Genomic DNA, 56575 nt, shown 5'->3' on the forward strand with positions numbered 1-56575 from the left:
CCGCAACGGCATAGCGCAAGCAAGCGACTCCCGCGCCCCGCAGCTTTGGGGTGCGGGAGCCGTTTGCGTGGCGCTGGGTCGGCGCCGGTCAGCTCTTGCCGTTCAGCTCTTGCCGTTCAGCGGGCTTGGTCGCCCGTGACATCCGAGGCTGACGGATGCAGCACATCCGCGCCCTCGACGGCCCGGCGTCGCACGAGCCGCGATTCCACGAGCAGCAGCACCGCGACGATCACGACGCCCGCGAGGAACGCGAGCGCCGCGACGCCCACGTCGCCGGGTGCGAGCACCTCGCCCTCCTCCGTCTGCCACGGCCACAGGGCGCGCAGGGAACCCACCATGAGCCCGGTCATGATCGCGAGGGTCATGCGGCGGCGGTGCTCCAACAACCACTGGAGGGCGCTCACGAAAAGCGAGAGGCCGACCACGGCGCCCACGATGAAAACACCGAGGTAGGCGAAGTCGCGGTCGTTGACAGCATTGAGAGTGGGCTCGTACATGCCGACGATCACGAGCAGGAAGGAGCCCGAGACGCCCGGCAGCACGAGAGCACACACGGCGAGGGCGGCCGCGAGGGCGACGAGGGCGAGGGGTGGATCGGCGGGCGCCGCGGAGGGGATCGAGGAGAATGCGAAAGCGGCCACGGCGGCGACAGCTGCGGCGACCCATTCGCGTCCGTGCCACGGCCAGCCGACCATTCGTGCGGGCACGATGAGCGAGGTGACGATGAGGCCCGCGAAGAGGGCGCGCGCGATCTCGGGGTGTTCCTCGATGAGAGGCGCGAGCATCCGGGCCGCGACGACGACCGCGAGGAACATGCCCACCGCCAGGGGGAGGATGACGCCCCACCGCACCTGGGCGAAGTGCTCGCGGCTGCGATCCTGGCCGCGGCGCCGCACCCCGTCGACGACGAACGCGACGACGCCGCGCACGAGATGCCCCGCCGAGCCGATGAGGGTGCCGTAGACACCCGTGATGAGGGCGATCGTGCCGCCGCTCACCCCCGGGATGATCTCGGCGATGCCGATCAGTGCGCCGCGAAGCGCGTTGAGCAGGGCCGACAACGGTCTGAAGCGGGGCGAGGGCATTGCCCCAGTTTATGGATCGGATGCTCGAAAGGGGGCGCGCCTACTCGTCCGTCAACTCGGGGTCCTGGTCGGTGCCGTGCTCGCCGTCGGTCGGGCCCCAGTCCGGCAGTGGCGGATTCTGTTCTTCGTCCTGCCGCTGCCCCGTGCTTTCACGCTGCTCACCGACCTGGTCGATGGGCGCCTCGCTGTGCTCCATGTCGCGGAGGGCGAAGTCGGGCTTGTCGTCGTTACTCGCCCCGTCGCTTCCGCCCCGCTTGCCGCTCGTGATGCCGCTGTCGCTGTTCGTGTCGCTCATGCCCTCACGGTAGGTGCGGTCCGTCGGAGAGGCCACCTTTGCTCGGAGAGTTCCCAGCGCCGCACGAGGACGAGGAGGGCGCTCAGGCGAGCGCCCGCTCCGCCGCCTCCACCACGTTCCGCAGCAGCATGGCCCGGGTCATGGGGCCGACACCCCGCGGGTTGGGGGAGAGGAACCCCGCGACATCCGCCACAGCGGGATCGACATCGCCCAGCAGCTGGGCCTTGCCCGTTGCGGAGTTCTCGACGCGGGTGATGCCGACGTCGAGCACGGCGGCGCCCGGCTTGATCCATTCGGGGCGGATGAGCTGCGCGACCCCGACGGCGGCCACGACGATGTCGGCACGCTGCACCTCGGCAACGAGGTCGCTCGTGCGGGAGTGAGTGAGCGACACCGTGGCATCCAGGCCCTTGCGGGTCAGGAGCAGGCCGAGGGGGCGGCCCACCGTGAGGCCGCGACCGACGATCGTGACGTGCTTGCCCGCGATGGGTACCTCGTAGCGCTGCAGGAGCTCGACGATGCCGGCGGGCGTGCAGGGGAGCGGCGAGTCGAGTTCGCCATCGACGCCCAGCACGAGGCGGCCCAGGTTGGTGGGGTGCAGGCCGTCGGCATCCTTCGCGGGGTCAATGAGTTCGAGGGCCGCGTGCTCGTCGAGACCCTTCGGCAGGGGGAGCTGCACGATGTAGCCCGTCACGGCGGGGTCGGAGTTGAGGTCGCGGATCGCGGATGCGACATCCGCATCGCTTGCCGTGGAGGGCAGGTCGACCCGGATCGACTCGATGCCGACCTCGGCACAATCGCGGTGCTTGCCCGCCACATAGGAGCGCGAGCCGGGGTCGTCGCCCACGAGGAGGGTTCCTAGGCCGGGCGTGACGCCGCGCCCCTTGAGAGCGCTGATGCGTTCGGCGAGCTCAGCCTTGACGAGGGATGCCGTGGCGACGCCGTCGAGAATGGTGGCGGTCATGCCCAGGTGCCCGGCGACTCGAGGCCCGGGTAGAGGGGGAACTCGCCCGCGAGCTTCTGCACGCGTGCCGAGAGGGCCTCGATGTCGGGGTTCGGCATGAGGGCCTGCGCGATGACGTCGGCGACCTCGGTGAACTCCTCGTCGCCGAAGCCACGGGTGGCGAGCGCGGGCGTGCCGATGCGCACGCCCGAGGGGGTGAGCGGCGGGCGCGGGTCGTTCGGCACCGAGTTGCGGTTCACGGTGATGCCGACGGAGTGCAGGATGTCCTCCGCGTCCTTGCCGTGGATGGCCGAGTTCTTGAGGTCGACGAGCACGAGGTGCACGTCGGTGCCGCCCGTGAGCAGGTCGATGCCCGCCGTCTTCGCGTCATCTGCCGTGAGGCGTTCCGCGATGATCTTTGCCCCGCGCACGGTGCGCTCCTGGCGATCCTTGAACTCCTCCTCGGCCGCGAGCTTGAAGGCTGTGGCCTTGGCCGCAATGACGTGCATGAGGGGGCCGCCCTGCTGGCCGGGGAAGACCGCGGAGTTGATCTTCTTGGAGAGTTCCGCGTCGTTGGTGAGGATGAAGCCGGAGCGCGGGCCGGCCAGGGTCTTGTGAGCGGTCGAGCTGACGACATCCGCGTGGGGCACCGGCGAGGGGTGCAGGCCCGTCGCGACGAGACCCGCGAAGTGCGCCATGTCGACCCAGAGCTTGGCGCCGACCTCGTCGGCGATCGCCCGGAAGGCCGCGAAGTCGAGCTGGCGGGGATAGGCCGACCAGCCGGCGATGATGACGGAGGGGCGCACCGCGAGAGCCTGCTCGCGCACGATGTCCATGTCGACGCGGGCGGTCTGGGGGTCGACGCCGTAGGAGTTGGCGTTGTAGAGCTTGCCCGAGAAGTTCAACTTCATGCCGTGCGTGAGGTGACCGCCGTGCGCGAGCTCGAGGCCGAGAATGTTGTCACCGGGGCTCGCGAGCGCCATCAGCACGGCGGCGTTGGCCTGCGCGCCCGAGTGGGGCTGCACGTTGGCATAGCCGGCGCCGAAGAGGGCCTTGGCGCGATCGCGGGCGAGATCCTCCGCGATGTCCACGTATTCGCAGCCGCCGTAGTAGCGGCGCCCGGGGTAGCCCTCCGCGTACTTGTTGGTGAGCACGGAGCCCTGTGCCTCGAGCACGGCGCGCGAGACGAAGTTCTCGCTCGCGATCATCTCGAGGGTGTCGCGCTGGCGGCCGAGCTCCTGGCCGAGCACGGCCGCGATCTCGGGGTCGACGCTCGACAGCGGGTCGGTGAAGGTGGAGGGGAGTTTGTCGTTCACAGCTGGCTCCTTACGACTGACATGACCACGGTACCCGCAACTGAATGTGCGGTTCTCGGGCGGCCCAGGCGTACGGCCGCGTCGATGTCAGGCAGTCGCTCCCCGGTGGTTGCCCACCTCAACGCCAGTCGCGACGAGACGATTCTAGCGCGCGAAAAGGGCGGGGTCGATGTCTCGACCCCGCCCTTCATCGTGCTGCTAGGCGGTGCGGCGGCGGAGGCCGGCGCCCACGCTGAGGGCCGCGCCCAGCGCGAGGAGCGCGCCGCCCAGCCACAGGGCCGGGGTAGGCTCGGCGCCCGTCACCTGCAGGGCCGCCGGTGCGCTCTCAGAGACCTGCACGAGCGTTCCATCAGCGGCGATCTGGAACCACAGCACGCGGGATGCGGCGGTGCCGTCGGCCAGGGTCGCGTCGACCGTGATGCTGTGCCATCCCGACTCGAGGTTGCTCGGCAGGGGTGCCGTGACACTGAAGCTGCCCGCAGCGTCCACCGTGCCCGAGGCGATCACCTGCGGGGTCGAACGAACCGTGACGGTCCATTCCGAGCCGGGCAGGAGGCCCGCGCCGAGCACCGTGACGGGCGCCCCCGCCACCTGCTCGCCCTTCGTGATGCCCAGCTGAATCGTCAGGTTGTCCCGTATGGGCGACACGGTGATCGCGACATCCGTTTCAGCGAAGCGGTTTGCCGCGGTGAACGTCACCGTTGCGACGTAGTCGCCCGCGGTGACGGGCGTTCCGACGAGGCGAAGGGTCGGGGTGACGCCCGCCGTGCCCGCGCCCGTGACCTCGGCGGTCACACCCTTCGGCAGGCCTGTGACCTCGATCTCGGCGCCCGCCGCGAGGTCCCACGGGCCGTTGAGGGTGAGGGGCACGGATGCCGCAGCCTCGACGCCCTGCGTGAGGGTCACGCCCGTGGCGGAGACGCCCAGCGCGACCGGCAGCACCTGCAGGACCGCCTGTGAATATGTGCTTCCGCCGTCGGTGGAGACGTAGACATAGAGGGCGAAGACGCCCGTCTCGGTCGGCGTTCCGAAGATGCGGATGCTCGGGGCAACGCCCGGCTTCGACTCGTCGAGCACCTCATACGCGAGGCCGTCGGGGAGGGATCCGCTCACGTCGATGGTGGCGCCCGACGCAAGATCCCACTCACCGAGGAGCGAGATCGGCACCGTCACGTCGAGGGCCTCGCCGACGATCGCGTTGACGAGCGGGACATCCGCGCCGCGGCAACCCTCTCCGATGAGGCGCTCCAGGTCGGTGCCGAGGTGGCTGCCGATCGCCTGGCCGATGGCGACACTTTGGGCGACGCGGTCGACATCACCGCAGTAGTCGAGAAGGCCGACCGAGTAGCGGAAGCCGCTGCCCGCGAGCTGGTAGGTCATCCAGTCGTTGCTCTCAGTGACGTCGTATGCGCCGGAGCCTCCCGTGACCGACACGGCGTGGATGATGGCAGGGTCGCTGTTCCAAGTCGTATCGACCGAGACGATGCCGCCCGAGTACGGGGTCCACGCCGTGTCGCTATCGGAGCCCAGGTTGCCCTCGAACCGCATGGCGACAGTGGCCGGTGTGCCCGTGCCGGACTCGACCACCGAGACCGACCAGGTGGCCCACGAGCCGGCGATGTTGAGCTGGATCCTCACATCGACGGTTCCATCGCGTCCAGGAATCTGGATGCCGCGGTCGGTGAAGCGGAGCTGGCCGGGGGAGACGCTGTACGCGGTGAGGCTGTTCGCCGTCACTCGATACTCCCAGTCCGACTCCTCGTCGTAGAGCACGGTGGCGCCGAAGCCGTCGAAGGCGTCGGACTTGGTCGCGGTCGTGCCTTCGCTGATCTCACCGTCGGTGAGGCAGATGCCCGTCCACGTCGCCGATTCCGTTGCGTAGGCGATCGAGTCGCCATCGCCGTAATCGCACGTGACGTTCCAGCGGCTCAGCGAGGGCTCGCCAGGCTCGGGCAGCGCGATCGTGGTCGTCGCGACGGTCACGGAGGACCAGCTGGGGGTGCCGGGCTCGTAGCTGGAGCAGTTGGCCTCGTCATCGGGGGCGATGGCGTAGCTGAGTTCTGCTCCCCGCGGAACACCGAAATCGAGGAGGTTCTCGAAGGAGTAGTCGAACTCGTAATACGAGGTGCCGTTGGCGCCGTCGAGTTCGCCATCAATCAAGACGAACTGGCAGCCGTAGTCGCCCTCGTAATAGGTCGCCTCGATGTCGCCGTTGAAGTAGACCGTCGCGCGCTCTCCAGGACCGATCGACGAGTCGGTGAAGTCGATCGTCATGCTCGGGAGCGCCGCCACAGCGGCGGGCGCCTCGGAGGGTTCACCGCTCGGGTCGACCCCCTCGGTGTCCGTTTCGGTCGCATCCGGTGCGGGGCTCGAGGCGGGATCTCCCGAAGAGCCGGACTCGCCCTCGGGTGCAGGAGTCTCCTCGGGGGTCGTCGTCTCCTCCGGCGTCGTTTCGACAGAATCGGCGACGGGGCCAGAATCGGCAACGGGAGCGGGGGCCGACTCCGTCGGCTCGGTGCTCTGCTCGGTGCTCGGTTCGGTGCTCGGCTCGGTCGGCTCCGAGATGGCGCCCTGGATCGCGACATCCGCCGCCTGCTCCGGGGACGCTCCGCCGTCCGCCCACGAGGGGCTGACGCTACCGAGGGTGAGGGCTAGCGCGAGGGTGGCCGCGCCGGCCGAGATGAAGGGCGCGCGGGCGCGCCGAGATGCTGTCATGGTGTGCTCCGGGGTTCGGGTCTCGCGGAGAAAAGGCCGTGGGTACGGCGGGACACGGCAAGCATATTGAGCCGAGGAATTCCCGATATACCATGCGTCTACCCCAAAGCACGGGTGAACGGCAGCGTCTATGTGGTCCGTCAGTGCTCGAAGACGCGGCGCCTCTGCTGGCGGGAGAGCGCAGCATCCGTCGCGAGCGTCAGCAGGAGCGCCGCCGCGACGAGCACGGCCGTGATGGCGGGGGCCGCGCCAACGCCCCACTCGCGCAGCGCGATGGAACCGAGCAGGGCACCGCCACCGATTCCCGTGTTGAAGGCCGTCGTGTAGAAGGCGCTCGCCGTGTCGCGGATGCGTGCGGGCGCGACATGCAGGATGCGCGTCTGCAGAAGCGGCGGGATGAGCCCGAAGCTGAGCCCCCACAGCACGAGAAGGGCGAGCGAGAGCGGCAGGACCCCCGGCCACAGAGTCAGGGCGAGGGCGATGAGCGCGAGCGCCGCGAGGCCAAGCACTAGGCCGAGGCGCGGACGGGCCGCAAACACGGTCGCGACGATCACGAGCGAGAGCGTGCCGGCAATGCCGTACCCGAAGAGCGAGGGGCTCACGCCGAGTAGGTCGACCCCCATGGGCCCCGTCAGGAACGGCTCGACATAGGTGTAGAAGCCGTAGTGCCCGATCATGACGAGCGCCGTGATGAGACACACCGCCACGACGGCGGCGACCGACTGCTCGGGTCTGGGCGCGCGGGTCGGGTTGCGCACGACCGAGACGCTGCCACTGGCGGATGTCACGGTCTGCACGCTGTCCGTTGGCGTCTCCGCCCCGGCCGCGACCCGCGGGAGGAAGCGGTAGACGAGCGCCGTGCCGAGCAGGGTAAGCACCGCGAGTGTGACGAAGGCCCCGCGCCACCCGATCGCCTGGCCGAGGGCCGTGCCGAGAGGCACGCCGAGCACGAACGCGAGCGAGCCGCCGCCCAGGGAGATCGAGACGGCCCGCCCGATCTGCTCCTTCGGCACGAGGTACGCGGAGTAGGCGCCGACGACGGCCCAGAAGATGCCGTGCGCGACGCCGCCGAAGATGCGGGCGGCGATGAGAAAGGGATAGTTCGGGGCGAGACCCGTCAGCAGGGTCGCGATCGCCAGCACCGCGAGCACCGTCACAACGAGCGTGTGCCGGTTCACCCGGCGGGTGAGATGCGTCAGCGCTGCGCTCGTCAGCACGACCGTGAACGCGAAGACACTCACGGTGAGGCCCACGAGCGAGTTGGAGACCCCGAGCTCGTCACCCATCTGCGAGAGCAGCCCCGTCGGCAGCATCTCGATCGTGACGCTCAGGAACACCGCGAGGGCGACCGTGAAGAGCGCGAGGTAGGGGAAGTGCCGGGCTGGGGCGGAATCAGGCCTGGTCATGCAGCGTGCGTGTCCGATCGGGACGGTGGGCGCGGCGACGCCAACGGGCCGCCGCAGGCCGCGCGACGACCGGGCAAGTCTACGCGCCCAATAGTCTGGTGTCGTGAACTCGCTCCCAACTTCCGCCGCCGAAACCACCCACTGGGTGCTCACGATCGTCTGCAACGACAAGCCTGGAATCGTGCACGCCCTCAGTGGAGCGATCGTCGAGGCGGGCGGCAACATCACCGAGTCGCAGCAGTTCTCGAGCCTCGACACCGACAACTTCTTCATGCGCCTGCAGGTCGAGTCCCAGGCGACGCGGGAGGAGTTCGAGGCGGCGCTCGCCCCCGTCGTCGCCCGCTACGAGATGCGCTGGGAGCTCGACATCGTCGGCCGCCCGCTGCGCACTCTTGTGCTCGTCTCGAAGGCGGCGCACTGCCTCAACGACCTGCTGTTCCGGGAGCGCGCCGGCCACCTGCCCGTGCATGTACCCCTCGTGCTCAGCAACCACGACGACCTGCGCGGTCTCGCTGAGTTCTACGGCGTGCCCTTCGAGCGGATGCCCGTCACGAACCCCGGCGAGAAGGCGGCATTCGAGGCGCGCATCCGAGAGGAGGTCGAGCAGCACGACATCGAGCTCGTCGTGCTCGCGCGCTACATGCAGATCCTCTCGCCCGAGCTCTGCGAGTTCCTCGAGGGACGCGCGATCAACATCCACCACTCCTTCCTGCCGGGCTTCAAGGGGGCCAACCCTTACCGGCAGGCGCACGCCCGCGGCGTGAAGATCATCGGCGCGACCGCCCACTTCGTCACGAGCGACCTTGACGAGGGGCCCATCATCGAGCAGAACATCGTGCGCGTCGACCACACCAAGTCGCCGCAGGAGCTCATGGCGATCGGGCAGGACGAGGAGAGCCGCACCCTCACGCAGGCGGTGCGCTGGTTCGCCGAGAACCGCGTGCTGCTCGACGGGCACCGCACCATCATCTTCCGCTGAGCAGGGCGGCGGCGCGGGCGTAGGCTGAGAGTATGTCGGGGAATACCGTCTTCACGGGGGCCAGCAAGATCGATGCCGACGGCATCGTCGACGACTTCTGGATGCTCGTCCACGGTGACACGATCGTGCAGGTCGGCACGGGTGATGCGCCGGCCGCAGCATCCGTCATCGATCTGTCGGGGCGCACCATCACGCCCGGCTTCATCGACCTGCACTGCCACGGCGGGGGCGGGCACGCCTTCGACGATGGTGACGACGACATCGTCGCGGCCCTCGCAACCCACCGCGCCCACGGCACGACCCGCTCCGTCATCAGCCTCGTCTCCAACCCCATCGCGATGCTGCGCGACAGTCTCGAGACGGTCGCCGACCTGGTCGAGGAGGACCCGCTCATCCTCGGCTCCCACCTCGAAGGCCCCTACCTGGCGGATGCCCGCCGCGGCGCCCACCACCCGGACCATCTGCGCGAGGCGGATGCGATCGAACTGGAGTCGCTCATCGAGGCCGCGCGCGGCACCCTCTGCCAGGTGACGCTCGCCCCCGAGCGGCCCGGCGCGCTCGACGCGATCGACCGGCTCGTCGCCGCCGGTGTCGTCGTCGCCGTCGGCCACACCGAAGCAGACCATGCGACCGCCCGTGAAGCGTTCCAGCGCGGTGCGACCCTCCTCACCCACGCCTTCAACGCGATGGCCGGCATCCATCACCGCGAGCCCGGCCCTATCGTGGCGGCCTATGCCGATGAGCGGGTGACACTCGAGCTGATCCTCGACGGAGTGCACGTGCATCCGGATGTCGTGCGCTCCGCCTTCCTCGCCGCGCCGGGTCGCATCGCGCTCGTGACCGACGCGATGGCCGCGACGGGGGAGAACGACGGCGACTACCGGCTCGGCGAACTCAACGTCTCGGTGCGCGGCGGCCGGGCCCTCCTGAGTGGCACGACGACGATCGCGGGCTCCACCCTCACACAGGACGAGGCTCTGCGCTGCGCCGTGCGCGACGCCTCCATCGACCCCGTCGCCGCCGTAGCGGCGCTCACCGCGACCCCCGCACACGTGCTCGGACTGGGCGAGCGACTCGGCCGACTCGCACCCGGCTACGCAGCCGACCTCGTCGTGCTCGACGGGTGGGACGTCGAACAGGTGTGGGCGGCGGGGCGGCGGCTGTAACCCCGCTCTTCCGTTCCTTCGGAAATTCAGGAAGACCCGTCGGCCCCGCTCTCCCGCCCCTTCGGAAATTCAGGAAAACCGCCGGGCGGGGGGCCTGAAGCTGCGGCTGAACGCTGCAATGAGTGCTGATCTCCTGAGTTTCCGTAATGGGCGCGACGCGGTTTTCCTGAATTTCCGAAACGTGCGCGGCGCGGGTTTTCCTGAGTTCCCGGAGTGAGGCGCAACTACCGCGGCCTGTTCTCCCACGCGTCGCGGTAGTAGTCGGCGAAGCGCAGCCGGGATGCGGCCGCCGCGTCAACGATCGCCGTGACGTGCGGATGCAGCTGCACGACAGACCCCGGTGTGCTCGCGCTCACGGGGCCCTCCAGGGCGCCCGCGACCGCCTCGGCCTTGTGCTCGCCGAACGCCAGCAGCACAAGCTGCCGCGCCTCGAGGATGGTGCCGAGTCCCTGCGTGATGCAGTGCCGCGGTACGTCGTCGAGGCTGTCGAAGAAGCGGGCGTTGTCGAGCCGCGTCTGGTGCATGAGCGTCTTGACGCGCGTGCGGGAGGCGAGGGAGGAGCCCGGCTCGTTGAAGCCGATGTGCCCGGTCGCGCCGATGCCGAGGATCTGCAGGTCGATGCCCCCTGCGGCGGCGATGGCGCCTTCGTACTCCTCGGCGGCGCTGTCGAGAGCCGTGGCATCCGCCCCGCGCGTCAGGCTGTCGCCCGGCACCCGCACGAGCGAGGGGGAGAGCCCGAGCGGCAGGGTCACCTCGCGATGGATGACGGAGTGGTAGGACTCCGGATGCCCCGGCTCCAGCCCCACGTATTCGTCGAGTGCGAACGCCCGCACGCGGGTCAGGTCGAGCCTCTTCGCTGCGAGCGTGCGGTAGGTGCTGATCGGGGTCGAGCCGGTGGCGACGCCGAGCACCGCGTCCGCCCGCCGCAGGACGAGCGTCTCGATGAGGGACGCCGCGATCTCTCCCGCGTCCTCAGCGCTCTCGACGATGACGACTTCAGCCACGGCTCGTCTCCCGGGCTGCGGGGGCGGCAGTGCCAAGCCATGCGGCACCCAGGGCGGCGACGGGGGCGCCGTCGGGGAGCAGCAGCATCCGCCCCGGCAGGTCGAGCGACGCGATGAAGGGGGAGACGGATGCCCACCCCGCGAAGACCTCCTCGACCCCGGCGGTGAGGCGCTCGCCGAGGCGGGAGATGCCGCCCCCGATGACGACGACATCGACGTCGACCGTGAGCACGAGGATGCGCACGGCCGCGGCGACGCTCTCGTGCAGGCGTGTGCGGATCGCGATGGCGCGCTCGTCGCCCGCGTCCGCCGCATCGAGCACGGCGGTGACGGTGCCCCGCTCGCCCGCGCCCCACTGCCGCGCGATGCCGGATCCTGAGGCCATGGCTTCGAGGCCGCCGCGTTGCCCGTCGAGGTCGAGGGGACCGTTCGGGTCGACGAGGATGTGGCCGATCTCGCCCGCGGCGCCGCGCGCCCCGCGCCACAGTTGCCCGTCGAGCACGAGCCCCGCGGCGAGGCCTGTGCCGAGGTTGAGGTAGGCCATGGAGCTCTCGGCCGGTCGCTTCATGATGTGGAAGGCCCCGAGGGCGGCCGCGTTGACGTCGTTCTCGATGCTCACATCGGCGCCGAGGGCTTCGCGCAGCTGGGAGCGGAGGGGAAGGTGTTCGAGCCCGAGGTTGATGGCGTGGGAGACGGTTCCCGTGCGGGTGTCGATAGCGCCGGGGATCCCCACGCCGATGCTCGTCTCGCGCGGCTCGATGCCGGCGTCGGCACAGACGCGCCGGATCACGTCGAGAGTTGTGGCGACCACGGCGTCGGGGCCGAAACCGGAGTCGAGGCGTGCCTGCGCGAGGATGTCGCCGGCAGGCGTGACCACGACCGCCTCTGTCTTGGTTCCGCCGATGTCGACGCCGAGGCGCAGCCGGGCGCTCACAGTGTGCCCGCCAGCCACGCCTCGAGCGCGTCGCCGACGTGCCGTGACGCTCCGAAGGTGGCGATGTCGGCGTAGGCGCGGTCGTCGCCGGGCCAGCCCATGTCGATGACGACAACCGGCGGATGCTGCGCTCTCACGTCGTCCACGAGGCGCCGCACCCAGTCGTGCCGGTGGTTGTCGCGCCCGACGATCACGAGGGTGCCCTCGGCGCTGGGCAGCGGTTCGCCGTTGCGGAGCCGGAGGGCGCCGCGCGGTCCCCAGGGCGCCGTGCCGATGGCCATGTTGGCCTCCGTCTCGAGCACGATGACGGTGTGCGGGCCGGAGGGGCGCGCCACGCGGACGTCGAAGGCGCGCGCGGTCTCGGCCGGGTCGAAGGTGGGGGCTGCAAAGCGGGGCGCCGAGGGCGCGGCGAGTTCCCGGGCGAGGGCGCGGTTGCGCTTGGCGGCCTGGGCAAGTCGCTCGGGGGAGATGCTGCCCGAGGAGAGGGCCTCGACGATCTCGGCGAGTTGAGCATCCGTGTTGTCGGTGCCGATGCAGAGCAGGTCGCAGCCCGCGGCGATGGCCCGTGCGGCGGCGGCGGGGATGCCGATCTCGCCGCTCGCGCCGGCCATGTCGAGGGCGTCGGAGACGATGACGCCCTCGAAGCCGAGCTCCTCCCGCAGCACCCCCTGCAAGATGCGCCGCGAGAGCGTCGCGGGCGATTCGGGGTCGAGCTGTGGCAGCAGGATGTGGGAGGTCATGATCGTCTTCGTCCCGGCCGCAATCGCCGCGACGAAGGGCACAAGCTCGCGCTGCCGCAGCTGCTCAAGCGAGCGGTCCACGACGGGCAGGGCGAGGTGCGAGTCCTGCGCCGTGTCGCCGTGGCCGGGGAAGTGCTTGACGGATGCCGCAACCCCCGCCGACTGCAGGCCCGAGACCCACGCGCTGGTGTGGCGGGCGACGAGTTCGGCGTCGGCGCCGAAGCTGCGCACCCCGATGACGGGATTGTCGGGGTTGGAGTTGGCGTCGGCATCCGGGGCGAAGTCCAGGTTGCAGCCGACGGCCAGGAGCTGCTCGCCGACAGCCGCGCCGACCCGTTCGGTGAGGGCGAGGTTGTCGAGGCGTCCGAGCACGGCGTTGCCGGGGTAGGGGGAGCCCTGCCCGTAGTAGAGCCGCGTGACGTCGCCACCCTCCTCGTCGATCGCGATGAGGGCATCCGGGTTGGCCGCGCGGATGCTGTCGGTGAGTTCCCGCAGCTGGGCGAGCGACTCGATGTTGTCGCCGAAGATGCAGACCCCGCCAAGCCCCTCGCGCAGTCGCGCCTCGAGCCAGTCGGGCAGGGCGAGCCCCACGAAGCCGGGCATGAGGGTGCCGAGTGCGTCGCTCATCCCTTCACCGCCCCGCTGACGAGGCCCGAGGTGAGCCTGCCCTGCACGATGAGGAAGAAGATGATGACGGGCACCGCCACGAGGGTCGAGGCCGCCATGACCTGTCCCCAGTCGGTGGCCCGGGTCGCGCTTGCCTGCACGAAGCCGCGCAGCCACAGCGGGAGGGTCTGCGCCGACTCGGCGGGCAGCAGCACGAGCGCGACCGTGAACTCGTTCCACGCCTGCAGGAAGGCGTAGACCCCGGATGCGACGAGCCCGGGCGCGAGGAGGGGGAAGGTGATGCGCAGGAAGGCTTGGGTGCGGCTGAGCCCGTCGACCATGGCGGCCTCCTCGAGGTCGGCGGGGATCCCGGCGACGAAGCCCCGCAGCATCCAGATCGTGAAGGGGACGACGGCCGCGATGTAGATGATGCTCACGCCGATGACCGAGTTGAGCAGGCCGACGCTCGCCATCATCTTGTACTGGGCGATGAAGAGGCCTTCGGCGGGGAGCATCTGCACGAGGAGCACGGCGATGATGAAGCTCTTGCGGCCGCGGAAGCGGAAGCGGCTGATCGCGACCGCCGCGAAGAAGGCGAAGAGCAGACAGAAGAACACGGTGATGAGGGTGACGGCCACGCTCATGCCGAGCGCCGAGTAGAAGTCGCCATCCGCGAGCGCGGCCGCGAAGTTGTCGAGCGATCCGCCGAAGGGGAGGAAGGTCGGCGTGAACGACTCGAGGGTCGAGGTGGGGAGCATCGAGGAGTTCACCATCCAGTAGACGGGGAACACCCACGCGATCGCGATGATGATCGCGAGGGCACCCCAGAGGGTCTTCGCGATGCGGATGCGGGTCATGCCTCCTCCTCCTTCATGAGGCTGCGCACGTAGAACCAGCTGAGCGCGATCGTGATCGCGAGCACGAGGATCGAGACGGCGGATGCCATGCCGAAGTCCTGTGCGCGGGTTCCGAGCTTGTAGATATAGGTGCCCAGCAGGTCGAATGCGCCCGACTTGCTGCCGGCATCCTGCAGCATCGTGATCTGCGTGAAGACGCGCAGGTCCCAGATGAGCTGCAGGAGGAAGACGATCATGATGACGGGGCGGATCATGGGCAGGATGACGTTCTTCAGTCGCTGCCATCCGCTTGCCCCATCGAGCTGGGCCGCCTCGAGCACCTCCTCGGAGACCTGCGTGAGGCCGGCATAGGCGGAGAAGGCGACGAAGGGCACCGACATCCAGATGACGATGATGCTCGCGACGATGAAGAAGGTGCTCGGCTGCTCAAGCCAGTTGAAGCGGTTCATGTCGACGCCGGGGATGAGGTCGAGCAGGTAGTTGATGACCCCGCGCCGGCGGTCGAAGAGCCAGATCCAGACGGTCATGGCGGCGACGACCGGCATGGCCCACGCGAGCAGGAGGGCGATCTGCAGGATGAGCCGCGGGATGCGGCCGACCGCCATCATGAGCAGGGCCAGCGCCATGCCGACGACGAGCGTGAGCGTGGCCGTGACGACGCAGAAGACGATCGAGCGGATGACGACGGCCCACAGGGTGGGATCGCTCGCCAATTCGAGGTAGTTGGCGAAGCCGACGAAGGGCGCCGGCCGGCCGAACTGCTGGGCGAGGCCGTATTCCTGGAGTGAGGTGACGAGCTGCCATCCGACCGGGTAGCCGAGGCCGACCAGCAGAATGAGGAGCGCCGGAAGCAGCAGTGCCTGTGGGATGCGCTTCACGGCGCCCCTCCTTTCTGATGTCAGCCGGCGAGCAGCGGCGTGATCTGCTCGTCGTACTCGGCAGCGAGGGCTTCGATGTCGCCGCCGGCGGCGACCTTGCCGAAGAACTCCTCCAGCAGGCCGGAGCCCTCGACGGCGGCCCAGCCGGGTGCAGCGGGGGTGAGCTTGGAGGCGACGGCGGAGTCGATGAGCGCCTGCGCGAACTGGTCGTCGCCGAGGGCGGAGACGTAGTCCGTGTTGCCGGGGCCGAGCCCGTTCTCGCCGAGCATCTGCTGGTACTCCTCACTGAAGATGATCTTCAGCAGCTCGCGCGCCGCATCCTGGTTCTGGCTCGCCGCAGAGATGGCGATGTTGGAGCCGCCCGCGAAGACGGGGGCCGCGCCACCGTCCTTGCCGGGGAGCGGGAAGACGCCGAAGACGTCGTCGTTCCACGTGGCGACCGTCTTGGTGTCGTCCTCGGGGTCCGGCGCGAGGTCACCGATCGACCAGTGCGCCCAACCGGGGGCGATGATGGTGGCGGACTCGGGGGCACCCGTCGACTCGTTGTTGTTGATGTTGACCCACGGGGTACTGTCGGCCTCGGTCACGGGCGCGTTGGAGGCGTTCTGGAAGAGCGCCTGGAACTGCTCGAGCCCTTCGATCGTGTTCGGGTCGGAGAGGGTCGAGACCCACTCGTCGCCTTCCTTGACCGCGAGCTCTCCGTCGTTGGCGAAGACCCACGAGATCGCGTTGCGCCAATCCTCGCCGCCGATGTAGAAGCCGGACTGGGTGTCGCTCGCCAGGTCGGCGACAGTCGCGTTGAACTCCTCGAGCGTCTCGGGCACCTCCTTGCCGGCGGCGGCCCAGATGTCCTTGCGGTAGAACACGTAGCGCGAGCCGAAGTAGTAGGGCAGGGCGTAGTGGGCGCCGTCGACCGTGCCGACCTCCACGAAGGAGTCGAGCAGCTTGTCGCCGCCGAGCTCCTCATACATGTCGCTCAAGTCGCTGAAGGCACCCGCATTGGTGAAGGTGGGCGACCACGTGTTGCCGATCTCCACGACGTCGGGGGTATTCTCGGCGTCAGGCAGTGCCGTGGTGAGCTTCGCGATGGCGTCGCCCCACGACTGCTCCTCGATAGTGAGGGTGCCCCCGGTCGCGTCTGCGTATTCCGTTGCAAGGTAGTCGCGCAGCTCGTCCGGGGTGTCACCGCCCATCAGCCAGAGGGTGATGTCGGTGCCGCCTGCTTCGGCCGGTTCGGTGGTGGAGCAACCGGCGAGAATGAGGGCGGATGCCGTCGCGACGGCCATGAGGCCGAGCGTCTTCTTCCTCGTCATTTCGTTTCCTTCTCTTGGGTGCGGGTGGTGCTGCTTCGCGACGGCCGGGCGGCCGCCACGCCTCTCGCGGTCAGGAGACCCCGAGTTGCTTCGACAGGACCATGGCGGCGGCGCCGCGCACGACGATGTCCTCGCCGAGGGTGGTCATGCGCACCGAGAGCTCACCATGGATCTCGGCCATGGTTCGGTTGCGCAGGGTGTCGACGGCGGCGTCCGTGAGGGCGCCGTCGAGGAGTTCGCGGGGACCGCTCAGCACGATCTCCGGAAGGTTGAGGGCCGCGATGACGGGCGCGAGGGCGATGCCGAGGTGCCGGCCCGCCTCCGTGAGGATCGGCTCGGTGGGCGTTCCGGATGACCGTGCCTCCGCTAGCGCCGCGTCGAGTCTCGGCGTCGCTAGCCAGGTCTCGAGGCATCCGTGCTTGCCGCAGACGCAGAGCGGACCGCCGTGAGTGCCGACGACGACGTGCCCGAGCTCACCGGCGGCGAAGCGGCTGCCGTGCAGGAGGGAGCCGCCCAGCAGGAGGCCGGCTCCGACGCCGTGCCCTACCTTGACGAGCATGAGGTCGCCTTCGCTGCCGCCGAAGCTGTGCTCGGCGAGCACGGCCGCGTTGGCGTCGTTCGCGACGACGGCCGGCAGGTCGAAGTGGGCTGAGAGGGCGGTCTGGAGCGGTTCGTGCCGCCAGCCGAGGTTGGGGGCGCCGAGGACGGTTCCGTCGAGCGCGACGACGCCGGGGGAGCCGACGCCGATCCCGAGCACGGGTGAGGTGGCGGCGGCCACGAGCTCCTCGGCGAGGGCGAAGACCTTGGCTGTGGCATCCGCCCCCGTGCTGCCGGCGAGGGGAATCTCGGCCGAGTGGAGCACCTCACCGTCGACGCTGAGGAGCGCGCCGCGAAAGATCTCGAAGGCGCTGAGATCGATGCCGACGATCTGGAAGGCGTCGCGCTTGAGATCGAGGAGGGTCGCCGGCTTGCCGGGGCGCGCCTCGCCTTCGCGCTGGCCGAGTTCGATGACGAGACCCTCGAGCATGAGCTCGGCGATGAGGTCGGAGATCGTGACGCGGGTGAGGCCGGTGTCACGGGCGAGGTCGGCACGGCTCTTGCCGCTCGCGCGGTAGAGGGTCTGCAGCACGAGGGAACGATTGTGACCGCGCGCGTGCTCGGGGAGCAGCTTGCGGCTGGGCCTGAGCTGTCGTATTCCCGCGAAGGACTCCCGTGTCATGTTTGTTAGTACACCTTACGAACAAACCCTATTGCAAGAACTTTTTCCGAAACTGGCACTCTCGTGTCGAGAGTGCTAATCTCTAAGCAAGTTGAGTCGAAGTGACTCAAGGTACAGATCGCACCCCGCGAAAGCGGCCGATACGTGAAGGAGTTGACGAACTATGGCTATGACCTTCGATCCGTTCCGTGAACTGGACCGCGTTGCCGCACAGCTCTTCGATGCGCAGCGCAGCCCCAGGCTCATGCCCATCGACCTCCACAAGGAGGGCGACCACTACGTGCTGAGCGCCGACATGCCCGGTGTCGACCCGGGCTCGATCGACGTTGACATCGACGGCCAGGTGCTGACCATCCGCGCAGAGCGCACCCCGCGCAGCGACGAGGGCGTCACGTGGCTCGCTCACGAGCGCCCGAGCGGCAGCTACATGCGCCAGCTCAACCTCGGCGATGGTCTCGACACCGACCGCATCAGCGCGCACTACGACAACGGCGTGCTCAGCGTCATGATCCCCATCAGCGAGCGGGCCAAGCCGCGCAAGGTCGAGGTGCTCTCGGCCCCGCGCAGCGAGGCACGCCCCGAGGTCACGGCGTAGCACTCCTCATACAGCAAAGGCCCCCGAGCACACGCTCGGGGGCCTTCGTCGTGCTGAGCCTAGAAGAGGATCCAGAGCCGGCGCGTGTTGCTGTCGCTGCCCGTGACGACTCCTGAGTCGGCGGGCACGAACTCCGCCTGCACCTTGTGGGCGCCGAAGCGGATGCGCGGGAGCCGCACGTTGACCGAGCCGTCCGCCTCGAGCGGGGTCGACGCCACCTGGCGGCCGTCGACGCGCACGATCACGGTGCCCTCGGTCGACTCAGCCCCGCTCGCGACCGTCACCCGCGCTGTGATGCGCTGCCACGAGAAGCCGATGCTGCTCGACAGTGAGAGCTTGGTCGTCGAGCTGTGCGCGATGACGACCTGCTCGGACGTCGCGGTGCCGCTCGGGCGCTCCGCGGCGCTCGCCGTCACGACGACCGAGATCGCGGCGCCGGCATCCTCGGGGCGCACCGTGTATTCGGCGCCCGTGGCACCCTCGATGTCGACCCCGTCGGCCTGCCACTGGTAGCTGAACTCGAGATCCTCGGAGTCCCACTCACCCGGGCTTGCCGTGAGGGTCGCGCCCACGACGGGTTCACCCGAGATGGTCGGGGGAGCCGTGTTGACGGGGGCCTCCGGCTCTGCGCCCTCCGCGGTCGTGACCTGCAGCACCGTGAACTCGCCCGTCTTCCCGTACTCGATGAGCCCGAGGTAGCGGCTGTAGGGCTCGAGGCCTGCCCACGATGCCGTGTAGGTCACGGGCTCGCCCTGCACACCCGGCAGCACGGAGGGGTCGAGTGCAAGGGGCGCCCCGCCCGGCACGACGACGTAGCTGGTGAAGTCGAACGCGGTCGGCGGGTTCGCGGCATACACGGAGGCGATCGCCCGGTAGGCACCGGGTGCCGGGTCGACGAGGTTCACCCGCTCATCGGCCGCGCCGCTCGCTGACTGCCAGCCCGCGATGGGCACGCCGTCCGCATTGAGCTGGTAGACCACGAGGTCGAGATCGGCCGTGTCGTCGATCGAGTCGAGGTCGAAGCGGGCGTACTCCGCGCCCTCCGCAACCGTCACGTCATAGGTGAAGGAGTCACCGTTGGTGCCCGAGCCGGAATGCTCCGTCTCCACGCCCGTGGGGTCGGGGTGCAGGATGCCCGGAGTGAGGCCCGTCGTCTGGAGCGGGATCTCACCCGTCCCACCCGGGGTCACCGTCACGTCGACGGCTCCCGAGACGCCCTCGCCCGTCACATCGTCGGGCGCCACGATCGTCACAGGACGAATGGCGATGGGGCTGCGCACCTCGGTGTAGCCGCTCGTCCAGGTGAGGAAGCCCGTCGAGAAGACGTCGAGGGGAGCATCCGTTCGCGTCACCGTGATCGTGAACGTCTGGGTCTCGCCGGCCGCGGCGAAGGTGAGTGTCGAGGGCTCGACCGTCGCCTGGATGCCGGGGATGTTGATCGCCGCCGTGAATGTGCCCGCCTGGGTCGAGGTCACGCTGCGTGTGATCGTCTCAGTCCCCGTGAGCGAGCCGACGCCGATCGAGGCGAGGTTGAGGTCGCTCGGGTCGATGGGCTCGACGGCGGGGTCGAGCACGTCATACCCGGCCCCCTCGAGGTAGGAGAGCCAGTCGGGGGTGTCGTTGAGGTAGAGCAGGCCGGGCTCGAAGAACTCGGTCGGGTCGACGTGCCCGGCGCCCTGCGTGAAGGGGTCGGTCACGGGTGCGCCCTCACGGTCGACCGTGTTGTAGGCGGTCGTCATGAAGGCCGACTTGATCTCGGCGGGCGTCGCGGTGGGGCGCTCGCCCAGGTAGAGGGCCGCGAGGCCCGCGATGTGCGGCGATGACATCGACGTGCCAGAGAGGAACGCGTAGGTCGGTTCGCCGTCCTGCGGGTTCGCGGTCGCGGCGAGGATTCCCACGCCGGGTGCCGTGATGTCGGGCTTGATGATGTCGCTGCCGTCGACCTCGATGGGTCCCCGCGAGGAGAAGCCCGCGACCTGCGGCGTGGGGGTCTCGACGCCCGTGAGATTTCCGGGCAGCAGCGTCGCCGTGGCATCCGGAGTCGCCGCGTAGGCGAGCACAGCGTCGTGGGCGTCGGCGTCGAGGTGCACGGTCGGGATGATGTGCGTGTCGAGGTCGGTCGAGCTGAAGTCGACGTTGACGAGCACCACGCCGATGCCTCCCGCGCGCGCCACCTCGGCGGACTTGTCGACGCGGGCGCTCACGCCGCGTTCGCAGACGACGATCTTGCCGGCGGTGAGGGCCGGGTCGAGCGTGCCCGCGAGGCACAGGTTCGCCTGCTCCGCCCCCGGGAGGGCGAGGTCGGATGCCGCGGCGAGGGGCCCGCTCACGGGCTCGGCGCCCTCCGTCCGGTCGACTGTGGCGGAGGCCCCGACGAACTGCTCGCCGTTGCCCAGCTCGACGGTGGCCTCGTAGTTGGGGATGGTGCTCGCCGCGACGGTCGTGATCCAGGGGGACGCGTTGTCGAGCGTCGTTGCACCCGGTCCGGCGTTGCCCGCCGAGGCGGCGACGAAGATGCCGGCGGCCGCGGCGCCGAGGAACGCAAGGTCCGTCGGCTCGGCCGTGCTCTGTGCGGAGCCGCCGCCGATGGAGAAGTTGATGACGTCGACGCTGTCGGCCACGGCCTGGTCGATGGCCGAGAGGAGGTCAGTGGTCGTGCATCCGTCGTCTGCCGTGTCGGCGGGGTCCGGGCCCGTCCAGCAGACCTTGTAGGCGGCGATCTTGGCGGCCGGGGCGACGCCACTGAAGGTGCCGAAGTCCTGGCCCGCGACGTTCGCGGGGGTGTTGAGGTTGCCCGCGGCCGTGCTGGCGGTGTGCGAGCCGTGCCCGTCGCCGTCACGCGGGGAGACGTACTCGCCGAGGTCGGTGCCGCCGAGGTTGACCGCGCCGAAGCCCGCGACGAAGTAGCGGGCCGTGATGACCTTGGTGTTGCAGTCATCGGCGGTGAATTGCTCGCCCGTCTCGCAGGCGCCGCGGAAGGTGCCACCGTCGCTCTTGGCGTAGACGATCGCATCGCCCTCGCGGTAGGGCTCAGGGCCCGCCGTCGTGCCGAGCGGCTCGCCCGCGAAGGCCGGGTTCTCGGGGGCGATGCCGGTGTCGAGCACGCCGACCACGACGCCCTCGCCCGCGGTCTCGGCACCGCCGGTGGCCGCCCACACGCCGTTCTCACCCTCAAGGCCGAGGAACTCGGTCGAGCGCTGCACCTCGGTCACCTGCTTGAGCTCATCGGGCACGAGCGAGGCGACCATCTTGTTGGCGGAGAGCGCCGCGAGCTGCTCGACCGTGAGGTCGGCCGAGAAGCCGTTGGTCGCGAGCGTGTAGGAGGCGTCGATCTCGGCGCCGACGGATGCCGCAACCTCCCTCTGCGTGTCGACGAGGTAGTCGTCGTACTCCTGCACGGCCTGCCGCTTGGGGTTGAGCTGTTCGCCCTTCTCAGGAGTCGTGGCGTCGAAGCCGCGCACGCCGCCGTCATAGGTGGCGACGGGCTTGTCGGCGAGCGTCACGATGTAGCGGCCGGGGGTGAAGGCGGTCTGGCCGCTCGAGCCGATCGTGCCCCCGAGGTTGGATGGTGGCGCAGCAGCGGCGGGTGTCCCTCCCCCCACGAGTGAGGTCGCAACGAGTGCGACGGCGGCCAGTGTGGAGGCGAGGCGTAGCTTCACGGAGTGTCCAGTTCTCGAGGGGGAGCGCCAGTGGTCGCCAAAGGGCGAGACCAGAGGAACTATAAGCATCCGTCTACCCCCGCGTGGGGGGTATTCCTACCTACTCGTTACCAATCCGTGATCTGGTGTCCTCCCTCTGGAGGACGAGATGGGGTGCATCACGTCGAAGGCCCCCGCTCATCGGAGCGGAGGCCTTCGACGTCGCTAGTGGCGTTTTAAGCGCCCATGCGCTCCTTGAGGTTCTCGTCGAGCGTCGCGAGGAACTCCTCGGTCGTCTGGTAGCCCTGCTCGGGGCCGACGAGGAGAGCGAGGTCCTTCGTCATCTTGCCGGACTCGACCGTCTTGATGACGACGTCCTCAAGCGTGAGGCTGAAGTCGATCAGCTCCTGGTTGCCGTCGAGCTTGCCGCGGTGCGCGAGGCCGCGCGTCCAGGCGAAGATCGAGGCGATCGGGTTCGTCGAGGTGGGCTTGCCGGCCTGGTGCTGACGGTAGTGGCGCGTCACGGTGCCGTGCGCCGCCTCGGCCTCAACGACCTTGCCGTCCGGCGTCGAGAGCACCGACGTCATGAGGCCGAGCGAGCCGAAGCCCTGCGCGACCGTGTCAGACTGCACGTCACCGTCGTAGTTCTTGCAGGCCCACACGTAGCCGCCCTCCCACTTCATGGCGGAGGCGACCATGTCGTCGATGAGGCGGTGCTCGTAGGTGAGGCCGGCCTCCTCGAACTTGGCCTTGAACTCGGTCTCGTAGATCTCCTCGAAGATGTCCTTGAAGCGACCGTCGTAGGCCTTGAGGATCGTGTTCTTCGTCGAGAGGTACACGGGGTAGTTGCGGCTGAGGCCGTAGTTCATGGAGGCACGCGCGAAGTCGCGGATGCTCGCATCCAGGTTGTACTGCACCTGCGCGATGCCGTCGCCGGGCGCCTGGTAGACCTCGAACTTCTGCGGCTCGCCGCCGTCCTTCGGGGTGAACTCGACCGTCAGCGTGCCCTCGCCCTGGAACTTGAAGTCCGTCGCGCGGTACTGGTCGCCGAAGGCGTGACGGCCGATGATGATCGGCTTGTTCCAGCCGGGCACGAGGCGGGGGATGTTCGAGATGATGATGGGCTCGCGGAAGATGACGCCGCCCAGGATGTTGCGGATGGTGCCGTTGGGCGACTTCCACATCTTCTTGAGGCCGAACTCCTCGACGCGGGCCTCGTCGGGGGTGATCGTCGCGCACTTGACGCCGACGCCGTGCTTCTGGATGGCGTGGGCCGCGTCGATCGTGATCTGGTCGTCGGTCTCGTCACGCTTCTCGATGCCGAGGTCGTAGTACTCGAGCGTCACGTCGAGGTAGGGGTGGATCAGGGTGTCCTTGATCTTCTGCCAGATGATGCGGGTCATCTCATCGCCGTCGAGCTCGACGACGGTTCCTTCAACCTTGATCTTTGCCACGGTGGTCTGTTTCCTCTCTTAGGGCCGCACCAATCCTACCTGCCGGTGTCAAAGTGTCTTGACGTCGAGATACCAGCGGTTCCGGATGCCTCTGTCCCCCGATCGGGGCATACCGGGTTACGGCTTCCGTGTGTCATCGTGGCATTCTTTGCGGAGGACTCCCGGGTCCGATGTGCGCAGACCCGACTACGCGACACCGAAAGCCGATCCCAGTGAAGAAGTCAATTGCCGCGCTCGCGATCGTCATCGCGCTTCCCGCCCTCGCGAGCGGATGCTCGACCGCCCCGGCGGACGCCGTGACGCAGACCACCGTCACGATCGGTGTCACTCCGGGCGCAGACCTCGCCCCGCTCTATATGGGCGTCAAGCAGGGCTTCTTCGCGGAGCAGGGGATCAACCTCACGATCAACTCGCTCGCAGCCTCGAGTTCGGCCGTGCTGAGCGCGGTCGACCAGGAGAAGTTCGACTTCGGCTTCGCGGATGCCGTGTCCATCATGGAGGCGAAGGAGGCTGGGCTCGGACTCGAGGTCATCAGCGGTGCCGCTGCCACCACGGGAGACCCGCGCCTCGACTATGCCGCAATCGTCGTGCATCCGAGTTCCGCCGTGGATTCCCTCGACGACCTGCGCTTCCTCCACATGAGCGTCGACGCGGAGGGCACCATCAACGACCTCGTCGCCAAGAGTGCCGTTGAGGCATCCGGTATCGAGGTCTCGAGCGTCTCGTGGCACGAGATCCCCTTCGTCGACGCGAGTGAGGCGTTGACGTCGCGGCGCGTGGATGCAGCCCTTGTCGTCGAGCCCTTCGTGACGCAGGCGAGGCTGGCGGGTTTCCGCGTCATCTCCTACCCCTACGCGGAGTTCGACTCCGAGCTGACCGTGTCGGGTTATGTCGCCTCGAGCGGCCTGCTTGAGGACGACCCGGAGCTGGTGGAGCGCTTCATCACGGCGCTCGACGCATCGTTCGCCTACGCCGAGGAGGAGACGTACGAGGTGCGCACCAACATCGGAACCTACCTCTCCTCCGAAGCCGCCGTCGAGGCCCGGCTCACGCTGCCGCGCTTCACGCGCGAGTTCGACCGGGATGCCCTCGAGAAGCTCGCTGCGGCCGCCGTCGACCACGGCTTCATCACGCAGGTCCCCGATCTGGAGGCGCTCCTGCCGTAGGCGATGCACTAACCCCCCGTCTTGGGGCGGGTCGCTGACGGATGCGGTATGTGAGACTGACTCTCGGATCGCCGATGCTCCGGACCGAAGCGCACCCGAAGCGAGGAGCATCCCATGCGACGTACCCGTACCGTCGCCGCCGCCGCGGCAGTCCTGACCGTGCTGCTGACAGGATGCTCGGCCGCCGCTTCGGCGGAAGGGCAGACCGCCTCGGTGACCGTCGGTGTCATGCCGGGCGCCGACCTCGCACCGCTCTACGTCGGCATCAAGGACGGCATCTTCGCCGAGCACGGCATCGACGTGACGGTCCACTCGCTCGCCGCGACGACGGCTGACATCGTCCGGGCCGTCGATGAGGGCCGCTACGACATCGGCTACGCGGACATCATCTCGATCCTGGCCGCGCAGGAGAACGGTTCCGAGCTGCAGATCGTCAGCGGTGCGGCCGACACCTCGGGGGATGCTCGGGCCGATTATGCGGGCATCGTGACGGCGGCCTCCGACATCGACGACGTGTCTGACCTCACGGGGCGCAAGGTCGCCGTTGACACTCTCGGCACGACCAACGAGGTCGTCGTGCGCGCGGCAGTCGACGCTGCCGGCGGCAATTCCTCCACCATGACCCTCGAGGCCATCCCCTTCATCAATGCCCGGAAGGCGATAGAGGGGGGAATGGTCACGGCCGCTCTCATGGTCGAGCCGTATCTCACCGCCGCGCGGCTGGATGGTCTGCGCATCATCTCGCACCCCTACGCGGAGTTCGACGAGAAGCTGACCGTCTCCGGCTACTTCACCTCCACGGCGACGGCGAGCGAGAGGTCCGACGTCGTCGAATCGTTCGTCGCGGCGCTCGCGGAGTCCTTCGAGGCGGCCGAGAGCAATGACAACGCTGTGCGCACCAACATCAGCACCTTCCTGTCCTCGGATGCCCGGGTGCGCACACGGCTGATCCTTCCCGCGTTCTCGACGGAGATCGACCGCGACGCCGCGCAGGCGCTCGCCGACTCCGCGCTGGAGTACGGCCTCATTGCCAGGGCCCCTGACCTGGGCGCCCTGCTTCCCTAGCTTCTTCACTCCTCGTTCACCGCAGCTCCATCGCCGCGTCGAGCGGAACTGGGAGGGTGGCGCGGCGCGGACTGTCGCGCCTCGACCCCAGGAGCTGCTTTGCCTAAGAACGTCCCTGGCGCCGTCGCCGGTGCCCTCGCCGTGACCCTTGTCCTCTCCGGCTGCGGCCCGAGCCCTGCGGGGGCGAGCAGTCCCGTCGCCGTCACCGTCGGGGTCATGCCCGGGGCGGATCTCGCACCCCTCTATCTCGGCCTTGAGCAGGGTTTCTTCGCAGAGGAGGGCATCACCCTCCGCATCGACTCCCTCGCTCCCTCGACGACGGGCATCGTGTCAGCTGTCGAGCAGGGCAGCTACGACTTCGGCTACGCCGACATCCTCTCCGTGCTCGAGGCGGCCGAGGAGGGGAGGGAGGTCACAGTTGTGAGCGGTGCCGCCGCGACATCCGGCAATATCCTTGGCGACTACACGGCCCTCATGGTCCCCGCCGCCTCGGAGATCACGACGCTCGCCGATCTCGCGGGGCGACGCGTCGGCGTCGAAGCGCTGGGGGCCACCAACCACGTCGTGCTCGCCGCCATCCTGGAGGCGGAAGGGGCCGACCCGGCGTCCATCGACTGGCAGACGGTGCCCTACCTCGATGCGAGTGAGTCGCTCGCGGCGGGCACGGTCGACGCTGCTGTCATCGTCGAGCCCTTCGCGACGGCCGGCAAGATCGACGGGATGACCGCTATCGCCTATCCGCACGCCGAGTTCGCGGCGAACCTCACGGTGACGGGCTACTTCACCTCGGTGGCGACGGCCGAGGGCGACCCCGGGCTTGTGGAGCGTTTCGCGGCGGCGGTCGCCCGCTCCCTCGGCTACGCGACAGAGCACCAGACCGAGACCCGCGACCACATCGCGGCGACGATTGCAGCGCACTCCCAGGTCCGCACCCGCGTGCAGCTGCCGACGTTCACCGCCGAGGTCGACCGCGACGCGGTCGAGCTGCTCGTCGAGGCTGCAGTCGCGCAGGGCAGACTTCAGTCGACGGATGTTCTCGATCTGGCCCTTCCGGCAGGCGACTAGCCCCGCGCCTCCTGCATGAGCCCCAGTCGTAGGGCGCACTGCAGCACGAAGGAGTCGCGCGCCGCCGTGGGGTCGAGACCGGTCACCTCGGCGATGCGCTTGAGGCGGTAGCGCACCGTGTTGGGGTGCACATCGAGCCGCCGGGCTGCGACCTCCACAGCGCCACCCGCCTCGACGAAGCGGCGAGCCGTCTCCAGGAGCGGCTGGCGTGCCTTGCGCAAGGGCGTGTAGGCGCGCTCGACGAGCGCGGCGCGCGCGAGGTCATCGCCCGCGAGTGCCCGCTCCGGCAGAAGATCGTCCGCCTCGATGACGCGGGTGGTCGCATCGCTTGCAGCGACGACATCCGCCGCGACGGATGCTGCCGCAAGCGAGCGCCACGCCTCCGTCATGTCGGCGACGGCGGGGCCGGCGAGCACGGGTCCGGCTCCGAAGCCGTCGGCGATGGCGGCGACGACACCCCGGATGTCATCGGCCTCGTGTCCCTCGACGACGGAGGCGATCGCGACGAGGCGATCCTCCCACGTCCCCACGAGCACGTCAGCGCCCGCGTCCCAGGCGAGACGGCGCAGCCGGTCGGTGTCGCCATCCTCAGGCAGGGCGCCGATGGCGGCGACAACGGAACCGTAGCCGCGCCATCCGACGGCCCGAATGCGCTGGTGAAGCGAGTCGCTGAGGGGACCGCGGGAGGCGGCGTCGACGACGTACTGCTCGAGCCTGCGCTCCCAGAGCCCGCTTCCGTCACCGACTGTCGCGTAGAGCTCTGCGGCGGCGAACGCCAGCTGGCGGGAGAAGACGACGCTCGCCTCGCGCTCGCGGGCGGTCGCGACGGTCTCCTCGACGACAGAGGAGGTGACCCGCATGAGCTGCAGCGTCTGCTGCAGGGTCACGGAGCGCACGAGTTCGCGCGGCGCGACCGCGAACATCTCCATGGGGTCGGCAGAGTCGGGATCTCTGAAGTAGGCCTGGAACGATCGGATGCCCGCCTGTGTCACCCGGTCGAGCACGGCCACGCGCCGGGCCGGCATCTCTCGGAGCCATGGCAGGCTGTTCTGGGCTCGCTCGATAGCGCGCGCAGAGAGCGCGCCGGCATCGAGCTGGGTGCTGAACGCAAGCCGATCGTTCGGCCCGGCGCTCACCGGATGCAGAAGCTGCGACATCGAAGACCTCCCGCCGGGCAAACCGACTAGACGGTATGTTATAGCCTTCCGGGGATGAAAGAGAAGGGGTTACGAATGCCTGAGGCAAAGGTGGCGATCCGCTGGGGCGACATGGACTCCTACGGCCACGTCAACAACGTGTTCTTCGTGCGCTATCTGGAGGACACGCGCTTCGCGATCTTCTCGCCGCCGCTCGGGGATGCCGCGGCCGAGGGCGTCGACCCGGGGCTCAGCGTCTTCGATCTCTTCCCGGAGGGGTCGAACGGTCTCGTCGCGGGCCACCGCATCGAATACCGCGCCCCCCTGAACTACCGCGCCGAACCGCTCACCGTGCGCCTGTGGGTCACCCGCGTGGGTGGTTCGAGCGTCGATCTGGGCTACGAGCTGGGCGAGGCGGACGGCTCGACGGTCTACGCGGTCGCGAGCACGACCCTCGTCATGGTTGACACGGCCACGGGGCGGCCGAGCCCGATCTCCGATGATCTGCGCGCCACGTTCTCCCAGTGGCTGGGCGAGCCCGTCCCTTTCCGCTAGCTGGCTACCTAGCCCTCCCCGAGCGCCGCGTCGAATGCCGCGAGGTAGGCGTCACTGCGGGGGGAGCCGATGATGCCTGCCGACATCCGATTCATGACGTAGGCGAAGGTGGCGCCGCGCCCCACGTCGTTGACGATGAGTGAGCCTCCCCAGCCACCCCAGTAGGCGAGCCGGTCGCGCTGAGGGATCGCCGGCTGGCCGGGGCTCGGGAGCGCGTAGCCGATGCCGAAGCGCAGGTGCTGGAACAGTACGAGGTCGAGGCCGTTCGAGCGCTCCTCGAAGATGCGCTCGATCGTTTCGGGGGAGAGCAGACGCACGCCGTCGACCTCGCCGCCATTCGTGATGACGGATTGGATGCGCGCGACGGAGCGTGCGTTGCCGTGGCCGCCGGCCGCCCCGATCTCCGCGCGACGCCACTCGTCGCTCCAGGTGGCGGTCGCGTCGAGCACGGGCGCCACGAAGGTGCGGACGGCGGGATGCTCCGGCGGCAGCTGTGAGAGGTCGAGCTGCGCGGGCGGCGGCGGCACCACGGGGCTCACGCGTTTCGCGTCGCTCGGCGCGAGACCGATGTGGAAGTCCGCGCCCAGGGGCCGCGCGATCTCGTCGCGCACGAAGGCGCCGAGACTCTTGCCCGTCACTCGACGCACGATCTCGCCGAGCAGGTGACCGTAGTTGAGCAGGTGGTAGCCGGATGCCGTGCCCGGCTCCCACCACGGCTCCTGCACGGCAAGCGCCGCCGCGGCCCTCGCGTGGTCGAACATGTCCTCCGTGACGAAGGGAGGCGCCCATCCGCTCACGCCCGAGGTGTGGGACATGACCTGTGCGACCGTGATGTCGGCCTTGCCGTTCTGCGCGAATTCGGGCCAGTATCGGGCGACCGGGGCCTCAAGGTCGACCTCCCCGCGATCCACCAGCATGAGTACGGCGAGCGCCGTGACGGTCTTGGTCGTGGACCACACGTTGGTGATGGTGTCGCGCTCCCACTCGGTGCTGCGCGCCTCGTCGGCCCAACCGCCCCATAGGTCGATCACGGGTTCGCCGTCGATCGTGGCCGAAATCGAGGCGCCGAGCTCTTCCCCGCTTTCGAGTCGTCGCTCGAACTCTTCGCGGACAGGGTCGAAGCGTGGGTCGTTGTCGCCGTGCACGACCGCCTTGCTTGTGGGCGCGATGTCACTCATTCGAAGCTCCTTTGCATCGTGAGGAATTCGGTACAGAAATCTCTTGCGGCGCACGGTAGTGATGCCTGTAGGGTGAACATACCAACTGGTCGGTTCTGAATCCAGAGCCGACCTCGCAGGAGTCACGAGGGAGTGAACGTGGGTCGATTCGACGGCACGACGGCGCTGGTCACCGGCGCAAGTCGAGGCATCGGTCTGGCAATCGCCGAGCGCATCGTCGCCGACGGCGGGCGTGTCGTGATCACGGCACGCGGGCAGGAGCAGCTGGATGCTGCCGTCGAGAGCCTGGGCGGGCCGGATGTCGCGATCGGCGTTGCGGGCAAAGCCGACGACCCTGCACACCGCGCCGAGGTCTTCGAGCGTATCGCCACACTCGGCGGCCTCGACTTCCTCGTCAACAACGCGGGCATCAACCCCGCATACGGGCCGGCCCTCGAGATTGAGGACTCCGTGGTCCGCAAGATCCTCGACGTCAACGTCGTCGGCGCCCTCGCCTGGAGCCGAGACGCGGTCGCAGCCGGCCTGCGCAATTCGATCGTCAACATCTCATCGATCTCGGCGCTCGGGGCATCCCCCGGCATCGCGTTCTACGGCGTCTCAAAGGCGGCGCTCATCTCCCTGACCACGCAGCTGGCGCACGAGCTTGCGCCGAGCATCCGCGTCAATGCGGTCGCTCCGGCTGTCATCAAGACCGACTTCGCCAAAGCCCTCTATGAGGGGCGCGAGGCGGAGGTCGTGGCCGACTATCCGCTCGGTCGCCTCGGGCACCCCGACGATGTCGCGGGCCCCGTCACCTTCCTTCTCTCCCAGGATGCCGCGTGGATCACCGGCCAGACCATCGTGATCGACGGCGGGGGCTCCCTCGCTTCCGTGGGATAGGCCGCGTGGGATAGTCGATCAATGAAGAAGACAGTGAACATTCAGGAAGAGCTCCAGCGGGTTTCGGTAGAGCTCTTTTCGACCCAGGGCTACGCGAAGACGAGCGTGCAGCAGATCGTGGATGCCGCCGGGGTCACCAAGGGCGCGCTCTACCACTACTTCTCGTCGAAGGACGACCTCCTCTTCGACATCTACGACCGTCTGCTCTCGCTCCAGCGTGAGCATCTCGAGGAGATCGTCGCCCGCGGTCTCGACCCGCTCGAGACAATGCGCCTCATCTGTGAGGACGTCATCGTCACGTCGAGCGATTGGATCCGTGAGGGCGCTGTCTTCTTCCGTTCGCAGCACATGCTCTCGGAGGAGCGGCAGCGCGAGGTCAAGCGCCGGCGTCGCGAGTACAACGATGTCTTCGCCTCCGCCCTCGCGCGGGGGCAGCAGGCGGGCGTCTTCCGCACCGACATCCCCGCAATCGTGCTGACGGCGAACTTCTTCGCGAACCCCCACTATCTGTCCCACTGGTACTCCCCAGATGGTGACCTCACGCGGCAGGAGCTCGCACGCCAGCTGACGGAGCTCTACATCACATCGCTGCGTACGCCGGAGGTGAAGGCATGAGGGCGTGGCAGGTGACGGCCCACGGAGAGCCGCGTGACGTCATGAAGGTCGTCGAGATCGACGAGCCCGCGCCCGGTGCGGGAGAGGTCGCGCTTCGCACGCGCGCCGTCGCGATCAACTTCCCGGACGTGCTTCTCTCGCGCGGCGAGTATCAGGTCAAGCCCGAGCTGCCGTTCAGCCCCGGTATCGAGGTCTGCGGCGAGGTTGTCGCCCTCGGCGAGGGGGTCGAGGGCTTCGCGGTGGGCGATCGCGTCATCTCCTCACACATCGGGGTCATGGCCGAGACGGTCGTCGTGCCCGCTGCCTCGACGTTCCCGGCTCCCGAAGGGCTGACGGATGCCGAGGCATCCGCTCTCATCATCGGTCACCAGACAGGGTGGTTCGGCCTTCACCGTCGCGGCCAACTGCAGGCGGGTGAGACGCTCCTGGTGCACGCGGCAGCTGGCGGCGTCGGCACGGCCGCCGTGCAGCTCGGCAAGGCGGCAGGCGCGACGGTCATCGGTGTCGTCGGGAGCGAGGCGAAGCGGCAGGTGGCCCTCGACGCGGGTGCGGACGTCGTCGTGAATCGTCGCGACGAGGACTTCGTCGCGGTCGTGAACGAGCACACGGGCGGTCGCGGTGCCGACGTCATCTACGACCCGGTGGGCGGCGAGACCTTCCAACGCTCCACCAAGTGCATCGCCTTCGAGGGGCGCATCATCGTGGTCGGCTTCGCCGGCGGGGAGATCCAGTCGGCCAAGGCGAATCACGCGCTCGTCAAGAACTACAGCGTCGTCGGCCTCCACTGGGGCCTGTACCAGAGCAAGGCGCCCGAACTTGTTCCGCTCGCCCACCAAGAACTCACGCGACTCGCCAACGAGGGCGCCATCCGGCCCCTTGTGAGCGAGGTCGTCCCTTTCGCTGACGCCGCGGACGCCGTCCAGCGTCTCGGCGACGGCAGCACGGTCGGCCGTCTTGTGGTCGACTTCAGCACCTCCTGACATCAGCCCCGCCCGAAGGCACCACCAAAGCAATACCGCCCGACAGCAGCACCCCGATCACAGTCCCACCCGAACCCGAACCCGAACCCGAACCCAAGCACAGCATCACGAAGGAGTGGTCACATGACACCCCATGACACCGGCCCGGCAGGCGCACCGCCGAGGCTCGCCCTGCGCGACATCACGGTGAGGTTCGGGGGACTCACCGCGCTCGAGTCCGTCTCCGTCACGGTTCCCGCGGGGTCCGTCGTCGGCATCATGGGCCCCAACGGCGCGGGCAAGACGACGCTCTTCAATGTCGTCTGCGGCGTCTACAAGCCCACCTCCGGCAGCGTCGAGATCGACGGCCGGGCGGTGCGACCCCGCACTCACAACCTCACGGGGCTCGGCATCTCCCGCAGCCTGCAGGGCCTCGGACTCTTCGGCGGGCAGAGCGTGCTCGACAACGTCGTCGCAGGACTCCAGGTCGAGACGAAGCACAGCTTCTTCGAGGAGCTTCTGGCCCTGCCGCGCGCGACCCGCAGCGAGCGGGAGAAGAAGGAACGTGCGATGGCGACGCTCGCCTCGCTCGGCATCGACGCCTACGCGGCCGCACTCCCTGACACCCTTCCCTACGCGATCCGCAAGAAGGTCTCGATCGCCCGTGCCCTCGTGAGCAAGCCCTCGCTGCTGCTCCTCGACGAGCCTGCAGGCGGGCTGGGCCACGAGGAGATCGAGGAGCTCGCCACCCTGATCCGTTCGATTCCTGGCAATGGATGCTCGGTCGTGCTCGTCGAGCACCACGTCGACCTTGTCATGTCGGTCTGCGACAGCATCGCGGTGCTCGACTTCGGCAAGCTCATCGCACAGGGCACCCCAGCCGAAGTGAGCGCCAACCCCGCCGTCACCGAGGCATATCTGGGGGTGGATGCCGCGTGAGCGACCTTCTCACTCTCTCGGGCGTCCACGCCGGCTACGGCCCCGTCACGGTGCTCCACGACGTGGACCTCACCGTGCCCGACCGCAGCATCACGGCGGTCGTCGGGGCGAACGGCGCGGGCAAGACGACCCTTCTGCGCACGATCATGGGCCAGGTGCGGCCGACGGCGGGGAGCATCCGCATCGGCGGCATCGACCTCACGACCGTGAAGGTCGAAGACATGGTGCGCAACGGTCTCGCCCTCGTTCCGGAGGGCCGCGGCGTGATCACTGAGCTCACCGTCGACGAGAACCTGCGTCTGGGCGGGCTCTGGCGCCGCGACACCGCCGAGGCATCCCGCACGCTCTCCGAGGTCTACGAGCTCTTCGAGCCCCTGCAGAATCGCCGCAAGTCGGCGGGCCACCAGCTCTCGGGCGGCGAACGCCAGATGCTCGCTATCGGTCGTGCGCTCATGGCCAAGCCGAAGCTGCTCCTCCTCGACGAACCGTCGCTCGGGCTGGCTCCGCGCATCACGGCGCAGATCCTGCAGCTACTCGGCAGGCTCCGCGACGAGAGGGGCCTCACCGTGCTGCTCATCGAGCAGAACGTGCGCAGCGCCCTTGGTATCGCCGACCACGGGGTCGTCCTGAACCTCGGTCGGGTCGTCGCCGCCCGCCCTGCCGCGGAACTCGCCGCGGACACCGACCTCCGACACACCTACCTGGGGTTCTGATGGAACTGGAACGCTTCATATTCCTCACGGTCGACGGGCTCGCCCGTGGTGCTGTGTACGCGGCATTCGCCCTGTCGCTCGTGCTCATCTGGCGTGCCGCGCGCATCGTCAACTTCTCGCAGGGTGCCATCGCGATGGCGGCGACGTATATCGCCTTCGTCGTGACATCCATGACCGGCAACTACTGGCTCGGTCTCGTGGCCGCCCTTCTGGGGGGAGCGGCCATCGGCCTGATCGTAGAACGTGGTGTCATGCGCTTCGTGAGCCCCGTGAACCCGTTGAACTCGGTGATCGCGGCGCTCGGTGTGCTCCTCGTGATCCAGGCTGTCGTGGGCATGCTCTTCGGCAACGGCTACTACCCCATGGCGGTTCCCTTCAGCCAGGAGCCGCTGCCGTGGCTGGCGGGGCTCTCGATCTCCGCATATGACCTCTTCGTCTTCGTGTGCGTCGCCTTCGTCGTGCTCGGCCTCGCGGTGCTCTTCGGCAAGACCAACGTGGGACTCCGGATGCGCGCGGCGGCGTTCTCGCCGGAACTCGCGCGGCTTCTCGGGGTGCGTTCGACGCGCATGATCACGCTCGGCTGGATGCTCGCCTCCGCCATCAGCGGACTCGCGGCCCTCCTCGTGATTCCCACGGAGCTCGGCCTCAACCCGCACGCGACCGATCTTGTCTTCGTATATGCGTTCACGATCGCGGTCGTCGGCGGTCTCGACTCGGCCCCCGGCGCCGTCATCGGCGGTCTCGTCGTGGGCGTGCTCCTCAGCTGGGTGAGCGGCTACCTCGGCGCGACGCTGTCGCCGGTCGCCGTTCTCGTCCTGCTGCTGGCCGTGCTGCTGATCAAGCCCGGCGGAATCTTCTCAGTCACGAAGGAGCGCACGGCATGACCGGAATCATGAGCAGTCGCACCACCGTCATCATCGGCGTCGTCGGCCTCATCGCCGTCATCGGGCTCACCTTCGTGCTCGAGCCGTTCCGTAACTACCAGCTTGCGACCATCGCCGCCTACCTGTGCGCCGTCGCGGGCCTCACGATGCTCACGGGCGTCAACGGGCAGCTCTCCCTCGGGCACGCTGCGCTCATGGCGTGCGGCGCCTACTGCTACGCGTTCACGGCCAACGGGCTCGCGGAACAGGAGATCGAGGGGCCCGTGCTCCTCATCGTCCCGATCATCGCCGCTGTCGTGGGCGCCACCGTGTTGGGTCTCGTCATCGGCCTCGCGGCAGCACGTCTTCACGGGCCCTATCTCGCCGGTGTGACCCTGGCCTTCGTCATTGCCCTTCCCGCCGTGACGAGTCGCTTCTCCGACGTCTTCGGGGGCGACCAGGGGCTCTGGATCACGGTCGAGCGCCGGCCCGAGTTCCTCGCGGGGCGCGGGGGCACCGAGATGTTCCAGGCCTGGGTCGCGATCGCCTGCGCCGCCGTCGTCGTGGTGCTGCTGCGCAACCTCATGCGGAGCAACTTTGGGCGCCAGATGCGAGCCGTTCGTGACAACGAGGTTGCCGCGGCGCTCGCGGGCATCAACGTGGCGCGCACCAAGGTCATCGCCTTCACCGTGAGTTCCGCCGCCGCCGGTATCGGCGGCGCGGTCATGGCATTCATGACCCAGAGCGCGAGCCCTGGCGCCTTCAACCTCTTCATCTCGCTCTTCCTGCTGATGGCGGCGGTCATCGGCGGGATCGGCACCCTGTATGGCGCACTCTGGGGGTCCATCCTCCTGGTCGTCCTGCCGGATGTCATCGGCTCTATCACCAGGGGCCTCTCCCTGTCGCCCGAGGTCGCACAGCGTCTCGACGGCAACCTCGCGGTCGGTCTCTTCGGCGCCGTCATGGTGCTCGTCGTGATCGTCGCACCCTTCGGCATCCAGGGCCTCGTTCGCAAGGCGGGGCACCAGATCAGGTCGAGGGGAAGCCTGCAATCAGCTCCACACCCGAAATAACCCAGCACCACTAACCACCACAGAAAGGTCAACGATGACTCTCAGAAGGAATCGCGCGCTCGCGATCGTGGGTGCAGCATCCGTGTTCGCACTCGCGGCGTGCTCGACGAACGGCGGCGGCGGCGCCGCCGAAGACGTGCCGGGAGTGACGGAAGACACCGTCACGATCGGCACCCACCAGCCCCTCACCGGGCCGGCTGCCGCCGGCTTCGCCTCCATCTCGGCGGCGACCTCGGCCTACTTCGACTACATCAACGACAACGGCGGCATCAACGGTCGCCAGATCGAGTTCATCGTCAAGGACGATGGCTACAACCCCGCCAACACCCAGACGGTCGTGCGCGAGCTCGTGCTCGAGGACGACGTCTTCGCGATCCTCGGCGGCCTCGGCACGCCGACCCACAGCGCCGTGCTCGACTTCCTCAACGAGAACGAGGTCCCCGACCTCTTCGTCTCGGGTGGATCGCCCACGTGGGACCAGCCGGAGGAGTACCCGTGGACCTTCGGGTACAACTCGGAGTACACGAGTGAGGCGGCGATCCTCGCCAACTACGCGCAGGAGGAATTCCCCGACGGCACCTACTGCATGTTCGGCCAGGACGACGACTTCGGTGACGACTTCGAGGCGGGCCTGCTCGAGATCCTCGGCGATGACGGACTTGCCGCGAGCGAGCGCTACTCGGTCGCGAACCAGGATGTCACCGCTCAGATCAGCGCGCTGAAGGCCGCCGGCTGCGACGTCGTGTTCCTCGCGAGCATCAACGGCTTCACGGCGCTCGCCGTGGGCACGGCCGCTCAGCTCGGACTCTTCCCACAGTGGATGTCCTCCTCCTCGGGTGGCGACTACGGCACTCTCGAGACGGACTACCTGCAGGAGAACGCGCCGCTGCTGCTCGAGAACTTCATCAGCACCTTCTACCTCTCGCTCGAGACGAACGAGAACGACCCCTGGGTCGAGCACTTCCAGATGGTGCAGGACGAGTACAACGGCGGCGGCGAGCTCGGCGGCAACGAGATCTTCGGCATGAACATGGCCTACATGTTCGCCGAGGCGCTCGCGGCGGCAGGTGAGAACCCCACGCGCGAGTCGCTCGTCGAGGCGGTTGAGTCGGGTGCCGTCGACGGCACCGGCATCGTGCCGCTCGGCTACTCGCCCGAGGACCACACCGGAAACCTCGGCGTGCGCCTGAGCCAGGTCAAGAGCGGCGTGCAGGCCTACTTCGGTGACACCTACATCTACCAGGATGGCGAGGTGTCGGTCTACGACGGTGGCGCCGTCCCGTTCGAGAACGAGGGCATCCCCACGGCGGAGTAGCACTCAGCAGACAGTAACCGGAGGGGCCGTCGCGGCGACGCGGCGGCCCTTCTGCCTGCCGCGAGCAGGCGTGGGGCGGGCAGTGACAGGGCGTCGCGAGCCTATTCGCTTGCGGAACGCGCGGCGTGCACGAAGCGGCGGATGAGCTCGCTCGACTTCTGACCCGGCGCCGTCTCGATGCCGCTCGACACGTCGACGCCCCAGGGGGATGCCGCGGCGATCGCCCCGGCGACCGTGTCGGGTGTGAGGCCGCCCGCGAGCAACCAGCGGCCCCTGACATCCGCCAGTTCGAGTTCTGACATGGCCGCGTAGTCCCACGACTCGCCCGAGCCCGGCTTGGGAGCGTCGACGAGGAGCATGTTCTCACCGAAGTTCTCCTCAAGCGTCTCGTCGTCGAACGAGACGGCGCGGATGAGCTTGCGCCCAATGCCCGTGAGCTTCGCAATCTCTGCGCGGCTGCGGTGCCCGTGCACCTGCACGGCGGCGACTCCGGATGCTGCGGCCAAGCGTTCGATCTCAGCGACGGGCTCGTCGCGGAACACACCCACCGTGAGCACCCGCTCCTCCGCGGCGGCGACCAGGTCCTTCGCCATCTCCGGAGTGACAAAACGGGGACTCGCGGTCAGCACGAGCCCGATCGCATCCGCGCCCGCCTCGATCGCGTCGAAGACGTGGACGCGCTCGCTGAGGCCGCAGATCTTGACGAACATGGTCTCTACTCTCTCACCGCTCCATGAGAGGCGGTGACGACGAACATCTCGGGCTGGCCGAAACCGTGCTCGGCGAAGGCGCCGTCGATCGCGACCTGAAGGCGTGAGATCGCGTGCGTGGGCGCGAGGGCGATCGCGGCCCCGCCGAAACCGCCGCCCGTCATGCGGGCGCCGAGAGCCCCGTTCGCCCCCGCGGTCTCGACCGCGAGGTCGAGTTCCGGCACGGAGATCTCGAAGTCGTCGCGCATGGAGGCGTGCGAAGCATCCAGCAGCTCACCGATGGCCTCGGGCCCCTGCTCCCGGAGTGTGCGCACGGTGTCGAGCACGCGCTGGTTTTCGGTGACGACGTGGCGCACGCGGCGGAACGTCTCGTCATCGAGGAGCGTGCGCGCCCGCTCGAGGTCGTCGACCGTGAGGTCGCGCAGGGACTCGACTCCGAGCATCTGTGCCCCCTTCTCGCAGGATGCGCGGCGCGCGCCGTAGCCGCCCGTCGCGTGGGAGTGCGAGACGCCCGTGTCGATGATGAGGATGGCGAGCCCGGCCGCCTCGAGCCCCAGGTCGACGACCTGGCTGTCGAGGGTGCGGCAGTCGAGGAACACGGCGGCGTCGGTCTCGCCGAGGAGCGACGCGGACTGGTCCATGATGCCCGTGGGGGCGCCGACTGCCTCGTTCTCGGCGAGCTGGCCGACCCGCGCAAGGGTGCGCCGGTCGAGCCCCAGCCGCCACACGTCGTTGAGGGCGAGCGCGACAGCACTCTCGATCGCGGCGGAGGAGGAGAGGCCAGCGCCGACGGGCACGTCAGAGTCGATGAAGAGGTCGACGCCCGGCACGGCGGCGAGATCAGCGCCGTGCTGCGAGAGGGCCCACGCGACCCCGAGGGGGTAGGCGGCCCACCCCTCCAGCTCGCCGGGCACGAGCTGCGCGAGGGGAATCTCGGCGACCTCATCGGCGAAAGCGCTCGCGACGCGGAGCACGCGGTCCTCGCGCAGGCCGAGCGCGACGACCGTGCGGCGGTTGATCGCGAGGGGCAGCACAAACCCGAGGTTGTAGTCGGTGTGCTCGCCGATCAGGTTGACCCGTCCGGGGGCCGACCAGACACCGGATGCCTCGTGGCCGAAGGTCTCCGCGAAGCCGCGGCGTGCGTCGTCCCTGATGTCGCTCATGCGATCCCCTCGATGGTCTGCGAGCTCTCTTCGACGGACTCGGGGGACTGCGATGCCCGCGCCCGCGCGATTCCCTCCCGGACGAGTTCCGCGCTGCTCTCCGGCGGCACATCGCCGATCCACGCGCCCATGGCGGCCTCGGAGCCGGCCAGGAACTTGAGCCTGTCGGCCGCGCGGCGCGGCGAGGTGAGCTGCAGCGACATCCGAATCTCATCCCGCATCTCGTTCACAGGGGCCTGGTGCCACGCCGCAATGTAGGGGGTGGGGGTGTCGTAGACGGCGTCGATGCCCCGTAGTAGCTCGAGGTAGAGGTGGGAGAGCTCCTCGCGCTCGGCGTCGTTCGTGGCGGCGAAGTCGGGCACGTGGCGGTGCGGGAGCATGTGCACCTCGAGGGGCCAGCGGGCGGCGAAGGGCACGAAGGCGGTCCAGTGTTCGCCGCTCAGCAGCATGCGCTCGGAGGCGCGCTCGCGCTCCAACAGCCGCTCGAACATATCGGGCCCGAGCTCGCTCACGGACGCCATGAGTCGCTGGGTGCGCGGCGTGATGTAGGGGTAGGCGTAGATCTGGCCGTGCGGATGCGGCAGGGTCACGCCGATCTCCTGGCCGCGGTTCTCGAAGGGGAAAACCTGGCGAATGCCCGGCAGTGCGGAGAGCGCCGCCGTGCGGTCGGCCCACGCCTCGATCACGGTGCGGGCACGCGACGGCGTCTGGGTGCCGAAGGACCCCTCGTGCTCGGGGCTGAAGCAGACCACCTCGCAGCGGCCGTATGAGGGGGCGGTGCGTTCGAAGCCGAGCCCCGCGACATCCGCCTCGCCCAGTTCTGGACCAAAGGAGGGGGAGCGGTTCTCGAAGACGGCGACGTCGTAGTTGGAGGGGATCTCGCTCGGGTTCTCGGGGGTCGCGGGGGCAAGCGGGTCCTGGTGAGCGGGCGGCAGGAAGACGCGGTTCTGGCGGGCGGCCGCGACCGAGATCCAGTCGCCCGTGAGCACGTCCTGACGCATGGTCGCCGTCGGGGGGCGGGGGTCGAGCATGCGTGCGTCCACCGCGCGTTCTCCCGTGAGGGTGGTGTCGGCGTCGTCGAAATAGATGAGTTCTCGACCGTCGGCGAGGCTCGTAACGGTCTTTGTGATCGGAGCCATCGCACCCTTTTCGCTTTAGGCTGATTCCATGCGAGCGCCCACCGGAGAACAGTTCGAGCTACACCTGTCGCACGAGGGCCGCACCGCCCGGGCAATCATAACGGAGCTCGCGGCGTCGCTCCGTGTGCTCGAGATCGACAGTGTCGCGGTGACCCAGCCCTACCCGGAGGAGTCCCTGCCGCCCTTCGGCTGTGGCATCGTGCTCGCCCCTTGGCCCAACCGCGTGCGCAACGGCCGCTGGGAGCTCGATGGCACGACGCAGCAGCTGGATCTCACGGAGCCCGCCCGCAACAATGCGATCCACGGCCTGCTCCGCAACGCCCCCTACACGGTCGCCGAACGCACGGATACCGCGATCACTCTCGCCGCGCCGGTGTTCCCGCAGCACGGCTACCCGTTCCTGCTCGACACGACCGTGCGCTACGAGCTCCTGCCCGGCGGCCTTGCCGTGACCCACACGGCGACGAACCGGTCCACCGCGCCCGCCCCCGTCGCCTTCGGCGTGCACCCCTTCTTCCGCATCGGTGAGGTGCCCGTCGAGGAGCTCGTGCTCACGGTCGAGGCCGAAACACGGGTGGAGACGGATGACCGGCTCAACCCGATCGGTGTCGAAGCGGTTGACGGCACGCGCTTCGACCTGCGGGGCGGTCGCCCCGTCGGCGAACTCGAGCTCGACGACGCCTTCGGCGACCTCACCGCCCGCGACGGCCGGATCACGCACACGCTCGCCGCCCCTGGCGGGCGAGAGGTGCGCATCTGGCAGGAGGAGCAGTGGGGCTGGGTGCAGGTCTTCACGACGCGCGAGTTCCCGCAGGGCGAGGGCCGCGGTCTCGCCGTCGCGATCGAACCCATGACCGCCCCGCCCGACGCTCTCAACTCGGGGCAGGGCCTGCGCTGGCTCGACCCCGAGGAGACCTGGTCGGCGTCGTGGGGCGTCGAGTATGCCAGCTGAGGATACGAGCGGCACGCGGCATCCGTCACCCACGCGCGCGCAGGTGCGACGCTGGCGACGCTACCTTGCCGATGAGCGCGCGGAGGCCGCCGTCTACCGTGACCTGGCCGGGCGTCGCACGGGGGAGGAGCGGTCGATCCTGCTCGCACTGGCCGAGGCGGAAGCCCGCCACGAGCAGCACTGGCTCGACCTGCTTGGCGATGAGGTCGGCCCGTATCGCAGGGGAGCCCTCCGCACCCGTACCCTCGGGTGGCTCGCCCGGCGATTCGGCTCCGTCTTCGTGCTCGCTCTCGCACAGCAGGCGGAGGCGCGCTCTCCGTACGAGGCGGATGACGACGCCACGGCCGCGATGGCGGCGGACGAGCGCATCCACGGCGAGGTCGTCCGCGGGCTTGCGGCGAGGGGGCGAGCGCGGCTCTCGGGGTCCTTCCGCGCGGCCGTGTTCGGGGCCAACGACGGCCTCGTGAGCAATCTTGCCCTCGTCATGGGGATCGGGGCGACGGGGGTCGCGCCCGGGATCATCCTCGCGACAGGCATCGCCGGTCTCCTCGCGGGAGCCCTGTCGATGGCGGCGGGGGAGTACGTGTCGGTGCGCTCGCAGAGGGAGCTGCTCGCGGCATCCGACCCCGACCCGCACGCCGAGCAGGCGGTGCCCGACCTCGACGTTGACGCCAACGAGCTCGCCCTCGTCTACCGTGCCCGCGGCATGACGATCGAGGAGGCGGATGCTCGTGCCCGCCGTGTGCTCGCGAACCTGCGCAGCGATGCGACGGGTGAGGTGACGGTGCCGCGCTCATATGAGGAGGTCGGTTCCGCCGTCGGTGCTGCCCTCTCGAGCTTCTGCTTCTTCGCGTCGGGTGCACTCCTGCCCGTGCTGCCCTACCTCTTCGGGCTCAAGGGGGTCGTCGCGGTCGTTGCGGCGGCCGTGATCGTGGGTATTGCGCTCCTGCTGACGGGCGCCGTCGTGGGGGTGCTATCGGGCGGGCCGCCGCACTGGCGGGCCCTGCGTCAGCTCGCGATCGGTTTCGGGGCCGCCGCAGTGACCTACATGCTCGGGTTGCTCTTCGGCACGACGGTCGCGTGAGTCGCGCTACTCGCGCGCGTGGAACATGACATCCCACCAGTAGTGAAAGTTGTTCGCTGTGGCGGACTGACGGCCGAACTCCTCGAGAACCGGGGGGGAGGAGGCTGACCGTCGTCGCGGTCAGCGACGCCCCGCGCGCCGCCGAATCGCATGCTCGGCAACCGCGAGGTTCAGCACCCACGCCGTCGTCATGAGCACGGCCTTGGTCGTCGCATCGAGCTCACCGAGCACGAGGCTCGGCACGATCATGATGACGGCCTGCGTGCCCGCGGCGACTCCGATCGCGTATGCGCGGGTCATCCAGGCGCCGTGGGAGCTGAAGTTCCGCCGGGCGAGCGAACGAACTCCACGCAGGAGGGCCAGGAGCATCCCGAGCCCGAAGATCAGGCGCACGACCAGGAGAGCGTCGCCGTCACTTGCGGGAAGGTCGTAGGCGACCGTCATCCACAGGCCAGAAACGGCCGTGATGAGTCCCGCGGGAATCAGCACAAGCCCCGCAACGCGGTGCCACCGTCCGCGGCGAAGGCTCGCGCTGAACTGGAAGGCGCCGAGGAGGCTGTACAGGGTTGCGCCGATGATGTGACTGACGACGGGGACCGGGGAGTCGAAGAAGCGGGCATTGGCTGCGGTGACCTCCGCGCTGCCGGCGAGTTCGCCCACGCGCACGGAGCCCGCGAGTACGGGGATGAGGCTCAGCAGGATGAGCGCGGTCGGGAGCACCCACGCACGGCGCCCGGCCTGGCGCATCGGTTCTTTCTTCTGGGCGATCTGGGTGTTCATGGCATCCTTCTCTGCGCTGGTGTACGGCGTACGCCTTCGACGCTCGAACGCTAACGTGTACGCTGTACTCCTGTCAAGGCCCAGCGGAGGAGGACGATGGCACGCCCGGATGCCTCGGGTCCCCGAGCTCGGCTGAACCGCCCGAGCGTGCTCGCCGCCGCCGTCGCCCTCGCCGACGAGGTCGGGGTCGAGGGGCTCAGTATGCGGCGACTTGCGCAGGAGCTCGGAGTCGTGCCAATGGCCCTGTACAAGCACGTCCGCAACAAGGACGAACTGCTCGACGGCATGGTGGAGTTCCTGATCGGCGAGATCGGTGACGTTGGTGAGACGGAGGCGGCAGAGGATTGGAAGGGAAGGGCGCGCACGCGCGTGCTGGCCGCCCGAGAGGTGCTGATGCGGCATCCGTGGGCGCGCCGTCTCTTCGAGACCCGTTCGACCAAGACGGGTGCCGTGCTCGACTACATGAACTCCTTCGCGGGGATCCTGCTGAGCGGCGGTCTCTCTGCCGAACTGACCCACCACGCGATGCACGCGATCGGCGGACGGATGTGGGGATTCACGCAGGAGCTCTTCGAAGACGAACCGTCTACACCTCCCCAGGGGCCGGAAGCGGCCGCCATGATGCAGGAGATGGCGCAGCGGTTTCCCCACATCGCCGCCATCGCGTCGATGGAGCATGACGACTCCGTCGTGGGCCGAGGCTGCGACGACCAGTTCGAGTTCGAGTTCGCCCTCGACCTCATTCTCGATGGCATTGAGCGGCGACACCTCAGCGGCTGGCGGTCGACTCCTTAGGTCAGCAGCACAGCGTCTCGCCTGAGGACTGTGATGTTGACACATGGGGCGCGGGCGTTGCGCTGGCTAGCCTGATGCCGCACGCTCTCGCGTGCTCCGCCGTTCCGCACACAAAGGAGTGTCATGGCCGTTCAGAACGACATCGATTCGGCTGGTCTCGACTCGAGGCAGCATCGCAACCGCGCCATCATCGGCAGCTCGGTCGGCACCGTCATCGAGTGGTACGACTTCATGCTCTACGGGCTTGCCTCGGCGCTCGTCTTCGCCCCGCTCTACTTCGGCGATGGCGGTCTCGCCGGCACGCTGGGCGCCTTCGCCTCCTTCGCGGTCGGTTTCGGTGCGCGCCCGATCGGCGGGCTGATCTTCGCCCACTTCGGCGACAAGGTCGGCCGCAAGGTGACCCTCCTCGTGACCCTGCTCACGATGGGCATCGCGACGACGCTCATCGGCTTGCTGCCCACCGCCGACGACATCGGGATCTGGGCGCCGATCGCCCTCATTGTGCTGCGGATCTTCCAGGGCGCGGGCGCCGGCGCGGAGTTCGCGGGGGCGATGACGATGGCGAGCGAGTCCTCGCACGTGCGCAACCGGGCCTTCATCGCGGGGTTTCCCGGTTCCGCCGTTTATGTCGGTATGGCGATCGCGACGGCAACCTTCGCGGTGCTGAGCGCCGCGATGCCCACGGAGGACTTCCTCACCTGGGGCTGGCGCATCCCGTTCATCGCGAGTGTCGTGATCGTCGCCTTCGCCCTGTACTTCCGTCTTCGCGTCAAGGAGACCGCGGCCTTCGAGGCGGCAGAACAGTCGGGCACTGTGCGACCGGCACCGCTCTTCGAGGCGGCGCGCACCCAGTGGCGCGTGCTCATCCCCGGTATGGCGCTCTTCGTCTTCGTGCTGCCGTGGGTCTACGTCGTGCAGACCTTCTCGATCTCGTACACGACGGGCACGCTCACGGTGGACCCGACGGCCGCGCTGGTCGCCCTCATCGTCGCGGAGCTGCTCACTATCCCCGCGACCCTGCTCTTTGGGCGCCTCGCTGACCGCATCGGTCGCAAACCCGTGCTGATCGGTGCCGCGATCTTCGCGATCGTCTTCGCCTTCCCCATGTTCGCGCTCTACCTCACTGAGGCACCAGCCCTCGTCGGAGTGGGGCTCGTGCTGGGACTCGCGATCATCCAGGGCGCAACGATCGGGGTCTCGGCGGCGATGCTCGCCGAAATCTTCCCGACCAGTATGCGCTGGAGCGGCATCGCGATCTCCCGCGAGATTCCGGCCGCCCTCGTCGGCGGCACCGCACCCTTCGTTGCCACCTGGCTCGTCTCGGTCGCGGGCGGCACACCCTGGCTCGTCGCGATCTACCTCGTCGTTCTCAGCATCGTCGGGCTGATCGGAATCGCCGCGCTGCCCGAGACTCTGCCCCGCAAGGTCGAGGAGGCGGCTCAGGCGCGAGCCGAGGCATCCGTCTAGCGTCGCATCCTGCCTCGGCGCAACCGTGTGAACAGCGGTTGCCCGAGCAGGATGCCGACGAGCACGAGTGCGAGGCCGAGTACCTGCCGCTGCTCGAGCACCTCGGCGGCGGCGAGGGTTCCGAGGAGCACGCCCGTGACGGGGTTGAGCAGTCCGATGAGCCCGACCGTGCCTGCCGCGAGGTGGCGAAGTCCGCTGAACCAGGCCACATACGCGAGGGCGGTCGCCACGACCGAGATGTAGGCGAATGCTGCGACGGCGGGCGGGTCGAGGGTGGGCGGCGCTCCTTCGACTGCGAGGGCGATGGGCAGCAGCACGAGCCCGCCGGCGATGAGTTGCCAAGAGGTCACCGAGAGTAGGTCCCCGCTCGGGTTCCACTTCTTCGTGAGGATGTAGCCGACCGAGCTGATCGCGATCGCGCTGAGGGAGGCGAGCACGCCGAGGGGGTCGATGGCGGATGCTCCGGTCGCCACCATTAAGAAGACCCCGGCGACGCCCAGCACAGCTCCCGCGAGCGGGAGCAGGCGCGGCCGTTCGCGGATGATGGGCCAGGCGATGAGCATCATCGCCATCGGGCTCGTCGCCATGATCGTTGTGGCGATGCTGCTCGGCAGCAATTGCGCCGAAACGTAGATGAGGGCGAAGAAGGCGCCCATGTTGAGGCTGCCGAGCACGAGGGCCTTCCACCACCACTCGCCGCGAGGAAGCCGGCGACGGATGGCGAGGAGCAGGAGGCCGGCGGGGAGGGCCCGGATGGCGCCGCCCCACAGCGGGGTCTCGGCGGGCAGCCACTGTTGCGTGACGAAGTAGGTGGTGCCCCAGGCGATCGGGGCCACGGCGGTCACGAGACCCCACCGCAGGTTTGCTTCCATGGAAGCAAATATAGCTTACCGGGAAGCTATTATGGAGGCATGGTGGAAGCACCCGATCGAGTTGCGCGCATCCAGGCCGAATGGCGACGCGAGCGCCCCGACCTCGACGTCTCGCCGCAGGGCGTCATCGGGCGGCTCCATCGCCTCGCCGCGCACCTCACGGAGGAACTGCGCGAGGTGTACACGCGACATGGCCTCGGCGAGGGCGACTTCGACGTGCTCGCGGCCCTTCGCCGCGCCGGCGAGCCGTTCGAGCGTTCCGCCGGTGAGCTGGCGGAGCACACCATGGTGACGACGGGCGCCATGACAAAGCGCATCGACCGTCTGGAGAGAGCGGGGCTCGTCACCCGCCGAGTGAGCGAGACGGATGCCCGTGGCCGCGTCGTCGCCTTGACTCCGGCGGGCCGCGACCTCATCGATCGAGCCTTCACGGAGCACATGGCCAACGAGCACCGTCTGCAGGAGGCGCTCAGCCCCGACGAGGCGAGGCAGCTCGAGGCGCTGCTCGTCAAATGGCTCGGGCAGTTCGAGTAGCCGCTCCGGCACCGTGGTCGCCGTAGTGGAGAGTGTCAGACGCCGGTCGTAACATCGGCTCTGCAGCGGCCGGGCTGCTCCAGCACGACAGGGAGCACCATGGCACTACACCACAGCGTCCAAGACGGCATCGATGCATCCGCTCGCGCCCGCCGCACCTTCACGCCCGACTGGCACCCCGTCCTGGCGGCCGTCGAGCAGCGGCCGGGGGAGTGGTGGATGCTCGACCAATACGATCGTCGCTACGCGATCGTGCTCCTGCTCGAGATCGCGGGGGAGCGCGGCTATCGTGCGGTCACGGGCGAGCGGAACCCGGCCGAGCGCCGACTCGTCGGCTACTACCGCACCCTCCGCGCGGCGTGTGAGCAGGCGCACCTCGCCTTCGTGCGTGCGCACGGCCAGCCGGGTGCCGTCAACGGCATCGGCGGCCGCCGCCCGTGATCGCGGTTGGATCAGTGTTGCTTGGGTTTCAATGCTTCGAGTAGCCCGGAATGGCGTCACGGCCGGCGGCGAAGCGCAAGCACGGTCAGGTCGTCGTCAACGTCACCGTGAGAGGCGAGCTCGAGGGTCGCCGTGACTGCATCCTGCGCCGACGCTGAGCGAGCACACTGCTCCCAGACGGGCGCCATGCCCTCGAGCGAGCCACCCAGGGCATCAAGCACCCCATCGCTCACGATAAGGAGAAGTTCGCCCGGGTCGAGCTGCTCCGTGAGCGCGGCGCGCGTCTCATCCGCCAAGACCCCCAGTGGCATTCCGTTGGCACTCAACCGCCGCACCCGACCATCGGGTGACACGATCGCCGAAAGCCCGTGGCCGGCGTCGGAGTAGCTGACCCGCCCCGAGGGGGCATGCACGAAAGCCCGAAATAGGGTGACAAACGCGTTGGTGTTGCCGAGGTCGCGCATGAGGCCCACCTCCGCCGCAGTCAGCGAGGCCGCGACATCCGCCCCACTGTCGTGGGCGCGCAGGAGCGACCGGGTTGTCGCCGCGAGGATCGCAGCACCGGGGCCCTTGCCCATGACGTCGGCGAGCGTCAGCACCACCCCGTCGTCGGCCCCGTACCAGTCGTAGAAGTCGCCGCCGACTGAACCGGCCGGCACGAAGTGTGCGGCCAGATCGTAGCCGGGTAGCCGAGGGGCCTCTGTGGGGAGGAGGCTCCTCTGTACCTGCGCGGCACGGTGCAGCTCCTGGCGCTCCAGCGTGACGTCTCGCAGCACCGTCACCACTCCGCCGCCTGCCGTGCGGGGAAGGCGAGCCGTCGTGAACGAGACAATTCGCTCATCCCGGGCCTCCATGGTGCTCGAGGGTCGCACGAGCAGCTCATGATCGCGAACATCGTGCCCCTCGAGTGAACGGCGGTATGGCAGCTCGTCTTCGGCGAGTGCTGACCCGTCGAGATTGCGGATGCCGCTCAGATCGTCGACGTCCTGACCCACGTCGTCACCCACCAGGAGACGTGTAGCTGCAGCGTTGCGCACGATGATCGCGCCGTTCTCATCGACGACACGCACCCCCTCGGCCATCGTGCCGACGATAGTGCTGAAGAGTTCTGCTTGTCCCTGCGCGGCATCCCGAGCCGTCGAGAGGGCAGCGGAGAGGTCGTCTCGCGCATCCCGATCGAGGGCCAACGCGAGCCCGATCGCGCAGACCAAGCCGACGTAGAGCTGCGCGAGTGCGATCTGTGTCACCGCGTCCCCGAGCCCCAGGAAGGGACCCCAGCCGAGGGCTGTGATCGCGATCGTCACTACGCCGATGAGCGCACTGTGCAGAGTCACGAGGGCGGAGGGAAGACGCGCACCCGCCACGCAGGCGAGGGCGAGGAGGGGAAACACCACCACGGTGTTGTTGAGCACCGCGAACCACAGGAGGTGCACAAGGGGGGAGAGAATGAGGAGGAGTGGCGCCTCAAGGGACCAAGCGCCGGTGGGGCTCTTCCAGATTCGGCTTCGTGCCTCGGCTGCGGGTCGGCGAATCCTTGCACCGGCGACGAAGGCCAGCGGCGCGAGGACGACGATGCTTCCCATGTTGCGAGCGCACCACAGGAGGATCACGTCCCAATCCCAGGCCGCCCCCGTGAGCAGCAGGTTGATTTCAACCGAGGGTGCTGACGCGATCGGTCCGGCCGCGGCGGCGATGAAGAACCACCACAGCTCCTTGTGGTCGAGAGGCTCCGTGCCGCGACTGCGCCAGACCCGCGGGCACCGGCGCGCAATCACCGCCGTACACACCGCCGCTTGGACGACGGCCGCGATCCCCGAGACTACTGAGGTGGTCACAGTGCCACCCGTCACACCGACGGCGAGGGCCGTCAGGAACGCCATGAGGCAGTAGTCGATCCAGATCGAGCGGCGCCCCGCTCGGGCAATGACCCACAGCACGGATACGGCGGCCGCGGGCCAGACCATGCTGATGCCGCTCTGGGGCAGGACGGTGAGCCGCGCGAGCAGGGCTGCGAGCACGTATGCCGCGGCGAAGGAGAGGACGATGACCGCCTCTCTCGAGATGGTGCGTGCACGACTCGCGGTGTCATCCCGCGGCGGCATCTGCTTCACCGTCACTCCTCTGGCATGGCGTCCGCGCCGAGAAGCGCGCGTTCTCAGCGTACAAGGGTGACCGCGGCGGACAGGGCGCATTCTGCCCGGGGACAGACTTTTCGGTCTGTTCGCGGTTATCGTGAAGCGAGGGGCATGGGGTGCCCACTCATGGCACAGGAGGCTCACGTGGAATCTAGGGGGAGTGAGGCCGCACGGCAGATGAGCGCGGGCCGACTCATGGTCATTCGCATCGTCGCGGCGCTCAGCCTCGCCGCGGGTACCGCCTACCTGGTCTGGCGCTGGGGATGGTCGCTGAACCCCGAATACCTGTGGATCGCGGTGCCGCTCGTGGTTGCGGAGACCTACGCGCTCATCGACGGCTTCCTCTTTGCCATCACGATCTGGCGAATGAAGGTCAGGGGTCCCGCTCCGGCCCCGCCCGAGGGGGCAACCGTTGACGTCTTCATCACGACCTACAACGAGCCCGTCGACCTGGTTGCTCGCACGGCGCAGGCGGCGAAAGCGATCGACTGGAGTCACAAGACCTGGATCCTCGACGACGGTGCGCGCCCGGAGGTTGAGGCGCTCGCCCGCGAGCTCGAGGTCGGCTACATCACCCGCAGTGCGGCGTGGCAGGGAAAGTCGCGGCACGCGAAGGCAGGCAATCTCAACAACGCCCTGTTCCAGACCGACGGCGAGTTCCTGCTCATTCTTGATGCCGACCAGATCCCCGAGCCGGAGATCCTCCGGCGGATGCTGGGCTGGTTCGACGACCCCGAAGTGGCCCTCGTGCAGTCACCCCAATGGTTCAGCAATGTGGAGGAGAGCGATCCCCTCGGCAGTCAGGCGCCCCTCTTCTACGGGCCGGTGCAGCAGGGAAAGGATGGCTGGAATGCCGCCTTCTTCTGCGGGTCCAACGCGGTGTTGCGCCGTGAGGCACTCATGCAGTTGGGCATCATCGGTTATGTGCGCGAGACCGAGCGGACGGTGCGCAACGCGCTCAAGGTCTCGCAGCAGCTCCTTGCAAAGACCGAGAAGTCGCTCGCGCGCAGCGGCGAGCACACGGTGAAGCGGGCAGTCGGTCGGCTGCGGCGGGCCGCCGCGAAGTCCCTTGCCCGTATCGATGCAGGCGAACCCGTGCAGTTGGTCAGCTGGGACTTTCAGCGGGTTGTCGATGACACGAGCCGCGATCTTGTCGCAAGCGATCTCGCCGCCATCCAGGCCGACCTCATCGCGCTGAGCGAGTTGAGAGGGGGCGAGCAGGTCGCGGAGGCGATCGATGAGGAGGCAGTGCGTGAGCTCGCCCAGCTGGAGTGGTCGCCGCTGGCCGCAGTGGAGCGGGTCTCCACTCTCGTCCGGGCTGTCGACGTCGACCGCTCGAGCGAGGCGCTCCCCGTCATGCCTGTGTCATCCCTCTCCGTGACGGAGGACATGGAGACCTGCATGCTGTTGCACAGCCATGGCTGGAAGTCGGTGTACCACCACGAGATTCTCGCGAAGGGGCTCGCCCCGGAGGACCTCGGGACGATGCTCAAGCAGCGCCTGCGGTGGGCGCAGGGCACCATGCAGGTGCTTCTCACCAGGAACCCCCTGACGCTCAAGGGCCTGCAGATCGGCCAGCGGCTCAGCTATTTCGCCACCATGTGGAGTTACCTGACGGGTTTCGCGGCGATCATCTTCTTGGCGGCCCCCATCCTCTATCTCACGACCGGCGTGATGCCGGTTCTGGCGTGGGGCACGACCTTCCTCAGCTTCTTCATCCCCTACTTCCTGCTCAACCAGCTGCTCTTCGCACTCGTGGGCTACGGCGTGAAGACGTGGCGCGGTCAGCAGTACACACTGGCCCTCTTCCCCGTCTGGATCAAGGCCCTCGTGACGGCAGCTAACAATGTGTGGTTCGGGCGTCCTCTCGACTTCGCTGTCACGGAGAAGCGGCGTGGCACGGGCTCCTCCCGCTTCCCCTTCCAGCTGATCTGGCCGCAGCTGGCCTTCATGGCGGCACTGGCCCTCGCCACCGTCACCGGGCTGTCGCTCCTGTTCATTCCGGGCGCTGCCGACAACACGCTCGGCGAACCGCTGACTCCCCTCGGCGTGGGGGTCAACACGGCGTGGGTCATCTACGACCTCATCGTGTTGAGCGTCATCGTGCGTGCTGCGCTTTATCGTGTTCCAGAGGTGGAGCCGATCACAGGCACTGAAGAGAAGGAGCACTGAGGCATGGAGTTCGAGGAACGCACAAGAGGCACCGCGAGTGTGCTGGCACCCCGCGGAAAGCTCAACCTCGTCACGGCCCCGGCGGTGAAGGCGAAGATCGATGAGCTCGTCGCATCCGGTTCGCCCCGCATCGTTGTCGATCTCAGTGAGGTCACGTTCATGGATTCCTCCGGGCTCGGGGCTCTCATCGGCAGTCTGAAGTCGGCGCGCCAGGCGGGAGGCGACATGCGTATCGCGGCCGCCGGTGAGCAGGTGCGCGCCGTGCTGAAGCTCACCAACCTCGATCGGATCCTCGCGCCCCATGACACGGTCGAGGACGCCTCCCGTGGCTGGTGACGAACGCGTCTATCGACTGGAGGGCTTCGCGGTGCCCGCGGAGCTCGACCGGGTGCACGAGCTCATCGAGCGCGTGGGGGCGGAGGAGCTGCGGCTCGACTCCACCGATCTGATGCTCTTTGAGATGGCGGTCGTCGAGATCGCGAACAACGTCGTCGAGCACGGCAGACCCGCCGGCGAGGTGCGCTGGCAGTTGATCCTCACTGTGACAGCGGAGGCGATCACGGCCGATCTCTACGACTCCGGCGAAGTGGTCAGCCTCGACTTCGCGCGGGCGATGCCCGAGGAGGATGCCGAGTCGGGCCGCGGCATTCCCCTCGCGAAGTCGCTGCTCGACGAGATCAGTGTGGGGCCCAGCGACAGCGGCAGCGGCAACCACTGGCGTCTGCTACGTCGGCTCGGCGCCAGCGACGCGGAGTGACGCGACCGGTCTCCTGGCTTCCGCGCCGCTCCCGACTCGCCGGGAAGTAAGATATCTTGCCGGGAAGATAGTCCTGACATGGAGGCAGCAATGGCGTCGAGCAGCACGGGAACCCCCGGGGTCGATGTGCCCGATCGTCGTGGGCGCACAGGCCTAGACCGGGCAGGTCTTGGGCTCAACGGCAACCCGCGCGTCGTCGTGCGCGAGGTAAAGGTGCTGACGTCCCACTGGTTCGTGACTCGTGCGACCACCTTCGACTTCCAGCACGCCGATGGGAGCTGGAGCACGGAGGAACGCGAAACCTACGATCGCGGTGACGGCGCCTGCATCCTGCCCTACGACCCGGTGAGCCGCACTGTGCTGCTGACCCGCCAGTTTCGCTACCCCGCCTACGTCAATGGGCACCCCGACGGCATGCTGATCGAGGCGGCCGCGGGACTGCTCGACGCGGATGACCCCGAGAGCGCGATCCGACGGGAGGTTGAGGAGGAACTGGGTTACTCCCTTGGCGCTGTCGACCACCTGCACGATGTCTACATGAGCCCGGGCTCCGTCACAGAGCGGCTCCACTTCTTCGCAGCGCCCTATGAGCGCGGCACGGTCTCCGCGGGTTCACGTCACGGGGTCGCTGAGGAGGGCGAGGACATCGAGGTGCTCGAGCTCGGCATCAACGACGCGCTCGACCGCATCGGCGTGGACATCATCGACGCCAAGACGATCATCCTGCTGCAGTGGGCCGCCCTGCGGGGACCCTTCGCCTGAGCCGCGGAGGCGAGCGCGACGCCGTCAGCCGTGGCGGAGCAGTTCGTGCGGCGAGCGGCCGGCCGGCTGCCGAGGGGCGGCACCCACAGGGGTGACCGGCGGGAGCGGGAGGGCGAGCATCCGCCCCTCCTCGACGGTCGCCTCGGTGCCGTGATGACGGATGCGCAGCGACTCGGCCCCGCTCAGCAGGTAGCGCGCTTCACCCTCGACGAGCTCGACCCGCAGGATGCCCGTGCCGATCCGCAGCCCAAAGGTGAGCCGCGACACCTCGGGTGGCAGTTGCGGTGAGAAGGCCGGCCCGTCGTCGTGCCAGCGGAGGCCGCCGAAGCCCGCGACGACGCTCGACCAGACGCCCGCGAGGCAGCCGAGGTGCAGGCCGCCCGAGGTGCTGCGGTGGAGGTCGTCGAGATCGAGGAGGGCTCCCTCCCGCAGGTAGTCGAGAGCCAGCTCAAGGTGCCCGAGTTCGGCGGCGAGCACGGAGCACGTCGAGGCGGCGAGGGAGGAGTCGCGCACCGTGCGTGCCTCGTAGTAGGCGAAGTTGCGCGCCTTCTGCTCGCGCGTGAACTCCTCGCCGCGCAGGTACATCGCCAGCACCAGGTCGGGCTGTTTCACCACCTGCGTGCGATACAGCTCGAAGTAGGGGTGGTGCAGTTGCAGCGGGTAGTTCTCGGCGGGGGTCGCCTCGAAGTCCCACTCCTCACGTTCCGTGAAACCGCGGGCCTGCGGGTGGATGCCGCGGCGCTCGTCCCACGGAATGGTCAGGGCCTCCGCCGCCCGCCGCCACTCCTCGGGCTCCTGCTCCTGCACGCCGAGCTCGTGGGCTCGCTGCGGCTCGCGCCCCGTGGCATCCGCCGCCGCCCGCAGGTTCTGCTGGGCCATCAGGTTCGTGTAGGTGTTGTCGTCGACGAGGGCCGTGTATTCGTCGGGACCCGTGACGCCGTCGATGTGGAAGCCGCCCTCGTCGTCCCAGCGGCCCAGCGCGATCCACAGCCGGGCGGTCTCGACGAGGAGTTCGAGCCCCACCTCGCGCTCGAACTCGCGGTCGCCCGTGACGCGCAGGTGCTGCACGACAGCGTGGGCCATGTCGGCTCCCAGGTGGAACGCGGCCGTCGAGGCGGGCCAGTAGCCGGAGGTCTCGCGCCCGCTGATGGTGCGCCAGGCGAAGACGGCTCCCGCCTGCCGCAGCTGGGCCGCGCGCCGCCGCGCTTCAGGCAGGGTCGAATGTCGCCAACGGAGGGCGTTCTCGGCCGCCTGGGGCAGGAGGTAGTTGAGCACGGGCACGACGAAGATCTCGGTTTCCCAGAAGGCGTGACCCTCATAACCGCGACCGGTGAGCCCCTTGTTGGGGATCGGCCCGCCGTCGGCCCGCGCGCTCGCCTGCAGGGTGTGGAAGGCGCAGAAGCGCACACCCTGCTGCAAACGCTCGTCGCCGGCGATCTCGATGTCGGCGGCCTCCCAGAAGTCGTCGAGGTACTCGCGCTGCCGCTCGGCGAGGCCCTCCCAGCCGAGTTCGCAGGCTCGGTCGAGGGCGGCATCCACTGTGGCGCGCGGGCCTTCTGGCGTGCTTGGCCCGCAGGCCATCGCCGTCAGCTTGTCGATGAGGAGGCGATCGCCGGGGTCGAGTTGGGCTCGGGCTGTCACCCGGGCGACGTCGGCTGTGACATCCGTGTCGACCCGGTCCGCGCCCGCCACCCGGTGTTCGACAGCGGCGACCACGGCGATGTCGCTCTCCCGCGTGCGGTGCACGAGCACGGGTCGGTGCCCCTCCTCGTGTGCGACGGCGACCAGCGGATGCTCGAGCGCCCGCGTCGCCCGCGGGTCGTCGTGCGGTGCCGGGTCCTGCTCGCCCACCCGCAGCTCGGACTGCACGCTCACGCGCGTGCCCGGCTGCAGCGCCTCCACCTCGTAGCGCAGGGCGGCGACGGCGGGTTCGGTCAGCGAGACCAGACGCTCACAGGCCAGTCGGATGCCGCGGCCCTCGGGCGACACCCACTCGAGTTCGCGCCGCAGCACGCCGCTGCGGAAGTCGAGGCGCATCCAGTGTCGACGCACCTCGCCCACGCGCACATCCACCGGTGCGCCGTCGACGAAGAGCCGCATGATCTTGCCGTCGGGGGCGTTGATGATCGACTCTCCCTCGTCGGGGAAGCCGTAGCCGTCCTCCGCGTGGGCGAGGGGCCAGCGTTCGAAGAGACCGTTGAGGTAGCTGCCGGGGGTGCCGTCGGGTTCGCCCTCGTCGAGGTTGGCGCGCCAGCCGATCGTGCCGTTGGAAAGCGCGAAGACCGACTCGGCCTGCTGTAGGCGCTCCAGGTCGAAACCCGACCACGAGACGCCCCACGGTTCGACGTCGAAGTGCGGCTCCGTCATCGCAGCCCCGTGAGGTCGGGCCGCCCGCCGAGCCGCGTCACGGTCGCGCCGGCAGCCGCATGGGCGAGCTCGGCGGAGTGTTGTTGCCCGTGGCCTGCGCGGAGACCCGTCACGAGGCCGGCGACGAAGGCATCGCCCGCGCCCGTCGGGTCCACAACCTCCTCGTCACCCAGGGGGGTGAAGACCTCGCCGCCGTCCCACACCACGAGGTCGCCCTGCCCCGGTACCGCGACGGCGACAAGCGAGGGTCCCTTCGCGAGCAGTTCGATCGCCGCCCGCTTGGCGTCGTCTCGGGACCCCAACTCGACGCCCGTGAGGATGCTCGCCTCCGTGGCATCCGCCCGCAGCACGTCGGCGAGGCCGAGCAGGCGGTCGCGCTCCGGGCCCTCGATGGCCCCGTCGAGCACGAGGCGGATGCCGCGATCCCGCGCCAGCTCGGCGGCGGCGAGCAGCGCATCCGTCGGCTGCTGCAGCTGCAGGATCACGGTGTCGACGCCGTCGAAGGCACTCTCGTGGGCCCGGATGTCGTCCGCCGTGAGGAGGGCGCTCTCGGGCACATCCTCGAAGAGGCGGCGTGTGCCATCCGCCTCGACAATGTCGAGCAGCAGCGCGGTCGTGCCGCGGCGGATCACATGCTCGACGTCGATGCCGTCGGCGCGCGCCTGCTCCAGCACGAAGGAGTCCGTCTCGTCATCGCCGACGACCCCGAGCATCCGCACGCTCGCCCCCAGCTGGATGAGCCCGACCGCCTGGTTCGCGCCCTTGCCGCCGAGCATCTCCCGCCGTTCGCGCACCTCCGCGCTGCCCCCGCCCTCGGGCATTCCCTCGATGCCCAACACGAGGTCGCGCGCGACCTGCCCGACGACGAGGATGCCCGTGGAGTGCTGCATACCTCACGGTTACCACGGGGTCTCGTGCAACCGCCGTGAGCGGGGTGCGGATGTGGGCCCGGAGGGGCTCGAACCCTCGACCCGCGGATTAAAAGTCCGATGCTCTACCAACTGAGCTACAGGCCCGTACCTACCAAATCTACAGCCCCGCGGCATCCGCCTGCTCGCCCGTAAACCACCTGATCTATCAATCGCCGACACCCTGATCTATCAATCGCCGACACCGCACACGAAAGAGCCCGCCACCGCAATCGGGATGCGGTGGCGGGCCGGACTCCGTGCCGAAGGACTAGGCGGGCATCAGCACCGAGTCGATGAGGTACACGGTGGCGTTCGCCGTCTGCACCCCACCGCAGATGACGTTCGCTCCGTTGACCATGAGTGAGTCCCCACTCCCGGTCACCTCAACCGTGCCCCCCTGCACGGTGGTCTGCATTCCCTCGATCGCGTCGGGCGCGATCTGGCCGGGCACGACGTGGTAGGTGAGGATGCTCGTGAGCATCTCTGCGTTCTCGGGAAGCATCAGCATCTCGACCGTCGCCTGGTCGAGCTCCTCGAAGGCGCTGTCGACGGGCGCGAAGACGGTGAACTCGTCGCCGTTGAGCGTGTCGACGAGGTTCACCTCGGGGTTGAGCTCGCCCGAGACAGCGGCAACAAGAGTCGTCAGCAGCGGGTTGTTCGAGGCCGCGACGGCCACGGGGTCCATCGACATGCCCGTGATAGAGCCGTCGCCCTCGGGCACGGCGGTCGCGTAGTCCTCACAGCCGGGGCCCACGAGGTTGGCGGCGGGGTCCATCTCCGTCGAGGGCGACTCCGTTTCCATCTCATCCATCTCGCGGGACATGTCGTCGGCGCCGTCCTCCATCGTGCAGGCGGTCACTCCGAGCATGG

Annotated in this window: 52 protein-coding genes, 1 tRNA gene and 1 riboswitch (2 of these 54 only partly in view); of the genes, 26 read left to right on the forward strand and 27 right to left on the reverse strand. The window is 68.7% G+C overall.

Translation table 11 applies throughout. The features are described 5' to 3' along the window. Positions 1–14: the final stretch of a long-chain-fatty-acid--CoA ligase gene (locus tag OH146_RS09735; RefSeq protein WP_265159877.1), read on the forward strand. 1621 nt of this gene lie to the left of the window's left edge; 14 of the gene's 1635 nt are visible here — the last part of the coding sequence; its start codon lies off the left edge, out of view; its stop codon occupies positions 12–14. A 102-nt stretch (positions 15–116) separates the two neighbouring features. On the opposite strand, the gene OH146_RS09740 is transcribed toward OH146_RS09735, so the two are convergent. The 6 genes from OH146_RS09740 to OH146_RS09765 form a co-directional block, all read right to left on the reverse strand. Further along, positions 117–1085, reverse strand: coding sequence for a DUF368 domain-containing protein (locus tag OH146_RS09740; RefSeq protein WP_265159879.1), 969 nt, complete (start codon positions 1083–1085; stop codon positions 117–119). A gap of 40 nt (positions 1086–1125) precedes the next feature. After that, entirely contained in the window at positions 1126–1380 is a 255-nt protein-coding gene (locus tag OH146_RS09745; protein ID WP_265159881.1) for a hypothetical protein, read from the reverse strand. Positions 1381–1462: 82 nt separating this feature from the next. After that, positions 1463–2344 (reverse strand): bifunctional methylenetetrahydrofolate dehydrogenase/methenyltetrahydrofolate cyclohydrolase, encoded by an 882-nt coding sequence (locus OH146_RS09750; protein ID WP_265159884.1) that lies wholly within the window; start codon positions 2342–2344, stop codon positions 1463–1465. Then, the gene (glyA, locus tag OH146_RS09755; protein ID WP_265159887.1) at positions 2341–3639 is read right to left on the reverse strand and encodes a serine hydroxymethyltransferase; all 1299 of its coding nucleotides are present in this window, start codon (positions 3637–3639) and stop codon (positions 2341–2343) included. The genes OH146_RS09750 and glyA overlap by 4 nt, the downstream gene beginning before the upstream one ends. 55 nt (positions 3640–3694) lie before the next feature. Further along, a riboswitch (ZMP/ZTP riboswitch) is annotated at positions 3695–3781 on the reverse strand. A 56-nt stretch (positions 3782–3837) separates the two neighbouring features. Beyond that, a complete protein-coding gene (locus tag OH146_RS09760) occupies positions 3838–6354 on the reverse strand; it encodes a hypothetical protein (protein WP_265159889.1) in 2517 nt (838 codons plus the stop codon). 140 nt (positions 6355–6494) lie between these two features. Beyond that, positions 6495–7760 (reverse strand): MFS transporter, encoded by a 1266-nt coding sequence (locus OH146_RS09765; protein WP_265159892.1) that lies wholly within the window; start codon positions 7758–7760, stop codon positions 6495–6497. Positions 7761–7863: 103 nt separating this feature from the next. Between OH146_RS09765 and purU the strand changes: the two genes are divergently transcribed. Continuing rightward, a complete protein-coding gene (gene purU / locus OH146_RS09770; protein WP_265159895.1) occupies positions 7864–8739 on the forward strand; it encodes a formyltetrahydrofolate deformylase in 876 nt (291 codons plus the stop codon). A 32-nt stretch (positions 8740–8771) separates the two neighbouring features. Then, the gene (nagA, locus tag OH146_RS09775; RefSeq protein ID WP_265159898.1) at positions 8772–9905 is read left to right on the forward strand and encodes an N-acetylglucosamine-6-phosphate deacetylase; all 1134 of its coding nucleotides are present in this window, start codon (positions 8772–8774) and stop codon (positions 9903–9905) included. A gap of 224 nt (positions 9906–10129) precedes the next feature. On the opposite strand, the gene OH146_RS09780 is transcribed toward nagA, so the two are convergent. The 7 genes from OH146_RS09780 to OH146_RS09810 all read right to left on the reverse strand — a co-directional run bounded on the left by OH146_RS09780 (position 10130) and on the right by OH146_RS09810 (position 17456). Beyond that, entirely contained in the window at positions 10130–10909 is a 780-nt protein-coding gene (locus tag OH146_RS09780; protein ID WP_265159900.1) for a glucosamine-6-phosphate deaminase, read from the reverse strand. Beyond that, entirely contained in the window at positions 10902–11843 is a 942-nt protein-coding gene (locus OH146_RS09785) for an ROK family protein (protein ID WP_265159902.1), read from the reverse strand. The genes OH146_RS09780 and OH146_RS09785 overlap by 8 nt, the downstream gene beginning before the upstream one ends. Then, on the reverse strand, positions 11840–13210 hold the full coding sequence (gene nagZ, locus OH146_RS09790) for a beta-N-acetylhexosaminidase (protein WP_265159904.1): 1371 nt from the start codon (positions 13208–13210) through the stop codon (positions 11840–11842). Before nagZ ends, OH146_RS09785 begins: the two co-directional genes overlap by 4 nt. Further along, on the reverse strand, positions 13207–14046 hold the full coding sequence (locus OH146_RS09795; RefSeq protein ID WP_265159905.1) for a carbohydrate ABC transporter permease: 840 nt from the start codon (positions 14044–14046) through the stop codon (positions 13207–13209). Before OH146_RS09795 ends, nagZ begins: the two co-directional genes overlap by 4 nt. Then, complete coding sequence (locus tag OH146_RS09800) at positions 14043–14924, reverse strand: carbohydrate ABC transporter permease (protein ID WP_265159908.1); 882 nt, start codon at positions 14922–14924, stop codon at positions 14043–14045. Before OH146_RS09800 ends, OH146_RS09795 begins: the two co-directional genes overlap by 4 nt. A 20-nt stretch (positions 14925–14944) precedes the next feature. After that, complete coding sequence (locus OH146_RS09805; RefSeq protein WP_265159910.1) at positions 14945–16237, reverse strand: extracellular solute-binding protein; 1293 nt, start codon at positions 16235–16237, stop codon at positions 14945–14947. Between the two features lie 70 nt (positions 16238–16307). Next, positions 16308–17456: an ROK family transcriptional regulator gene (locus OH146_RS09810; protein ID WP_265159913.1), complete on the reverse strand. Its 1149-nt coding sequence runs from the start codon at positions 17454–17456 to the stop codon at positions 16308–16310. Between the two features lie 163 nt (positions 17457–17619). On the opposite strand from OH146_RS09810, the gene OH146_RS09815 reads away from it, so the two are divergent. Beyond that, positions 17620–18051, forward strand: a complete 432-nt coding sequence (locus OH146_RS09815; RefSeq protein WP_265159915.1) for an Hsp20/alpha crystallin family protein — start codon at positions 17620–17622, stop codon at positions 18049–18051. A 59-nt stretch (positions 18052–18110) separates the two neighbouring features. On the opposite strand, the gene OH146_RS09820 is transcribed toward OH146_RS09815, so the two are convergent. Both OH146_RS09820 and OH146_RS09825 read right to left on the reverse strand, forming a co-directional pair. Next, the gene (locus OH146_RS09820) at positions 18111–21710 is read right to left on the reverse strand and encodes a S8 family serine peptidase (protein ID WP_265159918.1); all 3600 of its coding nucleotides are present in this window, start codon (positions 21708–21710) and stop codon (positions 18111–18113) included. A 215-nt stretch (positions 21711–21925) separates the two neighbouring features. After that, the gene (locus OH146_RS09825) at positions 21926–23143 is read right to left on the reverse strand and encodes an NADP-dependent isocitrate dehydrogenase (RefSeq protein ID WP_265159920.1); all 1218 of its coding nucleotides are present in this window, start codon (positions 23141–23143) and stop codon (positions 21926–21928) included. A gap of 212 nt (positions 23144–23355) precedes the next feature. On the opposite strand from OH146_RS09825, the gene OH146_RS09830 reads away from it, so the two are divergent. The 3 genes from OH146_RS09830 to OH146_RS09840 all read left to right on the forward strand — a co-directional run bounded on the left by OH146_RS09830 (position 23356) and on the right by OH146_RS09840 (position 26439). After that, the gene (locus tag OH146_RS09830) at positions 23356–24309 is read left to right on the forward strand and encodes an ABC transporter substrate-binding protein (protein ID WP_265159922.1); all 954 of its coding nucleotides are present in this window, start codon (positions 23356–23358) and stop codon (positions 24307–24309) included. A 114-nt stretch (positions 24310–24423) separates the two neighbouring features. Then, positions 24424–25374 carry an ABC transporter substrate-binding protein gene (locus OH146_RS09835; RefSeq protein WP_265159925.1) on the forward strand — a complete coding sequence of 317 codons (951 nt, stop codon included), beginning with the start codon at positions 24424–24426 and terminating at the stop codon, positions 25372–25374. A 99-nt stretch (positions 25375–25473) separates the two neighbouring features. Beyond that, positions 25474–26439 (forward strand): ABC transporter substrate-binding protein, encoded by a 966-nt coding sequence (locus OH146_RS09840; protein WP_265159927.1) that lies wholly within the window; start codon positions 25474–25476, stop codon positions 26437–26439. Here OH146_RS09840 and OH146_RS09845 read toward each other — a convergent pair. Further along, on the reverse strand, positions 26436–27596 hold the full coding sequence (locus tag OH146_RS09845) for a PucR family transcriptional regulator (protein WP_265159929.1): 1161 nt from the start codon (positions 27594–27596) through the stop codon (positions 26436–26438). The genes OH146_RS09840 and OH146_RS09845 overlap by 4 nt on opposite strands. A gap of 75 nt (positions 27597–27671) precedes the next feature. Between OH146_RS09845 and OH146_RS09850 the strand changes: the two genes are divergently transcribed. Then, positions 27672–28130 (forward strand): acyl-CoA thioesterase, encoded by a 459-nt coding sequence (locus OH146_RS09850; protein ID WP_265159932.1) that lies wholly within the window; start codon positions 27672–27674, stop codon positions 28128–28130. Positions 28131–28138: 8 nt separating this feature from the next. Here the strand turns inward: OH146_RS09850 and OH146_RS09855 are convergent, their stop codons facing one another. Beyond that, positions 28139–29308, reverse strand: coding sequence for a serine hydrolase domain-containing protein (locus OH146_RS09855; protein WP_265159934.1), 1170 nt, complete (start codon positions 29306–29308; stop codon positions 28139–28141). Between the two features lie 132 nt (positions 29309–29440). Between OH146_RS09855 and OH146_RS09860 the strand changes: the two genes are divergently transcribed. The 8 genes from OH146_RS09860 (at position 29441) to OH146_RS09895 (ending at position 36664) form a co-directional block, all read left to right on the forward strand. After that, positions 29441–30187 carry an SDR family oxidoreductase gene (locus tag OH146_RS09860; RefSeq protein WP_265159937.1) on the forward strand — a complete coding sequence of 249 codons (747 nt, stop codon included), beginning with the start codon at positions 29441–29443 and terminating at the stop codon, positions 30185–30187. A 21-nt stretch (positions 30188–30208) separates the two neighbouring features. Then, positions 30209–30802 carry a TetR/AcrR family transcriptional regulator gene (locus OH146_RS09865; protein ID WP_265159939.1) on the forward strand — a complete coding sequence of 198 codons (594 nt, stop codon included), beginning with the start codon at positions 30209–30211 and terminating at the stop codon, positions 30800–30802. Beyond that, positions 30799–31782, forward strand: coding sequence for an NADPH:quinone oxidoreductase family protein (locus OH146_RS09870; RefSeq protein ID WP_265159941.1), 984 nt, complete (start codon positions 30799–30801; stop codon positions 31780–31782). The genes OH146_RS09865 and OH146_RS09870 overlap by 4 nt, the downstream gene beginning before the upstream one ends. Before the next feature lie 123 nt (positions 31783–31905). Then, a complete protein-coding gene (locus tag OH146_RS09875) occupies positions 31906–32700 on the forward strand; it encodes an ABC transporter ATP-binding protein (RefSeq protein WP_265159943.1) in 795 nt (264 codons plus the stop codon). Continuing rightward, positions 32697–33413, forward strand: a complete 717-nt coding sequence (locus tag OH146_RS09880) for an ABC transporter ATP-binding protein (RefSeq protein WP_265159946.1) — start codon at positions 32697–32699, stop codon at positions 33411–33413. Before OH146_RS09875 ends, OH146_RS09880 begins: the two co-directional genes overlap by 4 nt. Further along, entirely contained in the window at positions 33413–34297 is an 885-nt protein-coding gene (locus OH146_RS09885) for a branched-chain amino acid ABC transporter permease (RefSeq protein ID WP_265159950.1), read from the forward strand. Before OH146_RS09880 ends, OH146_RS09885 begins: the two co-directional genes overlap by 1 nt. Beyond that, positions 34294–35349, forward strand: coding sequence for a branched-chain amino acid ABC transporter permease (locus OH146_RS09890; RefSeq protein WP_265159953.1), 1056 nt, complete (start codon positions 34294–34296; stop codon positions 35347–35349). The genes OH146_RS09885 and OH146_RS09890 overlap by 4 nt, the downstream gene beginning before the upstream one ends. Positions 35350–35383: 34 nt before the next feature. Continuing rightward, a complete protein-coding gene (locus tag OH146_RS09895; protein WP_265159955.1) occupies positions 35384–36664 on the forward strand; it encodes an ABC transporter substrate-binding protein in 1281 nt (426 codons plus the stop codon). A gap of 101 nt (positions 36665–36765) precedes the next feature. On the opposite strand, the gene OH146_RS09900 is transcribed toward OH146_RS09895, so the two are convergent. From OH146_RS09900 to galT, 3 genes are read right to left on the reverse strand one after another with little or no spacing between them, the layout of a single operon-like run. Then, positions 36766–37374 carry a phosphoribosylanthranilate isomerase gene (locus OH146_RS09900; protein WP_265159958.1) on the reverse strand — a complete coding sequence of 203 codons (609 nt, stop codon included), beginning with the start codon at positions 37372–37374 and terminating at the stop codon, positions 36766–36768. A 5-nt stretch (positions 37375–37379) separates the two neighbouring features. After that, the gene (gene galK, locus OH146_RS09905) at positions 37380–38537 is read right to left on the reverse strand and encodes a galactokinase (protein WP_265159961.1); all 1158 of its coding nucleotides are present in this window, start codon (positions 38535–38537) and stop codon (positions 37380–37382) included. Beyond that, on the reverse strand, positions 38534–39676 hold the full coding sequence (gene galT / locus OH146_RS09910; protein WP_265159965.1) for a galactose-1-phosphate uridylyltransferase: 1143 nt from the start codon (positions 39674–39676) through the stop codon (positions 38534–38536). The genes galK and galT overlap by 4 nt, the downstream gene beginning before the upstream one ends. Before the next feature lie 28 nt (positions 39677–39704). Here galT and OH146_RS09915 point away from each other — a divergent pair, with 28 nt between their 5' ends. Then, a complete protein-coding gene (locus OH146_RS09915) occupies positions 39705–40628 on the forward strand; it encodes an aldose 1-epimerase family protein (protein WP_265159967.1) in 924 nt (307 codons plus the stop codon). Beyond that, entirely contained in the window at positions 40618–41712 is a 1095-nt protein-coding gene (locus OH146_RS09920) for a VIT1/CCC1 transporter family protein (RefSeq protein WP_265159969.1), read from the forward strand. Before OH146_RS09915 ends, OH146_RS09920 begins: the two co-directional genes overlap by 11 nt. 120 nt (positions 41713–41832) lie before the next feature. On the opposite strand, the gene OH146_RS09925 is transcribed toward OH146_RS09920, so the two are convergent. Next, the gene (locus OH146_RS09925; protein WP_265159973.1) at positions 41833–42492 is read right to left on the reverse strand and encodes a DUF2306 domain-containing protein; all 660 of its coding nucleotides are present in this window, start codon (positions 42490–42492) and stop codon (positions 41833–41835) included. A 96-nt stretch (positions 42493–42588) separates the two neighbouring features. Between OH146_RS09925 and OH146_RS09930 the strand changes: the two genes are divergently transcribed. Continuing rightward, the gene (locus tag OH146_RS09930) at positions 42589–43287 is read left to right on the forward strand and encodes a TetR/AcrR family transcriptional regulator C-terminal domain-containing protein (RefSeq protein ID WP_265159975.1); all 699 of its coding nucleotides are present in this window, start codon (positions 42589–42591) and stop codon (positions 43285–43287) included. Positions 43288–43410: 123 nt separating this feature from the next. After that, positions 43411–44754 (forward strand): MFS transporter, encoded by a 1344-nt coding sequence (locus OH146_RS09935; protein ID WP_265159978.1) that lies wholly within the window; start codon positions 43411–43413, stop codon positions 44752–44754. Here the strand turns inward: OH146_RS09935 and OH146_RS09940 are convergent. Then, positions 44751–45626 (reverse strand): DMT family transporter, encoded by an 876-nt coding sequence (locus tag OH146_RS09940; protein WP_265159980.1) that lies wholly within the window; start codon positions 45624–45626, stop codon positions 44751–44753. The genes OH146_RS09935 and OH146_RS09940 overlap by 4 nt on opposite strands. 39 nt (positions 45627–45665) lie before the next feature. Between OH146_RS09940 and OH146_RS09945 the strand changes: the two genes are divergently transcribed. Together OH146_RS09945 and OH146_RS09950 are read left to right on the forward strand one after the other, a co-directional pair. Further along, entirely contained in the window at positions 45666–46160 is a 495-nt protein-coding gene (locus OH146_RS09945) for a MarR family winged helix-turn-helix transcriptional regulator (protein ID WP_265159983.1), read from the forward strand. Positions 46161–46259: 99 nt separating this feature from the next. Next, positions 46260–46601 carry a hypothetical protein gene (locus OH146_RS09950; protein WP_265159985.1) on the forward strand — a complete coding sequence of 114 codons (342 nt, stop codon included), beginning with the start codon at positions 46260–46262 and terminating at the stop codon, positions 46599–46601. A gap of 56 nt (positions 46602–46657) precedes the next feature. On the opposite strand, the gene OH146_RS09955 is transcribed toward OH146_RS09950, so the two are convergent. Continuing rightward, positions 46658–48703, reverse strand: coding sequence for a SpoIIE family protein phosphatase (locus OH146_RS09955; RefSeq protein ID WP_265160746.1), 2046 nt, complete (start codon positions 48701–48703; stop codon positions 46658–46660). Positions 48704–48880: 177 nt separating this feature from the next. Between OH146_RS09955 and OH146_RS09960 the strand changes: the two genes are divergently transcribed. The 4 genes from OH146_RS09960 (at position 48881) to OH146_RS09975 (ending at position 52427) form a co-directional block, all read left to right on the forward strand. After that, complete coding sequence (locus tag OH146_RS09960) at positions 48881–50908, forward strand: glycosyltransferase family 2 protein (protein WP_308214953.1); 2028 nt, start codon at positions 48881–48883, stop codon at positions 50906–50908. A gap of 3 nt (positions 50909–50911) precedes the next feature. Next, a complete protein-coding gene (locus OH146_RS09965) occupies positions 50912–51244 on the forward strand; it encodes an STAS domain-containing protein (RefSeq protein ID WP_265159988.1) in 333 nt (110 codons plus the stop codon). Continuing rightward, entirely contained in the window at positions 51234–51665 is a 432-nt protein-coding gene (locus tag OH146_RS09970; protein WP_265159990.1) for an ATP-binding protein, read from the forward strand. Before OH146_RS09965 ends, OH146_RS09970 begins: the two co-directional genes overlap by 11 nt. Before the next feature lie 78 nt (positions 51666–51743). Next, positions 51744–52427 (forward strand): NUDIX domain-containing protein, encoded by a 684-nt coding sequence (locus OH146_RS09975; RefSeq protein ID WP_265159992.1) that lies wholly within the window; start codon positions 51744–51746, stop codon positions 52425–52427. A 24-nt stretch (positions 52428–52451) separates the two neighbouring features. On the opposite strand, the gene OH146_RS09980 is transcribed toward OH146_RS09975, so the two are convergent. From OH146_RS09980 to OH146_RS09995, 4 genes are all read right to left on the reverse strand, one after another. Beyond that, complete coding sequence (locus OH146_RS09980) at positions 52452–54794, reverse strand: glycoside hydrolase family 65 protein (RefSeq protein ID WP_265159994.1); 2343 nt, start codon at positions 54792–54794, stop codon at positions 52452–52454. Next, the gene (locus OH146_RS09985) at positions 54791–55684 is read right to left on the reverse strand and encodes a PfkB family carbohydrate kinase (protein WP_265159997.1); all 894 of its coding nucleotides are present in this window, start codon (positions 55682–55684) and stop codon (positions 54791–54793) included. Before OH146_RS09985 ends, OH146_RS09980 begins: the two co-directional genes overlap by 4 nt. Positions 55685–55737: 53 nt before the next feature. Beyond that, positions 55738–55810: transfer RNA gene (locus tag OH146_RS09990), tRNA-Lys, on the reverse strand. A gap of 163 nt (positions 55811–55973) precedes the next feature. Further along, positions 55974–56575, reverse strand: the 3' portion of a protein-coding gene (locus tag OH146_RS09995) for a fasciclin domain-containing protein (RefSeq protein ID WP_265159998.1). It continues 49 nt past the right edge of the window; only the last 602 of its 651 coding nucleotides appear in the window; its start codon lies beyond the right edge, outside the window; the stop codon is at positions 55974–55976.

This window comes from Homoserinimonas sedimenticola (assembly GCF_026094475.1).
In the GTDB taxonomy this organism is placed as follows: Bacteria; Actinomycetota; Actinomycetes; order Actinomycetales; family Microbacteriaceae; genus Homoserinimonas; species Homoserinimonas sedimenticola.

Coding starts and splice junctions, on each gene's coding strand:
- OH146_RS09875 (WP_265159943.1), top strand. CDS start 31,906: ATGACACCCCATGACACCGGCCCGGCAGGCGCACCGCCGAGGCTCGCC.
- OH146_RS09955 (WP_265160746.1), bottom strand. CDS start 48,703: ATGCCGCCGCGGGATGACACCGCGAGTCGTGCACGCACCATCTCGAGA.
- OH146_RS09745 (WP_265159881.1), bottom strand. CDS start 1,380: ATGAGCGACACGAACAGCGACAGCGGCATCACGAGCGGCAAGCGGGGC.
- OH146_RS09935 (WP_265159978.1), top strand. CDS start 43,411: ATGGCCGTTCAGAACGACATCGATTCGGCTGGTCTCGACTCGAGGCAG.
- nagA (WP_265159898.1), top strand. CDS start 8,772: ATGTCGGGGAATACCGTCTTCACGGGGGCCAGCAAGATCGATGCCGAC.
- OH146_RS09805 (WP_265159910.1), bottom strand. CDS start 16,237: ATGACGAGGAAGAAGACGCTCGGCCTCATGGCCGTCGCGACGGCATCC.
- OH146_RS09740 (WP_265159879.1), bottom strand. CDS start 1,085: ATGCCCTCGCCCCGCTTCAGACCGTTGTCGGCCCTGCTCAACGCGCTT.
- OH146_RS09865 (WP_265159939.1), top strand. CDS start 30,209: ATGAAGAAGACAGTGAACATTCAGGAAGAGCTCCAGCGGGTTTCGGTA.
- OH146_RS09815 (WP_265159915.1), top strand. CDS start 17,620: ATGGCTATGACCTTCGATCCGTTCCGTGAACTGGACCGCGTTGCCGCA.
- OH146_RS09965 (WP_265159988.1), top strand. CDS start 50,912: ATGGAGTTCGAGGAACGCACAAGAGGCACCGCGAGTGTGCTGGCACCC.
- nagZ (WP_265159904.1), bottom strand. CDS start 13,210: ATGAGCGACGCACTCGGCACCCTCATGCCCGGCTTCGTGGGGCTCGCC.
- galK (WP_265159961.1), bottom strand. CDS start 38,537: ATGAGCGACATCAGGGACGACGCACGCCGCGGCTTCGCGGAGACCTTC.
- OH146_RS09845 (WP_265159929.1), bottom strand. CDS start 27,596: ATGTCGCAGCTTCTGCATCCGGTGAGCGCCGGGCCGAACGATCGGCTT.
- OH146_RS09950 (WP_265159985.1), top strand. CDS start 46,260: ATGGCACTACACCACAGCGTCCAAGACGGCATCGATGCATCCGCTCGC.
- OH146_RS09985 (WP_265159997.1), bottom strand. CDS start 55,684: ATGCAGCACTCCACGGGCATCCTCGTCGTCGGGCAGGTCGCGCGCGAC.
- OH146_RS09945 (WP_265159983.1), top strand. CDS start 45,666: ATGGTGGAAGCACCCGATCGAGTTGCGCGCATCCAGGCCGAATGGCGA.
- OH146_RS09850 (WP_265159932.1), top strand. CDS start 27,672: ATGCCTGAGGCAAAGGTGGCGATCCGCTGGGGCGACATGGACTCCTAC.
- OH146_RS09895 (WP_265159955.1), top strand. CDS start 35,384: ATGACTCTCAGAAGGAATCGCGCGCTCGCGATCGTGGGTGCAGCATCC.
- OH146_RS09835 (WP_265159925.1), top strand. CDS start 24,424: ATGCGACGTACCCGTACCGTCGCCGCCGCCGCGGCAGTCCTGACCGTG.
- OH146_RS09980 (WP_265159994.1), bottom strand. CDS start 54,794: ATGACGGAGCCGCACTTCGACGTCGAACCGTGGGGCGTCTCGTGGTCG.
- OH146_RS09795 (WP_265159905.1), bottom strand. CDS start 14,046: ATGACCCGCATCCGCATCGCGAAGACCCTCTGGGGTGCCCTCGCGATC.
- OH146_RS09975 (WP_265159992.1), top strand. CDS start 51,744: ATGGAGGCAGCAATGGCGTCGAGCAGCACGGGAACCCCCGGGGTCGAT.
- OH146_RS09855 (WP_265159934.1), bottom strand. CDS start 29,308: ATGAGTGACATCGCGCCCACAAGCAAGGCGGTCGTGCACGGCGACAAC.
- OH146_RS09920 (WP_265159969.1), top strand. CDS start 40,618: ATGCCAGCTGAGGATACGAGCGGCACGCGGCATCCGTCACCCACGCGC.
- OH146_RS09750 (WP_265159884.1), bottom strand. CDS start 2,344: ATGACCGCCACCATTCTCGACGGCGTCGCCACGGCATCCCTCGTCAAG.
- OH146_RS09870 (WP_265159941.1), top strand. CDS start 30,799: ATGAGGGCGTGGCAGGTGACGGCCCACGGAGAGCCGCGTGACGTCATG.
- OH146_RS09760 (WP_265159889.1), bottom strand. CDS start 6,354: ATGACAGCATCTCGGCGCGCCCGCGCGCCCTTCATCTCGGCCGGCGCG.
- OH146_RS09885 (WP_265159950.1), top strand. CDS start 33,413: ATGGAACTGGAACGCTTCATATTCCTCACGGTCGACGGGCTCGCCCGT.
- galT (WP_265159965.1), bottom strand. CDS start 39,676: ATGGCTCCGATCACAAAGACCGTTACGAGCCTCGCCGACGGTCGAGAA.
- OH146_RS09940 (WP_265159980.1), bottom strand. CDS start 45,626: ATGGAAGCAAACCTGCGGTGGGGTCTCGTGACCGCCGTGGCCCCGATC.
- OH146_RS09930 (WP_265159975.1), top strand. CDS start 42,589: ATGGCACGCCCGGATGCCTCGGGTCCCCGAGCTCGGCTGAACCGCCCG.
- OH146_RS09890 (WP_265159953.1), top strand. CDS start 34,294: ATGACCGGAATCATGAGCAGTCGCACCACCGTCATCATCGGCGTCGTC.
- OH146_RS09915 (WP_265159967.1), top strand. CDS start 39,705: ATGCGAGCGCCCACCGGAGAACAGTTCGAGCTACACCTGTCGCACGAG.
- OH146_RS09765 (WP_265159892.1), bottom strand. CDS start 7,760: ATGACCAGGCCTGATTCCGCCCCAGCCCGGCACTTCCCCTACCTCGCG.
- OH146_RS09925 (WP_265159973.1), bottom strand. CDS start 42,492: ATGAACACCCAGATCGCCCAGAAGAAAGAACCGATGCGCCAGGCCGGG.
- OH146_RS09810 (WP_265159913.1), bottom strand. CDS start 17,456: ATGACACGGGAGTCCTTCGCGGGAATACGACAGCTCAGGCCCAGCCGC.
- OH146_RS09900 (WP_265159958.1), bottom strand. CDS start 37,374: ATGTTCGTCAAGATCTGCGGCCTCAGCGAGCGCGTCCACGTCTTCGAC.